The 53,460-nt window shown below is 43.0% G+C and carries 51 protein-coding genes; 9 read left to right on the forward strand and 42 right to left on the reverse strand.

What is annotated here, in order from left to right; translation table 11 throughout:
* Positions 1–326 precede the first annotated feature (326 nt).
* The 23 genes from ACEYKX_RS10540 to ACEYKX_RS10650 form a co-directional block, all read right to left on the reverse strand.
* The gene (locus ACEYKX_RS10540; protein WP_373767583.1) at positions 327–1,820 is read right to left on the reverse strand and encodes a PTS transporter subunit EIIC; all 1,494 of its coding nucleotides are present in this window, start codon (positions 1,818–1,820) and stop codon (positions 327–329) included.
* Positions 1,821–1,930: 110 nt separating this feature from the next.
* A complete protein-coding gene (rbsK, locus tag ACEYKX_RS10545) occupies positions 1,931–2,854 on the reverse strand; it encodes a ribokinase (RefSeq protein ID WP_373767582.1) in 924 nt (307 codons plus the stop codon).
* A gap of 71 nt (positions 2,855–2,925) precedes the next feature.
* Positions 2,926–3,798, reverse strand: a complete 873-nt coding sequence (gene rbsB / locus ACEYKX_RS10550; RefSeq protein WP_373767581.1) for a ribose ABC transporter substrate-binding protein RbsB — start codon at positions 3,796–3,798, stop codon at positions 2,926–2,928.
* Between the two features lie 200 nt (positions 3,799–3,998).
* Positions 3,999–4,958, reverse strand: a complete 960-nt coding sequence (gene rbsC, locus ACEYKX_RS10555) for a ribose ABC transporter permease (protein ID WP_373767580.1) — start codon at positions 4,956–4,958, stop codon at positions 3,999–4,001.
* 11 nt (positions 4,959–4,969) lie between these two features.
* Positions 4,970–6,469 carry a ribose ABC transporter ATP-binding protein RbsA gene (rbsA, locus tag ACEYKX_RS10560; protein ID WP_373767590.1) on the reverse strand — a complete coding sequence of 500 codons (1,500 nt, stop codon included), beginning with the start codon at positions 6,467–6,469 and terminating at the stop codon, positions 4,970–4,972.
* A gap of 9 nt (positions 6,470–6,478) precedes the next feature.
* The gene (gene rbsD / locus ACEYKX_RS10565; protein ID WP_373767579.1) at positions 6,479–6,898 is read right to left on the reverse strand and encodes a D-ribose pyranase; all 420 of its coding nucleotides are present in this window, start codon (positions 6,896–6,898) and stop codon (positions 6,479–6,481) included.
* A gap of 152 nt (positions 6,899–7,050) precedes the next feature.
* Positions 7,051–7,983: a transketolase family protein gene (locus ACEYKX_RS10570; protein WP_373767578.1), complete on the reverse strand. Its 933-nt coding sequence runs from the start codon at positions 7,981–7,983 to the stop codon at positions 7,051–7,053.
* The gene (locus ACEYKX_RS10575; RefSeq protein ID WP_373767577.1) at positions 7,970–8,800 is read right to left on the reverse strand and encodes a transketolase; all 831 of its coding nucleotides are present in this window, start codon (positions 8,798–8,800) and stop codon (positions 7,970–7,972) included. The genes ACEYKX_RS10570 and ACEYKX_RS10575 overlap by 14 nt, the downstream gene beginning before the upstream one ends.
* 2 nt (positions 8,801–8,802) lie before the next feature.
* Positions 8,803–10,161: a PTS ascorbate transporter subunit IIC gene (locus ACEYKX_RS10580; protein WP_373767576.1), complete on the reverse strand. Its 1,359-nt coding sequence runs from the start codon at positions 10,159–10,161 to the stop codon at positions 8,803–8,805.
* Between the two features lie 11 nt (positions 10,162–10,172).
* The gene (locus ACEYKX_RS10585; RefSeq protein WP_373767575.1) at positions 10,173–10,442 is read right to left on the reverse strand and encodes a PTS sugar transporter subunit IIB; all 270 of its coding nucleotides are present in this window, start codon (positions 10,440–10,442) and stop codon (positions 10,173–10,175) included.
* A 155-nt stretch (positions 10,443–10,597) separates the two neighbouring features.
* A complete protein-coding gene (locus ACEYKX_RS10590) occupies positions 10,598–11,587 on the reverse strand; it encodes a substrate-binding domain-containing protein (RefSeq protein ID WP_373767574.1) in 990 nt (329 codons plus the stop codon).
* Between the two features lie 95 nt (positions 11,588–11,682).
* The gene (locus ACEYKX_RS10595) at positions 11,683–12,099 is read right to left on the reverse strand and encodes a F0F1 ATP synthase subunit epsilon (protein ID WP_373767573.1); all 417 of its coding nucleotides are present in this window, start codon (positions 12,097–12,099) and stop codon (positions 11,683–11,685) included.
* A 26-nt stretch (positions 12,100–12,125) separates the two neighbouring features.
* The gene (atpD, locus tag ACEYKX_RS10600) at positions 12,126–13,499 is read right to left on the reverse strand and encodes a F0F1 ATP synthase subunit beta (RefSeq protein WP_373767572.1); all 1,374 of its coding nucleotides are present in this window, start codon (positions 13,497–13,499) and stop codon (positions 12,126–12,128) included.
* Positions 13,500–13,519: 20 nt separating this feature from the next.
* Positions 13,520–14,386, reverse strand: a complete 867-nt coding sequence (atpG, locus tag ACEYKX_RS10605; RefSeq protein ID WP_373767571.1) for a F0F1 ATP synthase subunit gamma — start codon at positions 14,384–14,386, stop codon at positions 13,520–13,522.
* A gap of 23 nt (positions 14,387–14,409) precedes the next feature.
* A complete protein-coding gene (atpA, locus tag ACEYKX_RS10610) occupies positions 14,410–15,951 on the reverse strand; it encodes a F0F1 ATP synthase subunit alpha (protein WP_373767570.1) in 1,542 nt (513 codons plus the stop codon).
* A 12-nt stretch (positions 15,952–15,963) separates the two neighbouring features.
* A complete protein-coding gene (gene atpH / locus ACEYKX_RS10615) occupies positions 15,964–16,497 on the reverse strand; it encodes a F0F1 ATP synthase subunit delta (RefSeq protein WP_373767569.1) in 534 nt (177 codons plus the stop codon).
* A 13-nt stretch (positions 16,498–16,510) separates the two neighbouring features.
* A complete protein-coding gene (atpF, locus tag ACEYKX_RS10620) occupies positions 16,511–16,981 on the reverse strand; it encodes a F0F1 ATP synthase subunit B (RefSeq protein ID WP_373767568.1) in 471 nt (156 codons plus the stop codon).
* Positions 16,982–17,041: 60 nt separating this feature from the next.
* Entirely contained in the window at positions 17,042–17,296 is a 255-nt protein-coding gene (gene atpE / locus ACEYKX_RS10625; protein ID WP_005713637.1) for a F0F1 ATP synthase subunit C, read from the reverse strand.
* 129 nt (positions 17,297–17,425) lie between these two features.
* Positions 17,426–18,217 carry a F0F1 ATP synthase subunit A gene (gene atpB / locus ACEYKX_RS10630; RefSeq protein WP_373767567.1) on the reverse strand — a complete coding sequence of 264 codons (792 nt, stop codon included), beginning with the start codon at positions 18,215–18,217 and terminating at the stop codon, positions 17,426–17,428.
* A gap of 28 nt (positions 18,218–18,245) precedes the next feature.
* On the reverse strand, positions 18,246–18,632 hold the full coding sequence (locus ACEYKX_RS10635; RefSeq protein WP_373767566.1) for an ATP synthase subunit I: 387 nt from the start codon (positions 18,630–18,632) through the stop codon (positions 18,246–18,248).
* A gap of 230 nt (positions 18,633–18,862) precedes the next feature.
* Complete coding sequence (gene rsmG / locus ACEYKX_RS10640; protein WP_373767565.1) at positions 18,863–19,489, reverse strand: 16S rRNA (guanine(527)-N(7))-methyltransferase RsmG; 627 nt, start codon at positions 19,487–19,489, stop codon at positions 18,863–18,865.
* Between the two features lies 1 nt (position 19,490).
* Positions 19,491–21,383 (reverse strand): tRNA uridine-5-carboxymethylaminomethyl(34) synthesis enzyme MnmG, encoded by a 1,893-nt coding sequence (gene mnmG, locus ACEYKX_RS10645; protein WP_373767564.1) that lies wholly within the window; start codon positions 21,381–21,383, stop codon positions 19,491–19,493.
* A gap of 469 nt (positions 21,384–21,852) precedes the next feature.
* A complete protein-coding gene (locus ACEYKX_RS10650) occupies positions 21,853–22,680 on the reverse strand; it encodes an alpha/beta hydrolase (protein ID WP_373767563.1) in 828 nt (275 codons plus the stop codon).
* 130 nt (positions 22,681–22,810) lie between these two features.
* Between ACEYKX_RS10650 and tldD the strand changes: the two genes are divergently transcribed.
* Positions 22,811–24,256, forward strand: coding sequence for a metalloprotease TldD (gene tldD / locus ACEYKX_RS10655; protein ID WP_373767562.1), 1,446 nt, complete (start codon positions 22,811–22,813; stop codon positions 24,254–24,256).
* A gap of 69 nt (positions 24,257–24,325) precedes the next feature.
* Here the strand turns inward: tldD and ACEYKX_RS10660 are convergent, their stop codons facing one another.
* The gene (locus tag ACEYKX_RS10660) at positions 24,326–24,751 is read right to left on the reverse strand and encodes a hypothetical protein (RefSeq protein ID WP_373767561.1); all 426 of its coding nucleotides are present in this window, start codon (positions 24,749–24,751) and stop codon (positions 24,326–24,328) included.
* A gap of 160 nt (positions 24,752–24,911) precedes the next feature.
* On the opposite strand from ACEYKX_RS10660, the gene prmA reads away from it, so the two are divergent.
* Entirely contained in the window at positions 24,912–25,793 is an 882-nt protein-coding gene (gene prmA, locus ACEYKX_RS10665) for a 50S ribosomal protein L11 methyltransferase (RefSeq protein WP_373767560.1), read from the forward strand.
* A gap of 29 nt (positions 25,794–25,822) precedes the next feature.
* Here the strand turns inward: prmA and ACEYKX_RS10670 are convergent, their stop codons facing one another.
* From ACEYKX_RS10670 to mioC, 7 genes are all read right to left on the reverse strand, one after another.
* Positions 25,823–26,368, reverse strand: a complete 546-nt coding sequence (locus ACEYKX_RS10670) for an RBBP9/YdeN family alpha/beta hydrolase (protein WP_373767559.1) — start codon at positions 26,366–26,368, stop codon at positions 25,823–25,825.
* 82 nt (positions 26,369–26,450) lie between these two features.
* Complete coding sequence (locus ACEYKX_RS10675; RefSeq protein WP_373767558.1) at positions 26,451–27,902, reverse strand: FGGY-family carbohydrate kinase; 1,452 nt, start codon at positions 27,900–27,902, stop codon at positions 26,451–26,453.
* Positions 27,903–28,089: 187 nt separating this feature from the next.
* Positions 28,090–29,076, reverse strand: coding sequence for a TRAP transporter substrate-binding protein (locus tag ACEYKX_RS10680; protein WP_373767557.1), 987 nt, complete (start codon positions 29,074–29,076; stop codon positions 28,090–28,092).
* A gap of 22 nt (positions 29,077–29,098) precedes the next feature.
* On the reverse strand, positions 29,099–30,379 hold the full coding sequence (locus ACEYKX_RS10685) for a TRAP transporter large permease subunit (protein ID WP_373767556.1): 1,281 nt from the start codon (positions 30,377–30,379) through the stop codon (positions 29,099–29,101).
* Positions 30,376–30,858, reverse strand: coding sequence for a TRAP transporter small permease (locus ACEYKX_RS10690; RefSeq protein WP_373767555.1), 483 nt, complete (start codon positions 30,856–30,858; stop codon positions 30,376–30,378). The genes ACEYKX_RS10685 and ACEYKX_RS10690 overlap by 4 nt, the downstream gene beginning before the upstream one ends.
* A 402-nt stretch (positions 30,859–31,260) precedes the next feature.
* A complete protein-coding gene (locus ACEYKX_RS10695) occupies positions 31,261–32,922 on the reverse strand; it encodes a bifunctional UDP-sugar hydrolase/5'-nucleotidase (protein ID WP_373767554.1) in 1,662 nt (553 codons plus the stop codon).
* Positions 32,923–32,933: 11 nt separating this feature from the next.
* A complete protein-coding gene (gene mioC / locus ACEYKX_RS10700) occupies positions 32,934–33,377 on the reverse strand; it encodes an FMN-binding protein MioC (RefSeq protein WP_373767553.1) in 444 nt (147 codons plus the stop codon).
* Positions 33,378–33,462: 85 nt separating this feature from the next.
* Between mioC and ACEYKX_RS10705 the strand changes: the two genes are divergently transcribed.
* Positions 33,463–34,038 carry a GNAT family N-acetyltransferase gene (locus tag ACEYKX_RS10705; RefSeq protein WP_373767552.1) on the forward strand — a complete coding sequence of 192 codons (576 nt, stop codon included), beginning with the start codon at positions 33,463–33,465 and terminating at the stop codon, positions 34,036–34,038.
* Positions 34,039–34,109: 71 nt separating this feature from the next.
* On the opposite strand, the gene ACEYKX_RS10710 is transcribed toward ACEYKX_RS10705, so the two are convergent.
* The 3 genes from ACEYKX_RS10710 to ACEYKX_RS10720 all read right to left on the reverse strand — a co-directional run bounded on the left by ACEYKX_RS10710 (position 34,110) and on the right by ACEYKX_RS10720 (position 37,213).
* On the reverse strand, positions 34,110–34,790 hold the full coding sequence (locus tag ACEYKX_RS10710; RefSeq protein WP_373767551.1) for a 3-keto-L-gulonate-6-phosphate decarboxylase UlaD: 681 nt from the start codon (positions 34,788–34,790) through the stop codon (positions 34,110–34,112).
* A gap of 102 nt (positions 34,791–34,892) precedes the next feature.
* Positions 34,893–35,363, reverse strand: coding sequence for a PTS sugar transporter subunit IIA (locus tag ACEYKX_RS10715; RefSeq protein WP_373767550.1), 471 nt, complete (start codon positions 35,361–35,363; stop codon positions 34,893–34,895).
* Positions 35,364–35,422: 59 nt separating this feature from the next.
* Complete coding sequence (locus tag ACEYKX_RS10720; RefSeq protein WP_373767549.1) at positions 35,423–37,213, reverse strand: PTS ascorbate-specific subunit IIBC; 1,791 nt, start codon at positions 37,211–37,213, stop codon at positions 35,423–35,425.
* A gap of 385 nt (positions 37,214–37,598) precedes the next feature.
* On the opposite strand from ACEYKX_RS10720, the gene ulaG reads away from it, so the two are divergent.
* The 4 genes from ulaG (at position 37,599) to araD (ending at position 41,119) form a co-directional block, all read left to right on the forward strand.
* The gene (gene ulaG, locus ACEYKX_RS10725) at positions 37,599–38,690 is read left to right on the forward strand and encodes an L-ascorbate 6-phosphate lactonase (RefSeq protein WP_373767548.1); all 1,092 of its coding nucleotides are present in this window, start codon (positions 37,599–37,601) and stop codon (positions 38,688–38,690) included.
* A gap of 81 nt (positions 38,691–38,771) precedes the next feature.
* Positions 38,772–39,518, forward strand: coding sequence for an HTH-type transcriptional regulator UlaR (ulaR, locus tag ACEYKX_RS10730; protein WP_373767547.1), 747 nt, complete (start codon positions 38,772–38,774; stop codon positions 39,516–39,518).
* 54 nt (positions 39,519–39,572) lie between these two features.
* A complete protein-coding gene (locus ACEYKX_RS10735) occupies positions 39,573–40,433 on the forward strand; it encodes an L-ribulose-5-phosphate 3-epimerase (protein ID WP_373767546.1) in 861 nt (286 codons plus the stop codon).
* Positions 40,427–41,119 (forward strand): L-ribulose-5-phosphate 4-epimerase, encoded by a 693-nt coding sequence (gene araD, locus ACEYKX_RS10740; RefSeq protein ID WP_373767545.1) that lies wholly within the window; start codon positions 40,427–40,429, stop codon positions 41,117–41,119. Before ACEYKX_RS10735 ends, araD begins: the two co-directional genes overlap by 7 nt.
* 97 nt (positions 41,120–41,216) lie before the next feature.
* Here araD and ptrA read toward each other — a convergent pair whose 3' ends face one another.
* The 8 genes from ptrA to ACEYKX_RS10780 all read right to left on the reverse strand — a co-directional run bounded on the left by ptrA (position 41,217) and on the right by ACEYKX_RS10780 (position 51,981).
* Positions 41,217–44,162, reverse strand: a complete 2,946-nt coding sequence (gene ptrA, locus ACEYKX_RS10745; protein WP_373767544.1) for a pitrilysin — start codon at positions 44,160–44,162, stop codon at positions 41,217–41,219.
* Complete coding sequence (gene recC, locus ACEYKX_RS10750) at positions 44,159–47,428, reverse strand: exodeoxyribonuclease V subunit gamma (protein WP_373767543.1); 3,270 nt, start codon at positions 47,426–47,428, stop codon at positions 44,159–44,161. Before recC ends, ptrA begins: the two co-directional genes overlap by 4 nt.
* A gap of 51 nt (positions 47,429–47,479) precedes the next feature.
* The gene (locus tag ACEYKX_RS10755; protein WP_373767542.1) at positions 47,480–47,782 is read right to left on the reverse strand and encodes a DUF5374 domain-containing protein; all 303 of its coding nucleotides are present in this window, start codon (positions 47,780–47,782) and stop codon (positions 47,480–47,482) included.
* A complete protein-coding gene (locus ACEYKX_RS10760; protein ID WP_373767541.1) occupies positions 47,775–48,431 on the reverse strand; it encodes a DUF2572 domain-containing protein in 657 nt (218 codons plus the stop codon). Before ACEYKX_RS10760 ends, ACEYKX_RS10755 begins: the two co-directional genes overlap by 8 nt.
* Positions 48,432–48,435: 4 nt before the next feature.
* Complete coding sequence (locus ACEYKX_RS10765) at positions 48,436–49,140, reverse strand: hypothetical protein (protein WP_373767540.1); 705 nt, start codon at positions 49,138–49,140, stop codon at positions 48,436–48,438.
* Positions 49,103–49,621 (reverse strand): Tfp pilus assembly protein FimT/FimU, encoded by a 519-nt coding sequence (locus ACEYKX_RS10770; protein WP_373767539.1) that lies wholly within the window; start codon positions 49,619–49,621, stop codon positions 49,103–49,105. Before ACEYKX_RS10770 ends, ACEYKX_RS10765 begins: the two co-directional genes overlap by 38 nt.
* 85 nt (positions 49,622–49,706) lie before the next feature.
* Positions 49,707–50,237, reverse strand: coding sequence for a bifunctional 3-hydroxydecanoyl-ACP dehydratase/trans-2-decenoyl-ACP isomerase (gene fabA, locus ACEYKX_RS10775; RefSeq protein WP_373767538.1), 531 nt, complete (start codon positions 50,235–50,237; stop codon positions 49,707–49,709).
* A gap of 109 nt (positions 50,238–50,346) precedes the next feature.
* Positions 50,347–51,981 (reverse strand): AAA family ATPase, encoded by a 1,635-nt coding sequence (locus ACEYKX_RS10780; protein ID WP_373767537.1) that lies wholly within the window; start codon positions 51,979–51,981, stop codon positions 50,347–50,349.
* Between the two features lie 112 nt (positions 51,982–52,093).
* Here ACEYKX_RS10780 and matP point away from each other — a divergent pair, with 112 nt between their 5' ends.
* Both matP and ACEYKX_RS10790 read left to right on the forward strand, forming a co-directional pair.
* Complete coding sequence (gene matP, locus ACEYKX_RS10785) at positions 52,094–52,540, forward strand: macrodomain Ter protein MatP (RefSeq protein WP_373767536.1); 447 nt, start codon at positions 52,094–52,096, stop codon at positions 52,538–52,540.
* 628 nt (positions 52,541–53,168) lie between these two features.
* Positions 53,169–53,460 (forward strand): Hsp70 family protein (locus tag ACEYKX_RS10790; protein WP_373780728.1); only part of this gene is annotated, 292 nt, incomplete at its 3' end.

Consider the following 53,460-nt stretch of genomic DNA (forward strand, 5'->3'; position numbering starts at 1 on the left):
ACATTAATATGAATTTCAAGTTAAGCACTTATCAAGACTTCAAAATTAAAAAATATTTTCAAACAAAGTCAATCAACAAGTGCCCACACAGATTGTCTGATAAATTGTTAAAGAGCAAAAAACAACGACGCACTGTTTAATCACTTCGCAACAGCGCGTCGTTGTGTGGGGCGCATTATAGAGATTTTAGAATTCCGCGCAAGCGATTTTTGCAAAATTTTTGAAAAATCCGACCGCTTGTTGAAAAACAATTCAGTTTGGCTGAATTTTTAGCAGCAAGCGGTCTGTTTTAGGGCTAATTTTGCAAATACGGAATTGCTTTGAAACTAATCTTCTTTTCCTAAAATCTGATTAACCTCACTTTTATATAACACAGCTTTTGCGCCGAAAATAGCTTGAATACCTCCGCCAACTTCAAGTACATCCACTGCGCCCAATGATTTTAAGCAGGCTTTATCTACTTTTTTCACCTCTTTTACGGCAACACGCAAACGGGTAATACACGCATCGACATTTTCGATATTGGTTGCCGAACCTAATGCTTCAATAATTTTGTGCGCATTTTCGGTTAATGATGTGGTTTGTTGCTCTACAACGTCTTCTTGATCATCCCCCCTTCCCGGTGTCATCACATTAAATTTGCGAATCAGGAACAGGAAAGAGAAATAATAAAGTGCCGCCCAAGGTAGTCCCACCATTACGACACGAATCCAGTGGGTATTTTCATTACCTTGTAGAATACCGAACAGTAAGAAGTCGATAAATCCACCAGAGAAAGTATTACCGATAGACACATTCAGAAAATCGGCAATATAGAATGACACACCGTCTAAGAAAGCATGGAACACATAGAGCCACGGAGCAACGAATAAGAACATAAATTCAATCGGCTCAGTGATGCCTGTAATAAACGAAGTTAATGCAGCACCAAGGAACAACCCTCCAATCGCTTTGCGACGATCTTTCGGAGCCGCATGATACATTGCCAAACAGGCTGCCGGCAAACCGAACATCATGGTATCAAAACGACCGGCAAAGAATCGAGTTCCTTCGGTAAATAAACCTTGGTGATTCGGATCCGCCAATTGAGCAAAGAAGATTTTTTGTGCGCCGATAACAGTTTCACCGTTTACTACTTCGGTTCCGCCTAATTCGGTGTACCAAAATAACGGATAAATCATATGGTGCAAACCAATTGCACCGCTCAAACGCATTAAAAATCCATAAAAGAACGTGCCGATTTCGCCCATTGAAGCAATACCTTGCCCCGCAGAAACCAGCCAATTTTGGAAGGTCGGCCAAATTAAGAAGAACAGAGCGCCGACAAAAATTGCCGCAAATGCCGTAACAATCGGAACGAAGCGCGATCCGCCGAAAAAGCCTAGAATTTGCGGCAGCTGAATATTATGATATTTATTATGTAGTTTAACGGTGATCAACCCCATCACAAGCGAACCGATAACACCGGTATCAATCCCTTTGGTTTCCGGTGAAAAAATCGGAATCAATGCCGCAATCGTTCCCGTCATAATCAAATAACCGACGACGGAAGCTAATGCCGCTACGCCTTTATCTCGCTTGGCTAAACCGATACCCAAACCGATACAGAGCAACAGCGCAAGATTAGCAAACACCACACTGCCTGCCGCCGCCATAATTTGAAATATGCCTTGCAAAGTCGGGTTATCCAATATCGGATAAGCTTGCACCGTCGCTTTATTCGACAATGCACCGCCAATTCCTAATAACAAACCCGCCGCCGGCAAGATGGCGATCGGCAACATAAAGGCTTTACCGACTTGTTGAAGTTGTTTAAACATAAATGTCTCCTTTTATATTCAAAAAACCATTGGCGTAAGGATACCGCTATTCACAATAAAAAAATGTGACGTTATTCTCAATTTTGCTAAAAAGAAGAGAAACACCAAATTTATGGGTTTAATGATAAAAAAACTTCAACTTCTTCCCTTGTCGGAATCGCCGTTTGCGCCCCTATTCGAGTAACCGAAATCGCTGCAGCGGCATGAGCAAAACGAATCGCATCTTTAGCTGATTTTCCTTCCAATAATGCCGTCACAAAAGCGCCGTTAAAGGTATCGCCTGCGGCTGTTGTATCTACTGCATCAACTCGGAAACCCGGAATAATTTCGCCTTGCCCTTTTTCACTGTAATACACGCCTTTTGAACCTAGGGTAATCAATACCGTTTCGATCCCTAGTTGATGAAAATGGTTTGCTGCTACTGCTGCAGTTTGCTCATCGGTCACTTTAATCCCTGTCAGTATTTCCGCTTCCGTTTCATTCGGGGTGATAATGTCAATGTGTGATAACAAACTGTCCGGTAAAGGTTGAGCCGGAGCGGGGTTTAACACCACTTTTACCCCGGCTGATTTTGCAAATTTTGTCGCTAAAGTGACCGCTTGTAACGGGCTTTCTAACTGCATCAGCAAAATATCAGCTTGTTCTATCTGTGATTTATGTTGTTCAACTAAGGATTCGGAAAGATCCGCATTTGCCCCAGCAGAAATCACAATGCTATTTTCACCCGAATCGGCAACTTGAATCATCGCCAGCCCCGTTGATTGATTTGGAATGACACAGATTGCCGATGTATCGATACCATCTTGTTCAAAAGCTTGTTTCATCGTTTGTCCGATTTGATCATCGCCAATCGCACCGATAAAGCTGACTTTCGCTCCAACACGAGCTGCAGCAACCGCTTGATTTGCCCCTTTTCCGCCATAGGCAATTTGATAGCCATAACCCGTTAAGGTTTCACCCGCTTTGGGGAAATAAGGTACTCGAATCACGTGATCGACATTGATACTACCGAGAACACAAAGTTTGTTTTTCATTTTGACCACCTACTAAAAACAAGCGGTCAGATTTTGCAGATATTTTGCTAAAAGTGACCGCTTGTTTAAGACTATTTCGTGACGACTTTTAACGGAACAGGGATTTGTGCGTCGACTTTTTCGCCTTTCAACACTTTATCCGCCGCTTCTACACCTAACTCGCCAATTTTTTCCGGTTGTTGTGCAATGGTTGCGGCAAGTTGTCCGCCATTAACGGCTTTTACCGCATCATCCGTACCATCAAAACCAACCACTAAGATATTTTTACCCGATGCTTTGATCGCCCGTAAAGCGCCTAATGCCATTTCATCATTTTGAGCAAATACCGCTTTGGCAGAACCGTGGCTGGCAAGTAAGTTTTCCATGACATTTAAACCTTTAGTACGGTCGAAATCCGCCGGTTGGCTAGCAAGCAGTTCAAATTGGTTGGCTTCCACCGCTTGTTTAAAACCTTCACCGCGTTCACGCGCTGCAGAGGTGCCAGCAATCCCCTCCAATTGAATCACTTTGGCATTTTTACCGACTTTTTCAGCGATAAAATCCCCCGCCATTTTTCCGCCTGCCACGTTATCGGAGGCAATATGGCTCACGACATTACCTTTATTTGCACCACGGTCTAAGGTGATCACCGGAATATTTTTCTTATTGGCTACCGCAACGGCGGTACCTACCGCTTCAGAATCGGTCGGGTTGATTAATAATACTTTTGCACCACGCACAGTCACATCTTCGACATTAGACAGCTCTTTAGCCGGGTCATTTTGTGAATCCAACACAACTAAGTTATAGCCTAATTCTTTGGCTTTCTTCTCTGCGCCTTCTTTTAAGGTCACAAAAAATGGGTTATCTAAGGTTGAAATTGCCAATGCGATAGTTTCCTTTGCCATTGCTGATGTACTGAATGCCAAACCTAACGCAATCGCTAATGAAGTGAATTTTTTCATAAAAATCTCCTATGTAATGAAGAATGATGAGAAAGAACTTTATTTCCTAGCACGGCAGAGCCGTACTAGGTTAAGCATAATTCAGCTCCTTTGGAGCTGTCGCTTAGGAACAGCAACGCTGCTCAACTACACGTAACCTAGTACGCGTAGCGTGCTAGGATTAAAAGCTCTACGTTACAACGTTAAAATATAAACAACCGCTACACTTTTTTACGACCAATGAAGTTATCTAAGATAACTGCAGCTAAGATTACCAGTGCTTTCGCAACCAGTTGATAGTAAGAGTCAATGTCTAATAAATTCAAGGCATTGCTCAAGAAACCGATAATTAATGCACCGATTAACGTACCGATAATACGGCCTTTACCGCCCATAAGACTGGTGCCACCGACGACAACAGCCGCTATCGCATCTAATTCATAACCTGTTCCTGCCGTAGGTTGGGCGGAACCTAATCGAGACGTGACGATTAAACCGGCAAGGGCAGCAAGTACACCACTGACCGCAAATACAAAGAGTTTCACTTTATTGACGTTAATCCCTGAAAGGGCGGTTGCTGATTCATTTCCCCCTAAAGCATAAATATAGCGTCCCATACGCGTCTGCGTGAGTACAAACCAACCTAACGCAAACAAGATGAACATCAGCCAAACAGGAACCGGAATACCGAGCCAAATCCCCGTACCGATTTCGGCGAAGGCATCGGCATTATCGGAAAAACCGGTGCTAATCGGGCGACCGCCCATATAAATCATGGTCACGCCGCGTAATAACAGCATCGTAATCAAGGTTGCCATAAAGGCCTGTACTTTACCGAACGCCACCAGTGATCCATTCAACAAGCCGATCAGCCCGCCAAAAATCAGTACGGTAGGAATCACTACATAAACCGGTAAATCCATACCGACTAACGTTGCGGCTACCGCACCGGTCAGTGCCAATACCGAACCGACCGATAAATCAATGCCGGCAATCAAAATCACAAAGGTCATGCCAATCGCAATAATGGCGTTCACCGAAGTTTGACGCAGAATGTTAAGCAAGTTATCCGTGGTAAAAAAATCCGGATTTAAAAATGACACCACGACAATCAACGTGATTAACGCGATAATCGACCGTTGGTCGATTAAAAATTTAGTAAGGTTAAACGATTTATTCATTTGCAAATTTCCTATGAGATCTGACCGCTTGTTTTACCGATTGCCGCCGCCAATAATTTCTCTTGCGTCGCTTCTTGACGGGTAAATTCACCGCTGATTCTCCCTTCCCGCATCACTAAAATACGATCGGACATTCCCAAGACTTCCGGCATATCGGACGACACTAAAATGATACTCAGCCCTTCCGCTTTAAATTTATTGATCAGTTGATAGATTTCTTTTTTTGCCCCGACATCGACACCTCGGGTCGGCTCATCTAAAATCAGCACATTCGGGCGGGTCATTAAGCCTTTGGCAATCGCCACTTTTTGCTGATTTCCGCCGGAAAGTTCTCCGATAATTTTTTCGGCGTTGGGGGTTTTGATATTAAACAGCTCAATAAAATCCGTGACGACCATATTCTCTCGAACTTTATCAATTCGTCCGTAGCGGGAAAATTGCTCTAATGCGGTCAACGACATATTCTCTTTCACCGACATACCTAGCACTAAACCGTCACCCTTGCGGTCTTCAGAAATATAGACAATGCCGTTATCTAATCCATTTTGGGCAGTCTGGTTATGAATGTCTTTGCCATCTAATTTGACTGAGCCTGATGTACGTGGCAATGCCCCGTAAAGTACTTTCATCAACTCGGTTCGCCCTGCGCCCATTAACCCTGAAACACCGAGAATTTCGCCTTTTTTCAGGTTGAATGAGATTTGGTGAACACCGCTTCCCGTCAAATTATTGACTTCAAGGCGCACACTGCCTTGATCGGTGTCGATATGCGGATATTGTTCTTCCAATTTTCGTCCGACCATCATTTCAATCAATTGATCTTCGGTTAAATCGGCAACGGCTTTTTCCCCGATAAATTGCCCGTCACGCAAAACAGTCACATCATCACAAATTTGAAAAATTTCTTTAATACGGTGGGAAATATAGACAATGCCTCGACCTTCCGCTTTCAACTCACGGATCACCGCAAACAGCGCTTCGGTTTCCGTATCCGTCAGCGCATCGGTCGGTTCATCCATGACAATCACTTTGGATTCAAAGCTCAAGGCTTTCGCAATTTCTACCATTTGTCGTTCACCGATAGAAAGCTCACCGGCAGGAAGTTTACTGGAATGGCGAACACCAAGGCGAGCTAACAAGCGGTCGGATTCCGCATACATTTTACGCCAATCAATACCGCCCCAAGGGTGCGTAAATTCACGACCAAGAAAGATATTTTCGGCAATCGACAAGTTTCCCAAAATATTCAGCTCTTGGTGAATAATGCTCAATCCGGCTTCTTGAGAGGCCTTCGGATTGGCAAATGTCACCGCTTGTCCCAGATATTCAATCGTGCCGGCATCACGTTGATAAATTCCGGTGAGAATTTTCATTAAGGTGGATTTACCCGCCCCATTTTCCCCCATTAACGCCATCGCTCTACCGGCATAGACATTCAAGCAAGCATTTTTAAGCGCCTGAACACCGGGAAAGGCTTTATCTATTCCGCTAATTTTGAGTAAGGTTTTCATCATATCCACCTAAAACGGTACGCCCGAATAGAGAATAACATTGGCATACGGACTACATTCTCCCGTTCTGACGACAGCTTTGGCATGATTGCTTTGCTGTTTAAAGTCCTGATGAGGCACGTAGAGAATATCAATAGGCTTATTTTGTTGTTGAGCGGTTTGATTAATGAGAGTTAATAATTGTTGTTCAATGTGAGGGTTATGTATTTTGATTTCTTCCGCTAATAGAATTTTTTCAATAAAGAGTTCGCTTAACACCGCTTGTAAAGTCGAAAAAAAGTCCGGAATACCTTGCGTTAAGGCTAGATCAATACAGTGCTGTTCGGCGGGAATCGGTAAACCCGCATCACAAATGGTTAATCCGTCAGTATGTCCCATTGTGGCAATCACATGAGAAAGTTGAGCATTTAAGATTGTTGTCTTTTTCATCACAAACCCTCCTTAAAAAATCATCGAAACGTTTCGATAACTAAAAGAGTAGAAAAGATTGTCTAAAAAAACAACTGACTTTTATTAAAAGTGTGATGAGGTTCAAAAAATAAAGCGATTCGTTGTAAACAAATCGCTTATCATCAATAAACTTAGAAAGCTAAAACCTGCTTCACAATATCGTCCGCGGTCAGTTCATATTCTTTCATTAAGAAATCTAAGGTGCCGACTTGTCCGTAGCGCTGTTTTATTCCGATTCGTCGTAGCGGTGTAGGACAATGTTCGCATAACACTTCGGCAACCGCCGAACCCAAGCCGTTATGGATACTGTGATTTTCACAGGTGACGACTTTGCCCGTTAATTCGGCAAAGCGGATAATACATTCCCGATCGATCGGTTTTAGCGTGAACATATCGATGACGGAAGCTTCAATACCTTGTTTTTCAAGAATATCAGCCGCTTTCAACGCTTCAGCAACCATAATACCGTTAGCAATTAATGTGACGTCTTTCCCTTCACGCAGTACCTTAGCTTTACCGATGGTAAAAGATTCTCCTTCCTGATAAATCTTTACTGCTTTTTTACGGATGGTTCTGACCCAATAAAACCCGTTCAACTCAGCTAACTGCTTCACCATATTTTCCATCATGGTACCGTCCGTCACTTCCAATACCGTAGCATTGGCAAGCCCGCGTACAATCCCCATATCTTCAAAAGACATGTGCGTTCCGCCGTTATGTACCGCCGTTACGCCAGAGTCCGAAGCAATCACTTTGACATTCGATCGCTGATAGTCCAGCGACATAAAAAGTTGATCAAAACAGCGACGGCTGGCAAAAGCGGTAAACGAATGGACAAACGGAATATGCCCGGCAATCGACAATCCGGCAGCCATACCGACAACATTTGCTTCCATAATCCCGCAGTTAATCACTTGATTCGGCAGCTGTTTCTGTACCTTATCCATCGTCAAACAGCTCATTAAATCCGCTTCCAATTGAATAACAAGCGGGTTGTTTTGCATAATATTTTGCAAAGTATCGGCATAGATTTTGCGCATTTCAAATTCATCATAAACGAGCATTTTCCGCCTCCAATACCTCAATGGCACGATTGATTTCCCTACGAATCTCTTCCGTCAAACGTAAATGGTGACAATTCGGTAAACCTTCCAAATAAGGTACGCCTTGTCCTTTCACGCTATCCAAAATCACCACTAACGGTTTGTCTTTCGGCGGTTCGCTTAAAACATAGTAGAGCTGTTGAATGTCGTCACCTTTAACGGTGACGACCCGAAAACCAAATGCCGTAAACTTATCCGACAGATCAAACGGATGAATGATGTCGGTTAAATTTCCGTCTAATTGCTGTTTATTAAAATCAACTAAAAGACACAAATGAGTTAGCCGCCTGTGCGCAATAAACTGAAACGCCTCCCAACATTGCCCTTCGTTTAATTCACCGTCACCGACAATACAAAAGGTTCGATTCGGTAAACCGCGTAATTGATGGGAAAGGGCAATGCCTGCGGCAATCGACACTCCTTGCCCGAGCGAACCTGTGGTTGCATCAACGCCCAATGTTTTCAGTCTGTCCGGATGGCTGGGCAATAATGTACCGTTTTGGTTTAACGTGAGCAATTGCTCCACCGGAAAATAACCTTTCAATGCCAAAGTGGCATAAAGTGCCGGTCCGCCATGCCCTTTCGATAGTACAAAGTAATCTCTTGCCTGCCATTGCGGATTTTTCGGATCAACCTTCATCACTGCGCCGTAAAGCACCGCCAAGGCTTCGACAATGGATAAGCTACCGCCGAAATGCCCGAAACCTAAATGTGATAAGCTTTTTAAGGTTTCAATCCGAATTTGGTTGGCAAACGTTTTAAGCCGTTGTTCGTCCATGGTTACGACTCCGTTTTATCCGATTTTTTCGCTACATAGTTATGTACAACCAATAATGCGAAAATACCGATAATCACCGCTGTAATCACATCTTTAGATAAATATTGAGCCATATAACCGAGCACAATACCGACCCCGCCGAAGTCCGAATCCGAGAAAGTCGTATTGGCAAAGCCTAAAGAACCTAATACCGGTAATAAAAAGACCGGTAAGAAAGTAATTAATAACCCGTGGGCAAACGCGCCTAAAATTGCGCCTCTACGGCCGCCGGTCGCATTACCGAATACGCCTGCCGTTGCGCCACAGAAAAAGTGAGGAACCACTCCAGGTAAAATCAGTACCCAGTTTAATTGCCCTAATAACGCAAGACCGACAATACCTCCGACAAAACTGGATAAGAAACCGACAAGTACCGCATTCGGCGCGTACGGGAAGACAATCGGGCAATCCAAAGCCGGCTTCGCATCCGGCACTAATTTTTCGGAGAAACCGGTAAAGGCAGGCACTATTTCAGCAAGGATTAAACGTACCCCTTGTAAAATAATAAAGACACCGGCAGCAAAAGTGATGGCTTGAATAATGGCATAAACCAAATAATTTTGTCCGTTACTAAACTGTTGTTCGACGTAAGTATTACCGGATGCCAAGGCAAGAATAAGATAAATCATCATCATGGTGAGGGAAATGGAAATGGAGCTGTCACGTAAAAAGCTTAAGTTTTTCGGTAAATTCATTTCTTCGGTTGATTTTGAACCTTTACCGACCGCTTGTCCTATCGCAGCCGACAATACGTACCCTAACGTACCAAAGTGACCGAAACCGACATCATTACTGCCGGTCACTTTCCGCATATAACGCTGAATGATTGCCGGGAAAAATGCCATCACCAAACCGAGAGCAAGCGATCCGACCAACACTAATTGTACGCCTTCAAAACCGACGACCGTCAAAATGATTCCGATCATACATGCCATGTAAAACGTATGGTGACCGGTTAAAAAGATATATTTCATTCGCGTAAAGCGTGCAACCAAAATATTTGCCGCCATCCCGAACGCCATAATTAATGCGGTTGCCGTACCGTATTTTTCAATTGCCATGGAAACAATTGCTTCATTATTCGGGATGATCCCTTGCACGTTGAATGCATGTTCAAACATGCCTCCCAGCGGGTTTAACGATCCGACCAAGACACCAGCTCCACCGCCCAATACGATAAAGCCTAAAATCGTTTTAACCGTACCTTTAATCACATCTGGCAGTGATTTCTTTTGCGCCAACAATCCGATTAACGCAATGAGACCGACTAAAACGGAAGGAACTTTTAAAATATCGAGAATAAAAAAGAGTAAGCCGTCCATATACCACCCCGCTAACGATTAAAATAGGCACCTAACTTTTCTTCAAATTCAGCAACACTGACTAAATTTTTCACAACGACAATACGATCCGACGGAATACTGCTGCTTTCCGCAATATCTTTTGCCATTACAAACACATCCGCATCATCCAAGGTTACCGAAGCCAAATCGGTATGGTTTACTTCCGCCTCTACACCTATTTTTGCTAATGCCTTTTTGATGTTCATTTCCATCATAAAGCTACTACCCAAACCGGAACCGCACACAGCCATAATTTTCATAAACATTCTCCCTAATAACAAAACGGTTAAAAAACGACTTCACTGTGATTGAAGCTAAAGAGACTCTAGAAAGAAATACATTCGCTATCAACAAGTAAAGTTCAAAAATGTGATAACCGTAACATTTTTAATGGGAATAAAAGGCGGGATGAAATCTAAAAAGATTCCCGTTTGATGAGTTCCGGAGTTAACCGAACGGTTTCTACCGCTTGTTCGGGATGGCGTATACGGGTAATCAGACGTTCAACCGCAAGTTTGGCCAAACGAGCTTTCGGTTGGTGAATGGTGGAAAGTGGCGGAGAAAGGTATTGGGATAACTCAATGTTATCGTAGCCGATCACGGCAATATCCTGCGGAATACGCAGCCCGGCGCGCCAAATCGCTTGATAGGCACCGATGGCAATACTGTCGCTCATAGCAAAAACGGCTCTTGGACGGTGCGGTAAGGCAAGCAATTTTTCCATTGCCGTTAAACCACCTTCATAGTGGAATCGGCTTTCGATAATCCATTCCGAACGAATTTGCAAATTATTCTCCAAAAGTGACCGCTTGTAACCGCTCAACCGCTTCTCGGCAAGCGGTTTGGTTAACTCGCCGGTGATGACGGCAATCTCGCGATAACCGGCATCAATAAGCGATTTTGTCGCAAGATAACCGCCTAATTCGGAATTTTCGTGAATAATATCCGCTTTTAACGGCTGTTGCCACCAATCGATAACAACCATCGGTAAACGGAGATTATTCATAATGTACGGTTCATCCTGTTGAGGTTCAGCACACATCAATAATAAACCGTCAACCTGCTTACGCAATAAACGCTCCACATGTTGGGCTAAGGTTTGGTTGTTTCCTTCCGTGTTGACTAAAATCAGGTGATATTGGTGTTTTTCACAATAGCGTTCGACATGCCTGACGACTTCGGAAAAAAACGGATTACCGCTCGTAGTAACAAGCATACCAATCGTACTGGTTTCTTTCATTTTTAAGCTACGAGCAACAAAAGAAGGGGTGTAATTCAGCTCTGCGATCACCTTATTGACACGCAAGGTAATCTCTTCGCTGACAAATCTCGAACCATTTACCACATGCGAAACCGTTGAAAGGGACACACCCGCAATACGGGCAATATCTTTCATTGTTGCCACACTACCTCCTTTTGCAAAAAATGATCGCGATCCGACCGCTTGTAAAAAAAGAAAAAACGCTTTAACTCTAAAGTTAAAGCGTTTTATTTATTAAATTAACGTCTTCCCGCTTCTCTTGCTTTTGTGAGCTCGTAAACGCGTAATTTCGCAATTTCTCTTGCTAATTTCGCTGTCATATCCGCTTCGTTCGTTTTACTCATGGTTTCTTCCGCTTTACGCTTCGCCGCTAAAATACGTTGCTCGTCAAGCTCATCCCCACGAATAGCCACATCGGCAAGTACCGTAACAACGGTCGGCTGAACTTCAAGGAAACCGCCCGATACATAGATAAATTCTTCCTTATTATCTTCTAAGGTAAATTTAACCATACCCGGTTTAATCGCAGTTAATAATGGGGTGTGCCCAGCATAGACACCCAATTCCCCTTCAACCCCTGAAACCCGCACACTCGTAACCTGCCCGGAAAAAATCTTGCGATCAGCACTAACGACTGTGAGTTCAAATGGCGTCATGTTGTTCTCCTTAGTTCAAAGAACAATTACATTTTATTGGCTCTTTCAACCACTTCGTCAATTGAACCCGCCATATAGAACGCTTGTTCCGGAATATGGTCGTATTCACCTGCTAAAATGCCTTTAAAGCCACGGATAGTTTCTTTTAACGGAACATATTTACCCGGTGTGCTGTTAAACACCTCTGCCACGAAGAACGGTTGAGATAAGAAACGTTCAATTTTACGCGCACGGGCAACGACCAATTTATCTTCTTCAGATAATTCATCCATACCAAGAATTGCGATGATGTCTTTCAATTCTTTATAACGTTGAAGCGTTTTTTGTACGCCGCGCGCAACATCATAGTGCTCTTGACCGACAACGAGCGGGTCTAATTGACGTGACGTTGAGTCAAGCGGGTCGATCGCCGGGTAAATACCTAATGAGGCGATGTTACGGCTTAATACAACCGTTGAGTCCAAGTGAGCAAAGGTTGTTGCCGGTGATGGGTCCGTTAAGTCATCCGCCGGGACATAAACCGCTTGAACAGATGTGATAGAACCTGTTTTGGTTGAAGTGATACGCTCTTGAAGTACACCCATCTCTTCTGCAAGCGTCGGCTGATAACCTACCGCAGACGGCATACGACCTAATAACGCTGACACTTCTGTACCTGCAAGGGTATAACGATAGATGTTATCGACGAAGAATAACACGTCACGACCTTCATCACGGAATTTTTCCGCCATGGTTAAACCTGTTAATGCCACGCGTAAACGGTTACCCGGCGGTTCGTTCATCTGACCATAAACCAGTGATACTTTGTCTAATACATTAGAGTCTTTCATCTCGTGGTAGAAGTCGTTACCTTCACGAGTACGCTCACCAACACCGGCGAACACAGAATAACCTGAGTGCTCGATTGCGATGTTACGGATTAACTCCATCATATTAACTGTTTTACCTACGCCGGCACCACCGAATAAGCCAACTTTACCCCCTTTAGCAAACGGCGCAATCAAGTCGATAACTTTGATCCCTGTTTCTAAAAGTTCTGTGCTGTTAGCTTGATCTTCATAACTTGGTGCCGCACGGTGAATCGTCCAACGTTCTTCTTCACCGATAGGACCTGCTTCATCAATCGGCTCACCTAATACGTTCATAATACGACCAAGCGTTTTCGTACCGACCGGTACTTCAATCGCTTTATTCGTATTTTCAACTTTTAAACCACGTTTTAAACCATCAGAGGTACCAAGAGCGATACAGCGTACTACGCCACCACCTAATTGTTGTTGAACTTCAAGGGTTAAACCCGTTTCAACTTTCAATGCATCATAAACTTTTGGTACTGCATCTTGTGGAAACTCAACATCGATTACCGCACCGATGATTTGTACAATTTTTCCCGTTGCCATTACCGTTCCTCTATTCGTTGTTAAATTGCTGCGGCACCCGCGACAATTTCATTTAATTCATTCGTAATACTTGCTTGGCGTGCTTTGTTATACACCAACTGTAAGTCATTAATTAAATTACCTGCATTATCAGTTGCTGCTTTCATTGCTACCATTCGAGCCGCTTGTTCAGACGCAAGATTATCCACTACCGCTTGATATACTTGAGCTTCTAAATAACGCACCAGTAAGCTCTTTAATAATAATTTCGGATCCGGCTCATAAATATATTCCCATGAACCGTCTGATTCTAAATCATCATCTTCAAGTATAGGTAAAGGAAGTAATTTTTGCACAACCGGTTTTTGTGACATGGTATTAATGAAGCGATTATAAACCACATAAACTTCATCAACTTCACCCTTCCGGAACCGTTCAATCATTCCGCCGACAATACCGACAATCCGCTCGGCTTCCGGTGCATCACCTAATCCGGAGATTTGCGCGGCAATTTCAATTCCCATATTTGAGAAAAAACTGATTGATTTACTTCCGATTAAACCGACTCGTGTTTTAACGCCTTTTTCTTCTTGTTTTTTAAATTCATTCAACACTGCTTTAAATAAATTCACGTTTAAACCGCCACATAAACCGCGGTCGGTCGAAACAACAAGATACCCGACTTTTTTCACTTCTCTCGGGGTTAAAAAAGGATGTTTATAACCAATACTTCCTTTGGCGATATGGCTGATTACCTTACGAATGGTATCCGAATACGGACGGGAAGCTAACATTCTCTCCTGCGTTCTACGCATTTTAGATGCGGCAACCATTTCCATTGCTTTGGTAATTTTTTGCGTATTACGAACACTTGCAATTTTGGTTCTAATCTCTTTAGCACCTGCCATATTATTTCTCCGCTAAAGTTGTATTACCACGCACTGTTCTTTTTGAAACCACTCAAAATCTCGACTAATTTTTCTTTAATAGAATCATTGTAGTCACCCGATTTTGTTAAATCTTTCATAAAGTCCGCGTAATTATTATTTGCGTAGTCAAGAAGATTTGCTTCAAATGAACCGATACGCTCAACCTCAACATCATCCAAATAACCAAACTCAGCGGCAGCTAACGATAATGCTAATTGTGCAACCGACATTGGCGCAAATTGTTTCTGTTTAAGTAACTCAGTCACTTTTTGACCGTGAGAAAGTTGTTTGCGGGTTGCATCATCTAAATCTGAAGCAAACTGTGCAAATGCAGCTAATTCACGATATTGTGCAAGTGCGGTACGAATACCACCGGCTAATTTTTTAACTACTTTGGTTTGTGCTGAACCACCAACACGAGAAACCGAAATACCCGGGTTAACCGCCGGACGGATACCTGCGTTAAAGAAACTGGTTTCTAAGAAAATTTGACCATCGGTAATTGAAATTACGTTGGTCGGAACAAATGCCGAAACGTCCCCTGCTTGGGTTTCAATAATCGGTAATGCCGTTAAAGAACCGGTTTGACCTTTTACTGCACCGTTAGTGAAACGTTCTACATAATCTGCATTTACACGCGCTGCACGCTCAAGTAAACGCGAATGTAAGTAGAATACGTCACCCGGATACGCTTCACGACCCGGCGGACGACGCAATAATAATGAAATTTGACGATAAGCAACCGCTTGCTTAGATAAATCATCATAAACGATTAATGCATCTTCACCGCGATCACGGAAATATTCACCCATTGCACAACCTGCATAAGGTGCAAGATATTGCAATGCTGCCGACTCTGATGCACTCGCCACAACAACGATTGTATTTTGTAGCGCACCATGTTCTTCCAATTTACGCACTACGTTGGAAATAGTTGAGGCTTTCTGACCGATAGCCACATAGATACATTTAATACCGGAATCACGTTGGTTAATAATCGCATCTATCGCCAATGCGGTTTTACCTGTTTGACGGTCACCAATGATCAACTCACGCTGACCACGACCGATTGGCACCATGGAGTCAACGGCTTTATAGCCGGTTTGAACAGGCTGATCAACAGATTGACGATCGATAACGCCCGGTGCAATCACTTCAACCGGAGAAAAACCGTCATTGTCGATTTCACCTTTACCGTCGATTGGTTGACCTAATGTATTAACGACTCGGCCTAATAATCCGCGACCGACCGGCACTTCTAAAATACGACCGGTACATTTTACTTCCATTCCTTCTGCTAAATCCGCATAAGGCCCCATCACTACCGCACCGACCGAATCTCTTTCTAAGTTTAATGCAATCGCATAACGATTGCCCGGCAATGCAATCATTTCACCTTGCATTACATCCGTTAAGCCATGGATACGAATAACTCCATCACTTACTGAAACGATTGTCCCTGTACTATGTGCTTCACTGACCACATTGAACTGTGCAATACGTTTTTTAATCAATTCACTAATTTCTGTAGAATTTAGTTGCATTTTCTATTCCTCTTACAAGCACAACTCTTGACTCAAACGGTTTAGCTGACCACGGCTGCTTCCATCAATTACAATATCGCCATAGCGAACGACAACCCCGGCAATTAAAGATTTATCTACTTGAGATACGATACGAACTTTACCGTTAAGTCGTTTAGTCATAGCATCTGTAATTTTCGTTTCTTGCGCTTTAGTGAGTTTAGTTGCGGAAGTAACGATAACTTCCGTAATCGCTTCATGTTCCGCTCTAAATTCAAGAAAAGCTTTTAACACTGAAGGCAAAGCGCCTAAACGCTTATTTTCAGCCATTATTCGAATGAAATTTTGCCCATATTGATCAAGTTGGTCGGCACAAATTGCAATAAAAGTATCCGCAATTTTCGTTGCTGAAAAAGAAGAATCGATTAATTCCGCTACCTCATCATTCTCGGCAACCAATGCAGAAAACTGTAGCATTTCCTGCCATTTATCCAGCTGACCTTGTTCTAAAGCAAAATCAAAAGCTGCTTTAGCATAGGGGCGAGCTACTGTAGTTAATTCTGACATCTGCCCCCCTCAATTATAATTCTGCAACTAGCTTATCAATAATGTCATTGTTTGCCGCAGCATCAACCGTACGACCCACAATTTTCTCCGCACCGGCAACCGCCAATGCAGCCACTTTTTGACGAAGCTCTTCTTGAACACGTTTACGCTCATTCTCAATTTCGGCATAACCCTGTTCAATAATTTTCGCTTTTTCAGCTTCTGCTTCCGCTTGGACAGAATCTAAAATTTCATTGCGACGTTTTGTTGCTAAATCAATGATATGTTGCGCTTCCTCACGAGCTTTAGCGAGTTCTTGCTCGACTAAAACTTTAGTATCAGCTTGTTCTTGCTTGGCTTTCTCAGCACTTGCAAGAGCGTCTGCAATATTTGCCTGACGCATTTCAATCGCTTTAATTAGCGGCGGCCATACATATTTCATGCAGAACCACACAAAAAGTGAGAACGCAATCAGTTGGCCTATTAGTGTTGCATTTAAATTCACAACGCCCTCCTCGAAGTCGGTTAAGTTACCTTAAAGTAACTACGGTTGAGCAAATCCGACTTATTTCAATAAATCAATGAACGGGTTTGCGAAAATGAAAAGTAATGAAATACCTACAGCAATCATTGCAATCGCATCGAGAAGACCTGCAACAATAAACATTTTAGTTTGTAAGCTACTTGCAAGTTCAGGCTGGCGAGCTGAAGACTCTAAGAATTTACCGCCTAAAATAGCAAAACCGATTGCTGTACCAAGTGCAGCAAAAGCAAGTAGAATTGACGCACCAATAATTGTTGCTGTAATTACAGTTTCCATAATGTTCTCCATTAAGATTGAGGAAATTAGCCAAAGGCTAGGGTTAATAAAAAAGTTAAATAAACAAAACAAGCGGTCGGTTTCCCACAAAAATTTGCAAATCAATAACCGCTTATCAATCTATTTTGTTTAGTGATCCGCCTTATTGTAAGCGATACTCAAGTAAACAATCGTTAACATCATAAAGATAAATGCTTGTAACGTAATAATCAAAATGTGGAAAATCGCCCAAGCCAAATGTAACGGTAAACCTAACGCCTGTAACAAGAAGTTATCCGCCATATACATAACGGCAATCAAGATAAAGATTAACTCACCGGCATACATATTACCGAATAAACGGAATGCTAAAGAAATCGGTTTCGCTAACAAGGTTACCATTTCAAGCACAAAGTTCACCGGAATAAACGCCCAGTGGTTAAACGGATGAAGTGTGTACTCTTTAACAAAACCGGAAAAACCTTTCGATTTAATCGTGTAGAAAATAATTAAACAGAACACGCAGATAGCCATACCCAGCGTTGCACTGATATCAGCCGTCGGCACCGCACGTAAATAATCAATACCTAGCATCGCAGCAAATTGGGGCGGGAAGTCAACCGGGATTAAGTCAATGGCATTCATTAAAAACACCCAACAAAATACAGTTATAGCGAGCGGCGCAATAACATCACGAGATCCGTGGAAGTTATCTTTCACCAATCCGTTTACCCACTCAATGATTATTTCAACAAAACATTGAAATTTACCGGGTACGCCTACGGTTGCTTTTTTAGCCGTACGATAAAAGAAAAATAAAAAGACAACCCCCGCTAAAACGGAAAAGAAAAGCGTATCTAAATGCACATTCCAAAAACCGTCACCCGTTGTAAGGAATGATAAATGGTGACTGATATAGTCAGCCGTTGTTTGACCAGCCATAGTTTATCCCTTTGATATTAAAAGAAACTTATTTTGTTCGCAGCCTATATAAAATAGGTAACAAACTATTGAGTAATAACATTAAAAAATACCCGATAAAGAAGAAAACATAGTTAAGTGAAGTATAAAATTTAAATAAGACGACGATCAAAACGATAGTCGCTAACCATTTTAATCCTTCTCCTCGATAGAAATCGGTCATTTTATTCAATGTTAGTGATGTTTTTCGGAAAAACACCCAATAAACAAACAAACAATGGGGAAGAAAACTTGCCATCCCGCCAACAAAGAAAGAAGAAACCGAATCAGCCTTATGCCATAAAGCAGCTCCCGCCGTCAATACGCAGAAGAGAGTGAATTCTATACTCAACGCCTTACGGTAAAGCTGTTTTGTCCGATGGATTACCGCAGACATTCTACCTCTTTGACTCAAACCCAATCAAATAATAAACGATTTTCACGCTGTAAAATAAACGTAAAGTGAAACAATCGAAAACCCTTAAATTATACGCAGATCAGCACCTTATTCCAACACACAAACGCTAGAAAAAATGCGGTTAACTTAACATTTTTATAAAATTTTTTAACATTTGTTTATTTTATAAACAGAAATAACCGACTATAGCGTAAAAATCTATAAATTATTTACACATTTTGCTTTTCTTTATTCAATACAATTAAATGCCTTTCGCCAATTAATTCCGGGACATTCAATTGAATAACCTGCACCAATCCGATTGGCTTTTTTACTTCAGCAAGCTCTTCTTGTTGATATTGCCCTTTTAGCGCATAGAAGCAACCGCTCGCATTCGATAAATGATAGCACCAATCGACCATATCATTCAGCGAAGCAAAAGCACGGCTTAATACGCCGTCAAACTGTTGTTCATGGAATGCTTCAACCCGACTTAATACAGGCGTAACATTGGTGAGTTTTAGCTCACGAATGGCATTTTTGATGAAAGTAATGCGTTTGCCCAAACTGTCTAGCAACACGAACTGTTTATCCGGATTGGCTATTGCAAGAGGAATACCCGGTAAGCCCGGCCCCGTCCCGACATCAATAAACTGTTGACCTTGTAAATATTTGCTCACCACAAGACTGTCCATAATGTGCTTCACCAACATTTCATCGGGATTACGTACGGAGGTGAGGTTATACGCCTTGTTCCATTTATCCAACAATTTGACGAAATCGACCAGTTGTTGTTTCTGCCGATCGGTCAAAGCAATCTCCGCTTGATTTAACAAGCGGTCTAATTTGGCTAACATTTTACAACTCGCCTCTTTTCAGCATGCCTTGTTTTTTCAAACCAACCAACAAAATCGAAATCGCCGCAGGAGTAATGCCTGAAATACGGCTGGCTTGCCCGATAGACACCGGGCGGTGTTGCATTAGCTTCGCACGGACTTCGTTAGACAGGCTTTCCACTTTGTCGTAATCAAATTCAGCCGGAATTTGAGTGTTTTCGTGGCGTTTATGGCGTTCGATCTCTTGTTGTTGATGTTCGATATAGCCTTGATATTTAATCGAAATTTCTACTTGCTCAGCAGCTTCTTTATCGTCAATCGAAGGGGCAAAAGGTTCAATTTGGGTTAAGGCTGCATAAGTCACTTCAGGACGACGGATCAGATCTTCACCACTTGCTTCACGAGCTAACGGGCTGTTTAATAACGCATTCACTTCCGCAAGGTTTGCCATTTGCAAGTGTGCCCAAGTTTGTTTTAAACGCACTTTCTCTTTTTCGATGTTTTCCATCTTCTCGTTAAAACGTGTCCAACGAGCTTCATCAATTAAACCAAATTGATGGGCAATCGGCGTTAAACGGGCATCGGCGTTGTCTTCACGCAACAACAAGCGGTATTCCGCACGGGAAGTAAATACACGGTACGGTTCTTTAGTGCCTAAGGTGCAGAGATCATCTACCAATACGCCGGTGTAAGCTAAATCACGGGTCGGGAACCACGCTTCTTTGCCTTGTACCTGTAAACCGGCGTTAATCCCTGCCAATAAACCTTGTGCCGCCGCTTCTTCGTAGCCCGTTGTGCCGTTAATTTGTCCGGCAAAGAATAAGCCGTCAATCGCTTTGGTTTCAAGGGTCGGCTTCAGATCTCGAGGGTCGAAATAGTCGTACTCAATCGCATAACCCGGTTTGATAATACGGGTGTTTTCCAAGCCTTTCATTGAATTGACGATACCCATCTGTACATCAAACGGCAAACTGGTTGAAATACCGTTCGGATAGACTTCAATGGTGGTTAAGCCTTCTGGTTCAAGGTAGATCTGATGGCTATTACGATCACTAAAACGCATCACTTTATCTTCGATCGATGGACAGTAGCGTGGACCGATCCCTTCGATAACCCCAGTGTACATCGGACTACGATCTAAACTATTGCGGATCAAATCGTGGGTTTGTTCGTTAGTATGAGTGATGTAACACGGAATTTGGCGAGGGTGTTGCTCAACGGATCCCATAAACGACATTACAGGTAACACTTCATCCCCATGCTGTTTTGCCAATACATCAAAATTGATCGTGCGAGCGTCTAAACGTGGCGGTGTACCCGTTTTTAACCGATCCACACGCAAATTAAGATCACGTAAGCGATCAGCCAACATTGTTGCCGCAGGATCGCCAGCACGTCCGCCTGCATAGTTATCTAAACCGATATGGATCTTACCTGCCAAGAAAGTGCCTGCGGTTAAAATCACTGCTTTCGCTTTAAAGGTTAAGCCCATTTTAGTTACTGCACCGACCGCACGATTGTTTTCAACCAAAATATCGACCACTTCTTGTTGGAAAATATCTAAATTCGGTTGATTTTCTAATGCAGTACGCACCGCTTGGCGGTAAAGCACGCGGTCTGCCTGTGCACGAGTGGCTCGAACCGCTGGGCCTTTTGAACTGTTTAACGTACGAAACTGAATCCCGGCTTTGTCCGTGGCGGTTGCCATCAAACCGCCCATCGCATCAATTTCTTTAACCAAATGACCTTTGCCGATCCCGCCAATCGCAGGATTACACGACATTTGTCCTAACGTATCCACATTGTGAGTTAACAGTAGGGTTTTTAAACCCATACGCGCAGGGGCAAGTGCCGCTTCCGTCCCGGCGTGCCCACCGCCGACGACAATTACATCGTATATATCACGATAAATCATGTTATTGCCTTGATAAAAATTCTGTCTATAAACGAAAAGTCGTCTATTCTACCTGAAAAGAACATGATCTGAAAAACGCTTTTACGTTGATCGTAAATACAGATCGGTGAAAAAGATCGTGATCCTATAAAAGAAAAAGATCTTTATATAGATCGTTATTATTGTGATTATAGGTGAACGTCTTTTCTGTGAATAAGTGGAAAAAATATTGTATTTTCAATAAGATAAATGTTGAATAAGGTTGTAATGATCCCGCATGGGATTCGGATCGAATCTGTGTATAACTGGCTAAGTTATCCACAACTAGGATTTTAAACAGAGTTATTCAAGAATAGATCGCAAGATAAATACAGGAAGATCTATAGTTATCCACAGAATAGGGGAGGTTGCTAAATAAACAAGCGGTAGGATTTTGCAAATTTTTTGCATGATCTCACCGCTTGTTAATCGGAAAAAAGAAAAGAAGCGGCTACTGTCCCAATAGTGAAAAGCGTAAAAATGCCACGAAATGATCCGCCCAGTGCATTTCATGGTGGATTTCATTTGCCATGATTTTCAGGCGAACGTTATCTAACGGATGGCCTGTTCGTAGCAAAGCTTGATAATAGTGAAGCGTACAGTCTATATAAGCTTGGTTCATATTGGAAATAAACAGTGAATCAATATCATCTCCTTCATTCGTACCAACTTGAATAAATACCTTGCTCGCACGGTTTAGCGGATGAGTGTGAATAAATTCCATAAAGGCAGGTTCGCTAAACCACGAGGCAAGGGAAAATACGCCTAAATGCCCGAAAACTTCGGGATATTCCGCTCCCATATAGGCAGTGATAATACCGCCCATTGAGCTACCTGCAAGTAGAGTATGATCACGATCACGTTTAGTTCGGTAATGTTGATCAATAAAGGGTTTAACCGTTTCGACTACCCAATGTCCGTATTCCATACCGTAGCCGCCCGCATTTTGGGTTTCAGGGGTAGAGCCTGTGTCTGTCCTCCACGGACCGTATTCGTCAAGACGATCCGAACCGGCATTATCAATCCCGACAACGATCATTTTTGGAAATTCTTTATGGTTTTTGATCGTCGGAATCACTTTCCAAGAATGGCCCGAATAAGATTCTTTGCTATAAAAAATATTTTGCCCGTCATGCATATACAGCACCGGATAATGCCCCGCTTCTTCACGATACCCTTTGGGTAAAAGCACACGGATTCGGCGTGGTTGGTTGAGGTAAGGGACATGCAAATAATGTTCCCGCATTTCTAAGAAATAATATTGAAGAGGATCTCGCATAGTTAAATTTTTTGAGTAAAACAGATAATCGGGCGAAGTATATCACAAACCAGCTTTCCCCTAAAAATTTCCCTATCATTTGCAAAAATCCGTTAAAATCACACCGCTTATCATTATTTAGAGAAAACCAATGTTAAACCAAGTTTCAAACAGTTTGCTGTTACCAAGCGGACTTCAATTATCCGATCTGACGAAAGTGTTAGATCATTTTTCCAGCCGTCAAATCGACTATGCGGATCTCTATTTTCAATTTAGCCAAGATGAAAGTTGGTCGTTAGAAGACAGTATTATCAAAGAAGGCGGTTTTTATATCGACCGTGGTGTCGGCGTGCGTGCGGTATCAGGGGAAAAAACAGGCTTTGCTTATGCCGATCAAATTTCGCTCAGCCAGCTTGAGCAATGTGCAATGGCAGCTCGTAGTATTACGCAAGAAAGCAGTCGGTTGTTGGTAAAACCTTTCAAAGAAACGACCGCTATCAAACGTTATGCCTCGCTCAATCCCCTTGATACCTTAAGTCGTGAGCAGAAAGTTGAACTATTACACTTAGTCGATAAAGTGGCGAGAGCCGAAGATCCCCGTGTCATTCAAGTGAACGCAAATCTGTCCGCCGTATATGAAGAAATGTTAGTGTCCGCAACGGACGGCACGTTGGCAGCGGATATTCGCCCGCTAGTACGTTTATCTATTTCAGTGTTAGTAGAACAGAACGGTAAACGCGAGCGAGGCAGTGCAGGGGCTGGCGGACGTTTTGGCTTGGAATGGTTCTTAGCACCACACCACACAGGCGACAGTCGTGCCGTCTATCTTGCGAAAGAAGCCGTACGACAAGCGGTCGTGAATTTAGGTGCAGTCGCTGCACCAGCCGGTTCAATGCCGATTGTGCTGGGTGCCGGTTGGCCGGGGATCTTACTGCACGAAGCAGTCGGACACGGTTTAGAAGGCGATTTTAACCGCAAAGAATCGTCAATGTTCACAGGCAGAATCGGCGAACTTGTCACATCACCGCTTTGTACCATTGTCGATGATGGCACTGTACCGAATATGCGAGGTTCGATTACCGTTGATGATGAAGGTGTACCTTCACAACGTAATGTATTGATTGAAAACGGGATTTTAAAAGGCTATATGCAAGATAAGCTCAACGCTCGTTTAATGGGCGTTGCCCCAACAGGTAATGGTCGCCGTGAGTCTTATGCCCACTTACCAATGCCCCGTATGACCAACACCTATATGACAGAAGGCAATCACGAGTTCGACGAGATGATCGAGTCCGTGGAATTTGGTTTATACGCTCCCCACTTCAGTGGCGGACAAGTGGACATTACCTCAGGCAAATTTGTATTCTCAACGTCCGAAGCCTATTTAATTGAAAAAGGCAAAATCACCAAACCAGTCACAGGGGCAACCTTAATAGGCAGTGGTATCGAAGCCATGCAACAGGTGTCAATGGTCGGTAAAAAAATGGAGCTGGATTTAGGTATCGGCACTTGTGGTAAAGAAGGACAAAGCGTTCCGGTCGGTGTCGGACAACCGACGGTGAAGTTGGATAAGATTACTGTGGGGGGAAGGGGGTAGTTTTATTCCTAAAACCTAGCACGGCAAGTCGTGCTAGGTTTCAGTGTATTAACTTTATTATGCTATAACTTACCAAGCAAAATTGTCATCATCGAAGTTTCCTTGTGCTGTTTCCGGTGTACATTCAACTCTTGCAATTTCTTTACCCTTACGTTCAACAAAAACACCACTGTTTACGGTATGTTCAATAGAATCAAAATTTACAGTTACATTGTAGAGATATTCACCATTTTGGAAAACCATGACAGCCCAACGCCCTCTACCAATTCCGTCCCATTTACTGGATCGACCAAGTAATTCCGATTTTTTATTTCGGATGGTAATTTCATTTTTGGATGCGGAACCAAATTTATATTCATAGAGATTATTATTTATTCGATTAATTTCTATGTATTTATTATTCTCTGTTTTACAAGAAAAAATAACGTTTGCTTGTGTTGCTTGAGCAAATCCTAGAAATGTAATAAATAAGGTTATTAAGCTCAATTTTTTCATAAAACACCTCTATTTTGAGAAAGAATTATCATAAGTAAATATGATAATTCTATTAGCTAAATAAGCTCAATAGTACAAACTGTTATTTTTCACAAAAAACTTACCGTTTTTTATTGAAAAAACGCTAGAATAAGACGTTTTGAATATGAAGGAAAACAAAATGGCTTGGGTACAAATTCGTTTAAATAGTACAGACAGAGAAGCTGAGAAGATCAGTGATTTTTTAGAAGAGATTGGGGCGGTGTCCGTGACGTTTATGGACAGCCAAGACACACCTATTTTTGAACCGCTGCCGGGAGAAACCCGTCTTTGGGGCAATACCGATGTGGTCGCATTATTTGATGCGGAAACCGATATGAAAGCGATTGTATCGGCATTGGTGGAAAGCAAACTGGTTGCGGTTGATTTTGCACATAAAATTGAGCAAATTGAAGATAAGGATTGGGAGCGGGAATGGATGGATAATTTCCACCCAATGCAATTCGGTAAGCGTTTGTGGATCTGCCCAAGTTGGCGTGAAGTGCCGGATCCGAATGCCGTCAATGTAATGTTAGATCCCGGTTTGGCGTTTGGTACGGGAACGCACCCGACCACCGCACTCTGTTTAGCGTGGTTAGACGGTTTAGACTTAACGGGTAAAACTGTGATTGACTTTGGTTGTGGCTCAGGGATTTTGGCGATCGCCGCCCTTAAATTAGGGGCAAAACAGGCAATTGGTATCGACATCGATCCGCAGGCAATTTTAGCCAGCCGAAATAATGCCGCAGCAAATGGGGTAGCGGATAGATTACAGCTATTTCTTGCCAAAGATCAGCCGAAAGATTTAATTGCGGATGTGGTGGTCGCGAATATTTTAGCGGGGCCGTTAAAAGAGCTTGCGCCACAAATTATCACGCTTGTTAAACCTGACGGGGATTTAGGACTTTCGGGAATTTTGGCTACACAAGCAGAATCGGTTTGTGAAGCCTATCAAGATGCCTTTGTGCTTGATCCTGTGGTGGAAAAAGAAGAGTGGTGTCGCATTACCGGTGTGAAGAAATAAGAATATGGCGGGTAAATCCCGCCGATTCTTTAATGGTTTAACAATTTTTTCACTAATTCCAATACTATCGGCAGTTCCGTATACCCCTCTCTATCCAAAAAATGCCCTCCTGTCGGCAAACGAATATAGTCTGCTTTTAAATGTTTTGCCAAGTCGTCGCTATATTGATACGGTACGACCGTATCATCAAGTGAAGCCACGACATAGGATTTAAACGGTTGGCAGTCGGGTGAAATCGCATACACATTGGAAAAAACGGTTAATTCAGGCAGATTTGGTAGAGGTTGATAAAAACCTGAAACAAACACCGCACCTTTCGGTTTTAAAAAATTTTGCGCTAAAAAGTTAAGCCAAGTGATACAACCTAAGCTGTGTCCGACAACCACCGTCTCGTCATCAATGGTAACGTGTTCTTCCAAATGCCTCAGCCATTTATCCGGATTCGGATGACTAGAATCAGGCATATTCAAGCGATGACATTCCACCCCGATTTTTGCTAATTCCTGTTCTAACCACGGAAACCAATGTTTATCTGCCGATGCGGTATAACCGTGAACAATATAGACTTTTACCATAAAACCTCCTCAATACAAGCGGTCTGATTTTGCCATGAATTTGCAAAAAAAGGCAAAGATCAGACCGCTTGATATGAAATAATTAGTGCAATGTTTTAAGTGCAGAGACGAGTTGTTGATAACGCTGATATTTTTGTTGATAGGCGTCAAAATGATCAGGATTTGGCTGCACTTGACGCATTGCTTGCTGCAATAGTTCTGGGGGATTTTCGCCAGCGGCTTCCATTGCCATCATTGCTGCCCCTAAGCAACCTGTTTCTTCAATATTTGGCACTTCTAATGTCATTCCCGTTAAATCCGCCAGCATTTGTAACCAAATTGACGACTTCGTTGGCCCGCCTGTAACCCGTAGTATTTGAGCATTCGGGAAGCGTTGTAACATGCGGTTGAGATGGTGCATTAAGCTGAACAGTACGCCTTCGTAAATGGCTTGGAGTAGATGAGCTTGTGTATGATGTGCTTGTATTCCATAGAAACCTGCTTGCATACCTAAACCTGCGTTAGAACCATAAAGGAATGGGACAAACAGTACAGAGCTAGCGGCAGGCGCTAGTTCGGCAATCGTTTTATTAATGTGGGCGTAATCTAAATTCCACTGTTTGATAAACCATTCTAAATTACCCGCTGAAGTTGGGCTGGCTTCGTGAACGATAAATTTGCCCGCTTGTGCATAACGTCCGTAAACAAACGGTAAATCTTGGTTTGGATCGATATGGTCTGTGATACCACTGACAACCGACCAAGTACCGAGTACGGCATTGAGTTTGGTTTCATCATCTAACCCTGCACATAATGCGGTAGATACGACGTCAAATAGGCCACCGACCACAGGTGTTCCCACCGCTAAACCACAAAGAGCGGAAGCCTGTTCGGTTACATAACCTGCCACTTGATTTGGGGCGATCACAAGCGGTAATTTATCAATGATTTCTTGCAAACCAAGTATTTCAGCAAGTTGGGAATCGTATTTTCCTTCTGTCATATTGTAGAGATTGGACTCGGAAATATTGGTTTCTTCACAATGTAGTTCACCAGTAAGGCAAAAGCGTAAGTAGTCGTGTGACATTAATACAGAACCGATTTGTGCATAACGTTCCGGTTCGTGTGCTTTTATCCAACGTAAAATGGAGACCGGGTGTCCGGTCCATAAGGTTTGGCGGGTGATTGGGTAGAGTTTTTCCGGTATGCCCTCTTTTTGCCACTGTTTAACGATGTCGATAGCACGTTGGTCGGAAGATAAGATTGCTCTACCTAGTGGTTGTTTATTTTTATCCAGTAAAAACGCACCTTTTCCTTGAGCTGAAATGCCTACTCCTTTAATTGCTGTCGGTTTTACGCCGCTTTTTACAATGGTTTGGCGAATAACATCGGTGCAGACTTGCCAAAGCTGAGGCATATCCCGTTCGGCATAACCTGCTTTTTCGCTGATGACTGCCACATTTTCACGAGCCAATCCGCAGATTTGTCCGTGACGATCAAACAGTGCTGCTTTAATGAAAGTGCCACCGCAATCAATGCCTAGGTAGTAGTTCATTTGAGTTCCTTTTTTATTCTAGTATAAGAAAATTCCCCCTTTGGAAAAAAAGGGGCAAGGGGAATTTCTAACCCCGATGGCGCACGTTTTTAACGTGTGCCGCATACTCTCATCAAATTTGTCTATTACACCCAAATTTTATAATAGGATAGGCACTCGTTACAAACGAGCGCCATCTTATGATTTATTACTTCGCTAACCCATCAATTTTCTCAACTAATTCACTGCCGTTTTTCTCAATAAAGGCTTTGCGAACATCTGCTTCAATGATGGCTTTAAACGGTTTGTTATCCACTTCTTCGATCACTTGAATACCCGCTTTTTGTAATTTAGCGATGATATCTTTTTCATTCTCTAAGTTAAGTTGGCGTTGGTAGTTGCCGGCTTCTTTGGCAGAATCAAGAATCGCTTGTTGTAGTTCAGGAGAGAAGCTATCAAATTTCGCTTTGTTCATGACCACAATTAACGGAGTATAACCGTGATTCGTTAAACTTAAATGTTTTTGTACTTCATAAAGTTTAGCCGACCAGAAAATACCGATTGGGTGTTCTTGTGCATCTACCGCTCGAGTTTCAAGGGCGGTATAAAGCTCGGATAACGGCATTGGTACCGGATTGGCGCCGAGTAACGTAAACGCTTGAATGTACATCGGGTTTTGATTAGTGCGGACTTTTAACCCTTTGATGTCTTCAGGCGATTTAACCGGGTGCTTAGAGTTAGTAAATGAACGGAAGCCCACTTCCCAGAAGGCTAAGCCTTTTAGGCCTTGTGCTTCCAAATCTTTTAATAAGCCTTGACCGATTTCGCCGTCTAACACGGCATAGGCGTGTTCACGGTTTTTAAAGATAAACGGAATATCGATGACGTTTAATTTCGGCTCTAAACCGGAGAAATTCGGTGAACCTGACATTTCAATATCAATAGTCCCGCCACGTACCGCACCGATCATGGTTTGAGCGTTTCCTAAAGTACTATCCGGAAACAAACTCAATTTAATTTCACCCTTACTTTTCTCTTTCAATAAGTCATTGAATTTTTTTGCCGCAGTATGCTGAGTATCGCTACGGGGCGCTTCGTAACCGAAGCGTAAGGTGGTTTCCGCATTCGCAACACCGGTAAACAGGATGGCGCCGGCAATTAAAGCGGTTAAGGTTTTAAGATTAAACAGTTTCATAGTGTTCTCCTTGGGTAAAGAATTAAGGTTGCATCCACGAAAGTGGCGTTAAAATCAATGATGGGAAGAAAACAAAGGCAAATAACAACGCCACCATCATCAACATATATGGCAGAATACCTTTAGCTGCCTGATCAAACGGCAGTTTGGAAACACCGGTAATCACGTTCAGCACATTACCGACAGGCGGGGTAATCAAGCCGATGGAGGTATTTAAGATAAACAGTACGCCGAAATAAACAGGATCGATTCCCGCTTCTTCCACTAACGGCATTAATACCGGGGTGAGGATTAAGACGGTCGGTGTTAAATCCATCACCATCCCGATAATAAACACAGCGATCATAATCACCACAAGCAATAATGTTGGTGAGTCGATGAGCGGTTCGAGTAATTCCGTCATCATCTGCGGTAATTCTGCCACCGTAATTAACCACCCTGTGACATTCGCCGCCGCGACAAGGAACATGACAACCGCAGTCGTTTTTCCTGCATTGAGTAAGACTTTATATAGATCTTTTAACTTGAGTTCACGATAAACAAAGAGCGATACGATCAACGCATAGAATGTCGCAACCGCCCCGGCTTCGGTCGGGGTAAACATACCGGAACGGAAACCGCCGATAATAATCACAGGCAACAACAACGCCCAAATACTGTTTTTGAAGGAAATACAGAGCTCTTGCTTGGTTGCTTTTGAGAAGGTCATTAAATCAAGGCGTTTTGCCTGCCACCACCAAAGTACGGCTAAACAAATCCCCATCATAATACCGGGGAAAATACCCGCTAAGAATAATTTGGTAATAGACACACCGCTGGCAACACCGAAAACAATAAACGGAATGGACGGTGGAATAATCGGGGCGATAATCCCTGCCGTACCGATTAAGCCTGCGGATTTATCGACAGGATAGCCCGTCGTTTTCATCATCGGTAACAACATTGCAGCGACAGCGGCTGTATCGGCTACGGCAGAACCGGAAAGGCTCGCCATAATCATTGCGGCTAAAATTGCGACAAAGCCCAAGCCACCGCGTTTATGTCCGACTAATTTCATCGGCAGATCAATAATCCGCTTGGATAGCCCGCCCTCATTCATAATTTCACCGGCAAGAATAAAGAACGGAATTGCCATTAACGAGAAGCTGTCCGCACCGCTGACAATTTGTTGAGCAAGAATTTGTGCGTCAAACAGATCAAGATGTAGCATTAACGCAACACCGCAGATCAACAAGGCAAATGCGACCGGAATGCCTAAAATAATCGCCCCCAATAATACGGAAAGGAAAATTACCACGGTCATTTGTCTTCTCCTTTAACTAGTATTGCAACGGTTGACACAAGTCGTGCCGCAATAAGTATTGCGATTAACACGCCTGACACCACGGCAGCAAGATAGGTTACCCCGGTCGGAATTTCAGAAATCGGCGATAAATTATTGATATTTAATTGAAATTGAGTCCAACCACCCTGTACGATTAAATAGCAACAGAACAGCATAATGCTATCGGTAAACAGGCGGAGGATATGGCGTTTCAACGGGGAAAGTTTGTCGGTAAGCATAGTGACGCTGACATGTTGATTATCGCTAAAGGCAAGAACCGCCCCTAAGAAGGTAAGCCACACAAACAAATAACGGGACACTTCTTCCGTGACGTTAATGCTGCTATTAAAACCATAGCGCAGCACCACATTTAAAAAAACCAAGCAAGCCATTGTCGCTAAAATAAGCACGACGAGAAACTCCAAGGCTTTGCCGGCGTAAAGGGCTAAGGATTTCATATTACACCTCAAGTTCGCTGATTGCGATTTTGACGACAATTTTGCAAATAATCCAAGGCAAACCGAATGGCTTTCGGATATTGGCTTTTGTTTACTTTGGAAATGTGACCGAAGAACATGTTGCTCTCCTTTATGAAAAGAATTTGGAATCAACGAAGAATCACTCATTTCACATAGTAAAATGATATTTCGTAAATTAAACCTAAATAGGTTAAAAGTCAATTAAGGATGAAAAAATATATCTTTTATAAATCAATAAGTTATTTGTAATTTTCTTATTTTGTGAAGGAGATCTCATTTTTAGAATGAAATTCCACAATACGGAATAGAGAGTAAAGGAAGAGGAAAAAGAAATTTTGAAGGCAGGTAAACCCTGCCTTCATTGTTTGGTTTTCTATCTGACTATTTCAATCCGATAATTTCCCAACGGTTATGAGATAAGCCATCGATTTTGCCTTGTTTCACATTGGTGATGTAATCAATCAACATATTTTGAATCGTGCCAGCTTCTTGACCCATTGCGACTTTAGATTCCCAAACCACAGGGATTTTTTGACCTTCAAAAATACCGCCTTTTTTAGTTAATTGACCAAAACGATAAGAGTTCATACCCACTTTGAGTTTCATCTCATCGGTCACTTTGCGTCCGTCCGCAAGGGTTAAATCTACGATTTTGCTACCGCTTGGGTTGCGTAAATCAATTTTATAACTTACACCGCCGAATAAGTCGAAAGTCACATATTTTGATTTGCCACGCACGTCATTATAACGGTAGTTGGTATCGCCCAGTTGGATCGTATCAAAGTAATCCGCTGACCATTCCATATATTGTTTGAGCTGTTTACCCGTCATTTCGTATACAGACACGTCACCACCTGCATAGCGATAGTTGTAGATAATGTCTTTTTTCTTAATATCGCCTTTATCTAAACGCACCGTTTCATAGTCAAAGGCAAACGATACTACGTCCGCTTTGCTGTAATATTGTTGCACATCGTGAATGAGTGATGACATTCCCGTATCTTTTGAGAACGCAATAGATACGCCGTGATTTTTGCCTTGTGGGATCATATCGTTTGCAACTTGACCGATCACCACGTTATTTAAACGACGGAGTTCTTCGTGATACGGTTTATAGATTTCCACGATTTTTGGATCAGATTCCAATTTATTCACAGGCACGGTTTTTGCAGATTTTGACAGCAATTTGACCGCTTGTTTATCGTCCACATCAAAGGTTAAATCCACTTCTGATACAACCGTGCCATAGCGGTGTGGCTCGGTGATTAAGGTATTTTTGATGGTTTCGCTCGGTACGTTTTTATGCATATGCCCTGCGATAATCACATCAATGCCGTCCACCGTATTCACTAAATCCGCCACGCCCGTGTCTGCAATGTTGTTCTCGTTTTCAATGCCCATATGTGCAATAACGATAATCGCATCAACGCCTTTCGTTTTTAAGTCAGCGATTTGAGCTTTGGTTTCTTCGATTGGAGAAGTAAATTTCATATTATCGAGATAACCGGTGTCCTTCTCAAAGATCGCTGACATCGGCGTAGTTAAGCCGATAATCCCAAGTTTTACCCCGTCTTTTTCAATGATAGTCGTTGGATCAAGATAACGTTTACCGTCTTTGTGATAGAAGTTTGCGGTGATTTTTTTCGCCTGCATATCTTCTAAAATGGCATCTAACGCTGGCATACCGAAGTTAAATTCGTGATTACCTAAAACGAAAATGTCGTAATTCATCGCATTTAATACTTTTGGAATTGGGTTATCTTTGGCGTACTCTGGAGTTTTAGCAAAGACTTCAACTTGGTTGTCTTGAATCGCATCGCCCACTTCAACTAACAATACATTTTTGTTATTTTTACGCACGTCATTTACATAGGTTGCAATTTGCGCATAAGAGCCTGAACGATCTTCCACATCCGCACCATAGCTCCACGGCACAACACGCCCGTGAACGTCCGATGTCCCTAAAATTTTAATGTTTACTTCTTTGGCAACCGCAACGCTCACCGCCGATAACATAAAAAGAGTACCTAATAGTTTTTTCATTGTTTTTATCCTTATAAGGTTGAAGTAAAAGAGGGAAGCCATTCTTCCGCACTGCCGTCGTGGTCAAAATTATTTACCACATCAATGCGTAGAGATTCGCATACTTGTGTCGCTCCTTTAGCCGTTAAGCTTTGTTCGACAATATTAACCGCATTGCAAAAGGTATCATAATCGGAGCTGCCCAAGCCGATTACGGAAAATTTCATTTGGCTAAAATCAAGATCGCTCTCGTCAATCTGTTGGAAAAGCGGTTGAATATTTTCAGGCAGTTCGCCCGCACCGTGTGTGGATGTGACGACTAACAGGGAAGTTTGATGTTGAATATCGGCTAATTCGGCTTGGTTAAACAGCTCAACCTGATAGCCTTGTTCGGTGAGTACATCATTGAGGTGATCGGCGACATACTCCGCACCGCCTAAGGTGCTACCGGTGATGATACAAATAGATTTCGACATAGCATACTCATATTGTAAAAAAATCGACTTATTCTAGAAGAATTGTTATAAAGAATAAACCAGTTTTACATCAAGGAAAGAGAATATGAGCCGTATTACATTGTTAACCCCCAATAAAACACATCAAGCAGAAGTGATGGCATATCGACAGGCTTTTTCAAATCACGCTATTGATGGCGGAGCAATGTTAGAGAAATTTGATGATTTCTCTCAATGGCTGGATTATTTAGCACAACCTGAAGGCTATTTGACCCCTTGGGGATTTAACAAGGTGCAAGATTCGACCTATCTTGCGTGGCATACACAATTAAATCGAGTGGTTGGAATAATTAATATCCGCCATAATCTCAATAACGACTACCTGCGACAATTTGGCGGACATATCGGTTATTCCGTACATCCGGACTTTCGCAAGCAAGGTTATGGCTCGGAAATGTTGACATTAGCGTTAGCAAAGGTAAAAACGCTAGGCTTAGATAAAGTGCTGATTACCTGTGAAGAAAGTAATGTAGGCTCTGAAAAGGTGATTTTAAATAACGGTGGAAAGTTTGAGGCTATCGTTGAGTTCAATCAAGTTAAAAGAGTGAAACGGTTTTGGGTTGATGTGTTGTCATGCGATATGGCAAACGCCGACGCAAGCAAAGCGTGTTCTGATGTGTGAACTTACAAGCGGTTTGATGTTGTCGACAATTTGCAAAATTCGACGGAAATCAGACCGCTTGTATCAGTGCGTTATGCCCAATATTTATCAATTTCGGCACGAATCGCTTCAGCAGTTGCTTTGCCTTTTTCACCGACTAACGCACGTCCGGCAATGAAAGCTTTGGCGTTTTTCACCTCTTTAAAGAGATGAATCTCTTCCGGCACGATACCGCCGGTGATGGATAATTCCAACCCTTTGGCAGAGAGTTGTTTCATCAGCTCAATGTCTTCCGCCGTCCAGCCTTTACCCGCCAATTCCGCATCGCGCGAGCGGTGGTAAATCGCTTGTTTGACCCCTAAATCAACCCACTCCTGCGCATCTTTTTCAACCGTCCAGTTACCGTAAATTTCGATTTGAATCTCTTTTTTCACTTTTAATTCAGGGTGAGCGGCGTTAAAGTCATCCGCTACTTTTTTGCACGCAGCTTTGGTGGCAGGGTGAGCCGCGGCGGAAACGGTCAGCCAGTCCGCTCCCGCTTCAAATGCCATTTTAGCGAGGATGGCACCGCCGTCGGTCGTTTTTAAATCGCAGACGATAATGTGGTTCGGGTGTAATGCACGTAAAGTGGAAACGGCTTTCATGCCTTCCGCACAAGCTAAGATCGTGCCGCATTCGATAATATCGACGACATCTTCCGCTTGTTTGGCATCAGCCACCGCTTTTTCAAGGCTTAACGAATCAAGGGCAATTTGGAGAAGGGGTTTTGACATAATATGTTCCTTTTGAATATTTGAAAATGAGCGAATACAAGCGGTGAGATGTTAGAAAAAATTTGCAAAAAATCATGCTGATCGCACCGCTTGAAAATGGGGTTAACCATTCAATGCCGCGTCAATTACCGCATAAACGTCGTCTGCGGTTTTACAACGGCGGATTTTGTCTAAATCCACACCGGTTTCACTGTCAGGATCGTCAAGCACTTGGGTGATTTCCATTAACCCTTGCATATGTTGATCCGAATCACTGCCGGCAAGGGCGATGAGGACATCCACCGGATCGTCTTCGCCTTCAAAATAAATCGGTGCCGCTAAGGTGACTAAGGAAAATGCCGTGCGTTTTACACCGTCTTCCGGACGGGCGTGTGGCATTGCCAACCCTGGTGCTAAAATGATGTACGGCCCCATTTCATTAATACATTTGATGATGGTGTCGTAGTAACGGGCTTCTACCGCACCCGATTGGATCAGCGGGTCGACGGCGATTTTAATGGCTTCTTGCCATGTTGCGGCGGTTTGATGTAATCGAATCGAATCGTTGTCAATTAAAGATTGTTTTAAATTCATTGTGATACCTCTCTTATTTCATTTTCCCCTTCCGTACAATCGGAAGGGGATTGACTTTGTTACTTAGCATTATGTTTATTGATTAACTCGACCAGTTCATCACCGAATGAGTTTGGATTCAACATATTTTTCACGCCTAAGAATGCTTTACCTTCAGGTACATCAATTTCAGCCGCTAAGTGTTGAGATGAAACGATAATATCCACTTCGTTTAATTTGCCTTTGTAATCGGTAACCGCACAGGAGTCCATGATATTCGGGATACCGCGTTTGTCCAAGTAGCCTTTGATCTTCATTTTCATCATCATGGACGAACCTTGACCGGAACCGCATACCGCTAAGATACGAACCGGTTTTGCTCCGCTTTGAGCTACAACGGTTTCGGCTTTTTCTTCTACGTTGCTTTCTGCTTTTACTTCATCTAAGCCGTAACCGTCTAATTGTTCAAGGGTTAAACCTTTCGCCGCCGCTTCCGCTTCTTCGGCACGTAAGGTACGGGAGGCAAAGAACATATAGACCATCGCTAGCGCAACAATGATGAAGAAGAAGCCCGGTACGCTGATAATACCTTGTAAGATTGGCGGGAAGAATAACGCCCAGTCCGCCATACCCATCCAACCGTTGAAGGTGGTACCTTGGCTTGCGAGCATTTGAATTACCCAAGCGGAACCTAATACTTCGATGATACCCATCACGAAACAGATCTTCATCACCGCTTTCCAGCCGCCGAATTGGTTGGCGAATACGCCGATAGTGGCGTTAGAGAAGAACATTGGGATAAAGCCCGGGATGATTAAAATCGGAGAGTTAAAACCTAATAAGATACCGACCGCAACGAACTGACCGATAGCACCCCACATAAAACCGAATACCATGGCGTTCGGTGAAAAGGCATAGATTGCCGCACAGTCGATGGCAAGTACGGAGTTCGGAATTAAGCGCTCGGAAATCCCTTTGAAGGCTTCTGAAAGTTCAGCGACGAACATACGTACGCCGGTGACGATAATTTGAATCGCAACGGCAAATTTCAAGCCCATTTCAAGGATATACATAATCCAGTGGGTTTTGCCCGCCATTTGTTGCAAATTATCCAAACCGAAGGAAAGTAAGATGATCCCGAAGAAGATGGTCATCACTAACGCGGTGGCAGAGATACTGTCGTGGAAAATGTGTAACCATTTCGGCAAGTTCATGTGATCGACCGAATCGTTTTTATCCCCGAGTTTCGGTGCAAGTTTTACCGCAATCCAAGAGGCGATTTGTTGTTGGTGACCGATGGAGAAACCTGCACCGCCCGTTACCGCTTGGGTCGGCTTATACATAATGTTAGAAGAAATACCCCAGTAGAGCGCCATTAACACGGAAGTGTAGATAATGGTTTCCCACATGGATGCGCCGATGATCATATAGAACACCGCTACAAGACCGGCTTGTTGGAACATAATGTGTCCCGTCAACATGATAGTACGAATACCGGTGAATTTTCTAAATACCACTAATAAGATATTTAATAATAATGCACCGATCACCGCATAACCGACCCAAGCATAATTATCCGCCATGGTTTGAATGGTGGCTTGCATACTGGTGTAAGGATCGATGACCGCACCGGTCAGATTGTGGAATTTGGATAATCCTTCGATAACCGGTTTAAAGTTGGTTACCAAGAAACCGGAACCTGCTTGCACGATCATAAAGCCGACAATGGTTTTGATGGTGCCTTTAATGACGGTGGTGGTGTCTTTTTTCAGAAGAATGTAACCCAAGCAGGCTACGATACCTAGCAAGAAGGGCGCTTTATTTAACACCTGATCTTTTAAAAAGAGCAGGATATCGGTGAGCATTTCCATAAGAGTACCTCTTATTATTACGTGTGTATTGGATAAATGAGGCTCAACTGAACAGCGGTTGAGAATGTCGATTTCCTAAAAGACGGAATTCAATGAATAAATGATAACAGCTCTCAAGGATTACAAAAGATTATTTTTGATTATTTGTGAACAATGTCACAAAATTTTTATCATTTTTGGTGTAATGGTGATTTTCCGGTTAACTTAGGTAAAATATGGATAACGCCATAAAAATAAGAAAAGTTATTGAATTAAAAGTTATTTTTATAAAAAAGAGAAGTAGATCACAAAAAATGAAAAAAAAGCTTTTCTAATTAATTGTGATTATATATGATTGTTTTTGATTATTTATACCTTCCTGACCTTGACTAAATAGGAGCAAACAATGAGCAAAATTTCAGAAATCACCCGTGAAAGCTGGATTCTTTCTACTTTCCCTGAATGGGGTACTTGGCTAAACGAAGAGATTGAAAACGAAGTGGTGCCGGAAGGCAACTTTGCCATGTGGTGGCTTGGCTGTGTGGGCGTATGGATTAAAACCCCGGCAGGCGCAAACATTTGTATGGACTTATGGTGCGGTCGCGGTAAAAGCACCAAGAAAGTCAAAGATATGGTGCGCGGTCACCAAATGGCAAATATGGCGGGTGTACGTAAATTACAACCTAACTTACGCGCGCAACCGATGGTATTAGATCCGTTTGCAATCAATGAAGTGGATTTCATTCTTGCTTCGCACTACCACAGTGACCATATTGATGTGAATGTGGCGGCGGCTATCGTGAACAATCCGAAATTAGATCATGTGAAATTCGTCGGTCCGTGGCATTGTGCCGAACTTTGGAAAAAGTGGGGCGTTCCGGAAGAGCGTATTATCATTGTCAAACCGGGCGATGTGGTCAAATTAAAAGACGTTGAAATTCACGCATTAGATTCGTTCGACCGTACCTGTTTGGTGACGTTACCGGTTGAAGGTGCGGAAGCGCAAGGTGGAGAATTAGCCGGACTTTGCCCGTCCGATGAAGAAATGGGTCGTAAAGCGGTGAACTATGTGTTCAAAACCCCGGGCGGCAATATCTATCACGGCGCAGACTCCCACTATTCCATCCAATTCGCCAAACACGGTAAACAATTTGACATCGATGTGGCATTAAACAACTACGGTGAAAACCCGGTCGGTATCGCCGATAAAATGACTTCCGTCGATTTACTCCGTATGGCGGAATGCTTACGTTGTAAAGTCATTATCCCGGTTCACCACGACATCTGGACAAACTTTATGGCAAGTACGCAAGAAATTATTGAATTATGGCGTATGCGTAAAGACCGCTTGCAGTACAAATTCCACCCGTTCATTTGGGAAGTCGGTGGTAAATATGTGTATCCGCAAGACAAAGATTTAATTGAGTACCATCACCCGCGCGGTTTTGACGATTGCTTCGAACAAGAACCGAATATTCAATTTAAATCCATGCTGTAATCATTTAAACTGCCACCTTGTTTAAGACGCAAGGTGGCAAAGTTCATTATTGCATCGAAAAATGAAAATAAGGGAAAGGTAATGAACGAAAATTATCGGCACAGGCAGCTGTTAAATGTATTGGAAGAGCGTAAAGTGCTGTCCACTACGGAGATCATTGAATTATTGGATATTTCACCGGCAACCGCCCGCCGGGATATCAGCAAGTTGAACGAACAAGGGTTGTTAAGAAAAGTCCGAAACGGTGCCGAAGCAATCGTCAGGGAAATATCCGCGCATAAAAAAGAGTCCGTCAACAATATAGACGAAAAACAACGCATTGCCGAAGCGGCCAGTAAATTATGCAGAGACGGTGACAGCGTCGTACTGACCTGCGGTTCCACCATGTTAATGTTAGGCAGCCATTTGTGCGGCAGACATTTGCAAATTATGACGAATTACTTACCGCTTGCAAATCACCTGATTGAACACAACCACGATGATTTGGTGATTATGGGCGGGCAATATAATAAAAATAAAGCCATCACGTTATCACTGAGCCCCCAAAATGAAACCGGTTACGCGGCAAATATTATGTTTACCAGTGGCAAAGGGTTTACCGAAGAAGGGTTATACAAAACCGATATGATCATCGCCCACTCGGAAAATCAAATGTCGTCCAAAGCGGAAAAATATGTTGTCCTGTTAGACAGTACAAAGTTGGGCAAACGTGTAGGTATGCTGTTCAGTGAACTCAACAAAATTGATATTTTAATTACCGGTTCTGAAGCTGATCCTGACATTATTCAACAGCTCAGAGCAAAAGGGCTGGAAGTCATTTTGGCTTAGAAATCCCCCCTTCCCCCCTTTTTCAAAGGGGGGATTTAAAAACAGGAGCAACCCGTGAGAAAACATAAATTAGGTATCTATGAAAAAGCCTTGCCGAAAAATATCAGCTGGCAAGACAGACTATCTATCGCCAAAACCTGTGGTTTTGACTTTGTCGAAATTTCCGTGGACGAAACTGATGAACGTTTGGCTCGTCTTGATTGGACAAAAGAAGAGCGTATTGAACTAGTCAAAGCGATCATCAACACCGGCGTAACCATTCCGTCAATGTGCCTATCCGGACATCGACGCTTTCCGTTTGGTAGCCGTGATGAAGCTACTCGCCAAAAAGCCTATGAAATTATGGAAAAGGCAATTCAATTAGCGGTAGATCTCGGCATTCGCACCATTCAACTTGCCGGCTATGATGTCTATTATGAAGAGCAAGACGAAGGCACTATCCAACGTTTCCAAGAAGGGCTAGAGTGGGCGGTTGAGTTAGCGGCAAGCAATCAAGTGACGATTGCGGTTGAAATTATGGATACCCAATTCATGAGTTCGATTTCCCGTTGGAAAAAATGGGACGAGATCATCAAATCGCCGTGGTTTACCGTTTACCCAGATTTAGGCAATCTCTCGGCGTGGAACGATAATGTTGCCGAAGAACTTAAACTCGGTATCGACAAAATCTCGGCTATTCACTTAAAAGATACCTACAAAGTCACTGAAACCTGCAAAGGTCAATTCCGTGATGTACCGTTTGGTGATGGTTGCGTGGATTTTGTGGCTTGCTTCAAAACCCTTGCAGAATTGAATTATCGTGGTGCGTTTTTAATTGAAATGTGGACAGAAAAAGCGGAAGAGCCGATTGCTGAGATCATCAATGCTCGCCGTTGGATTGAACAAAAAATGAAAGAAGGGGGCTTCGAATGTTAAAAGAATTGCGTGAACGTGTTTTAAAAGCAAATTTGGAATTACCAAAATATAAATTGGTCACATTCACTTGGGGTAACGTGAGTGAAATCGACCGCGAGTCTGGTTTAGTTGCCATTAAACCGTCCGGCGTAGATTATGATGTCATGACGGCTGATGACATTGTGATTGTCGATTTACAAGGCAATCGTGTTTGGGGAACGAAAAAACCCTCTTCAGATACCCCGACACACTTAGAACTTTACCGTCAATTCCCTGAAATTGGCGGCGTGGTTCACACACATTCTCGTCACGCAACCGCTTGGGCGCAGGCAGGGGAAGATATTTTGGCACTTGGTACAACACAAGGCGACTATTTCTACGGTTCAGTCCCTTGCACACGCCGTATGACCCCGGAAGAAATTGCAGGCGAATATGAGTTGGAAACCGGTAAAGTAATCGTGGAAACCTTCCGCAAACGCAATATTGAACCATCCATGGTACCGGGCGTATTGGTTCACTCTCACGGTCCTTTCACTTGGGGTAAAGACGCCTTTGATGCGGTACACAATTCGGTGGTATTGGAAGAAGTCGCCTATATGAATTTTGTCAGCCATCAAATCCGCCCGAATATCGGTTCAATGCAACAAGAGCTGTTAGATAAGCATTACTTACGCAAACACGGTAAGAATGCGTATTACGGGCAGTAAAAAAACAGAACAGGGAGCAAAAGCTCCCTGTTTTTTATGGTGATACAAGCGGTACGATTTGGTAAATTTTTTGCAAAATCCGACCGCTTGTACGGCATTAATAATCTTTCACCTCAAATTCTTTTTGCAGTTTTTCGATATTGTCGATGGACTCAAAGTCGTTAAAGTCGATCGCTTGGTTTAGGGTTTTGTTGGTGCCGATAGCTTGGCTGGCAAATACAAAGCCGTTTTGTTCCATCACGGCGTGTTGGTAAAACGCAATGATGTCTCGCGGCTTCAGTTGTTTAATCCGCTCAATAATTTGCGTTTTACGATCAAATTTGCGGTTGCCTCGGATAAAATCCACCGTAAATTCATTGAACTCCTGAGCGAGCGATTCCGGTTTATGTTGCAACACGTCCAGTAAGCTGCTGCGGTATTTTTCAAATTCATCCGCCGGCATCGCTTTCAGCTTCGATAAAGTATCCGCAAAGAAGCGTTCATTGTGTTTCATGATGGTTTGGGTGGAGGCGCTCGGACTTTGGACGAGAAACTGAAGACCGGCGGTTTTTCCGATACGGGTATTTGTCGCATGAACGACATAGCCCAGCTGTTTATCGGTACGTAAGTCATCAAAATACCAGCGGGAAATCATATCTTTGAGCAGCATGGAACGACTGATACCGTCCAGCTCCTCATAGCCTTTCGGAAAATACGCTAAGGCCAAAGCGTTGTCTTCATGCGGAATGTGTTTAATGTAATTTAGTTTACGGCTGCTTTGGTTGATATCAAGATAACGACCGTAGTCCAAGGTTGAATTGCCGTTTTTTACTATCGTTTCCAACTCGCCCGCCAATTGTTTGACTTGAGCGTCGGAGAAATTCCCCACGGATAACACGCTCAATCCGGTTGCCTGCGTCAACAGCTTTTCTCGCAGCTGTCGGATGTCGTTCAGCGTAATCTGTTCGAGGATCTGACGTTTATGCGCCGATTCAAAATAAGGGTAAGAGGAAAAATGAGTCATAGCACTGCTTGCCTGACGCAAAGCGCTTTCTTTTTCCTGACGATCCAGCATTTCCGAATAACGTTGTTTGGCTTGAGCCAGCATCGCTTCACTTAATTCAAAGCGGCTGAATTGTGTAACCATATCTTTCAGCAGTTTAGACAGATTTTGCGTATAGCCTTCCGCACCGATGGCAATACCGTTATCGCCGACGGCTAATTGGGCGGAAATACCGGCCACGGAGGCTTGGAAGTTGAGTTTGGTTTGTGAAAGCTCATCCATATACCCCAGTAAAACCGCGGTAACGCTCGGTTTCAACTCGTCGGTTGGCGGTGAGATAGTAAAGCCTAAACTGAGTTTGGCTTTCGGTTCGCCACCGAAATAATGACTTGGCATGGCATAGATTTCCGTACCGGCTTGTTGCTCGATTAATTGCGGCATTTGACGGGTTTTATCCGTCTCGTTTAATGAAAAGTCCGTGGCAAAATACGGATTCATTTCAGGCAGCTTGATCGTCGGATTTTGACTGAAATCCAACCACCGCGCTTTCTGCTCGGGAGTTACGCGGGCAATCGAGTAAGGCGCTTCAAAATAACGGGTTTTTTTATCGGTTTGAGCCTTGTCGCTGACCAACAATATGCGTGCATTCTCCAAGGTCATGAGCGCTAATTTGGCGTGAATAGCCTGTTCATCCATACTTTCAACGCTATAACTGTGGTCAATGATATTTTCCAACGGATACATCAGCATGCTACTGACTAACCCCGCCACATAATTACCGTCTTTCTCTTCTTGCAGATGTTGAAATTCTTGATTGAGACTCTCTTTTAATTCATTGAAATAACTGACTTGTACACCGGCTTTTTTCATTTCGGCGATTTGTTGGAAAACCAGTGAAATAATCTTATCTTTTTCCGCTAAGCCTTTATCGGTTAACTCAATATAAAACTCGAAACTGCCACGATTACGGCTGACATCGGCGGAAGACTCCGCATGAATACCGCTATCGGATAAACCTTGTTTAATCAAATAGTCGGATAAGGTTCCTTCGGTATTATTACCGAACATGTAGGCTAGATATTTTCCCGTTTTATGTTTGAATTGTGCTTTATCTTCCGGCATGTCAAATGAAATCACTAACATCTTACTCGGTTTTACCGGTTTATAAGAGAGGATGACACTTTTATCTTCATCTCGGAAAAACGGTACGTCGACCGTCGGTGCCGAAATTCGTTTGTTTTCCACTTTACCGAGTGTCTGTTCCGCCAATTTCGCCAGTTTTTCTATCGGTTGGTTGGAATACAAGACGGCTTTCATAATATTGGCGGAATAATATTGGCGATAAAATGCCCATAATTCGTCTTGGAGTTTGCTGTTTTCTTTATCGGATAAGGTTTTATTATTTCCGACGGCAAATTTGGTTATCGGGTGGGCGGGATTGGCGGTAGCCAAATTAATGTCATGCATTAAATAACCGTCATTGGATTTTGCCCGTACCATTTCGGCGTTAACGGCGTTGACTTCTTTTTTTGCATTGGTTTCCGACAATAACGGCTGGGCAAAGGCATCGGCAAGGCGGGCGACGGCTTCATCAAAGGCATTATTATTCACTTCTAAAAAGTAAACCGTATGATCTTGGGCGGTATAGGCATTATTATAGCCGCCGTTCTTGGTAAGAAAGCCGTCTAAGCTGTTCGTTTCGGGGAAAGCCTTGGAGCCCATTAAAATCATATGTTCCAAATAGTGCGCCAGACCTTGTTGGGCGATCGGATCTTCCATCGAGCCGACCGGCAAACCGACGGACATCAACGATTTATTTGCTTTTTCATCCGAAATCAGCAAAACTTCCATGCCGTTGGTTAATTTGATTGCTTGGTATATTGCCTTGTCCGCCGGACTTTTGTTAATAGCGTTTTTGATGAGCTCAAAGCCTTGTTGCGCTTGTACAACCGTATTACTAGCGGTCTGTTCCGACGAATTTTTTGCAAAAACGAGCGGTGTTTGTATGAGGGCGGCGGTGAGTACCGCTTGTAGGGTATAAATCAGCAGTGATTTTTTCATTCGTTATTCTCCTTCATCTGATGAATCATTAACTCAAACCAATTTAATGTGCGCCGGTGGATATCATCAAAAGGCAGTGTCGGGGTTTGAGCCATAACACGTTGTAGATAAACATTATGATAAGATTCGACAGCCTTTTGACATAACTCCGCACCTGAAGTTTCCGCCGAATGTTGTCGGATATAATCCTTTAAATCGTTAGTGATTGCCCACGTCAATTCGTTAAAATTGCTCAAATAATCTCGGAGATATTGCGTGAGCAACGCTTCGGCTTCAGCTTGCGTAATGCCGTTGAAACTCAGCGTTTTTACCGTATCGCCTTGACGGTAATAAAAACGAATTTGTTTCACGTCATGATTGTCCGTTGCCGCCAAGATGACATGATACAGCCAAATGCGGATCATATCCCGGTCACGCAAATCACCGACCCGCCATAAGACAATCTCCTCATCAAAACGATTCGGAAGATGGCCGATTAATCGAATGTTCCGTTCACCAATGTGGAAAACCCGATCAATTTCGAGCAACTCGCTCGCTCGAGTGAGATATTCCGCCAATCGATTGTGCAGTGCTTCAATGGAATGTGATAACGCGGATTGGGTCAGATCGGCGAAGTGACAAGCGGGTAGATTGCCGGCTAATTTTTCATGACGGAAAAACGCATCGCGATCTTGGGGTTTTACGTGAATCAAGCGATCGAGCAATTGATAACGTTCGAGAGGAGATAACGTAAACACTTCCGCTTCGCTAAGCGTTTCATCATCCTGTTCGAATCGAACACCCAAATGATGTTGAAAGAAAAAGCGTATCGGATCTTGCAGATACGCGATCAAATCGGCAAGCTCGATTTCATCGGGTAACTCCGCCTCCGAGCGGGCGAGCGGCGTTAAAAAAGGCGGTAACGCTTTTTTCTGTGATTTTGCCGCCAGCCATTCACGGTCGTAAGAGATGTTACCTGCGGTAAAATTCTTCGGGCTGAACGCCGTCATCGGATGATGGTGTACTAACGTGTCGGCAGCTGAATTCAAGTTTGCTTGAATATAATCGTTCAGTTGTGAAACTAAAATCGACGGCAATTTGGTTTGATTGTCGGTTAACGATTGACCAATATAGCTGATATACAGCATTTGTTGCGCCGACAACACCGCTTCCAAAAACAGATAACGGTCATCGTCTCGCCGTGCACGATCGCCTTTTTGCGGTGCATAGTGCATTAAATCGAAGCTGTTGACGGCATGCTGGCGGGGGAATTCCCCTTCGTTCATACCTAATAAACAGACTACGTTAAACGGAATCGCCCGCATCGGTAATAACGTACAGAAATTCACTTTGCCCATTAAAAAATGGAGATTGCTGCGCTGTTCGCTCAGCTGTCGTTCAAGCAGTTGAGCGATGACGCTCACTTCCAACGCCTCACTAAAATGCGCTTGGCGGATATGTTCGATAGTGCTCTCAACGGCTTGATGTAAGTGAATTAAGGTACCCGCACTGTCCTCGTCTTCCCGATATAGTCGGTTGATCAATGTCGTCAGTGCTTGTTGCCATTTTTCGACGGGTTGAGGGTTAGCAAGGAAGGCGATCCAAGCGGTCAGATCTTGTAAAAATTTTGCAAGATGGCCGGATTGTTCGGCGGCAAGCCCGTAACTTTCATTAAATGCCAGCACGTCCTGCCAAGGACCGTTTTCAGCGGTTAACGCGGTACCGAGTAGTAAACGGTTGAGCCCGTTTTCCCACGAGGTATAGTTATCCCATAACGGGTTTTGCGTGTGTAATCCGGCACGGACACCGGCGGCGTTTATCCATTCTCTAAGAGTGAAGAGACTCTCTTCGGTCAGTCGGTATTGTTCTCGAATTGCACGGGTATCGAATAAGTCCAACACATCTTCTACGGTAAATTTACGTTCAGTGACGGATAATAAATGCAAAAAACTGGCGACGATCGGATCGACATAACTGATTTTTTGGTCCGATAAGGTAAACGGAATAAAACGTGCATCATGGCGCGGGTAGCGGGAAAATACGGCGTGAATATAAGGCGCATAGTCGTCAATGTCCGGAGACATGACAATCACGTCTGTCGGCGACAGCGTCGGATCTTGCTCAAACCGTTGTAATAAACGGTTATGCAGAACTTCGACTTCGCGCATTTTGCTGTGGCAGACGTGAAATTGGACGGAATGATCCGTCGGTGCCTGTGTAAAAACAGTGTGCTGTTCGAAACGGAAAATCGCACGTTTTATTTGGGTAAGCAGGGTCGGGTTCTCCGTGGCGAAATCATCGTAATAGTTGATTTCATGAGGTTCCAGCTCGGTTAACAACGCTAAAAACTCTTTACCTTGTTTGCCCCATGTGGTCAGTAGCGGGTTGCCTTGCTGCTCCAACAGTGCATCCAATTCATCGGTGGAAAGATGTTGGTGTAACGCCAATTTTTCCAATGCTTTTTCTTCGCGATTATCACCCCAAAAGTGTTCGCTGGGATTGGTAAAAAACAGATGAATATGGCAATGTTCGCTCAATTTTTTCAGTACAGCCAGTTGGGATGCCGGCAGCGAAGAGATACCGAACACGAAAATCCGTGGCGGTAATAACGCTTTTTCGCTTTCCGTCAGGTTATCCAATTTTTCAAAATAACGTTGCTGTAAATAAGCGCGGTGTGAGGCGGTAAAAATTACTTCGTCACTGTCTTGCTTGATATCCTCCACCAGTGCATTCCAAAGCAGGCTTTGCCATTGGATGGTTTCGTGTATTTCTGCTCGATTTTTTTGTTGAAACGAGGCATGTTTGAGGATGTGATGCAAAACTATCTCTTGTTCACCATTTTCCCAATGCACCAGCCATTGCGGGCGATAAACCAAGTATTGATCGAACAAATCGGCAATTTTTCCGGCAAGTTGGACGCGTTTGAGTTGATCCGGTTGCATCAAATAACGCTTGAGCGGTGTGAGGTTTTCCTGTTCTAACAGAGAGGGGATTAAGCGCATTAAGCGCCATGTCATACTATGGCGTTCGAATTTATTTTCTTTCGGTAACATCGGCAATAAAGCACGATATTGTTGCCATAAAAAGTTTGTCGGATAAGGAAATTGGATATTACCGGCAATGCCGATATGCTCGGCGATTTGTCGCTGGAGCCATTGCGCCATACCGAGACTTTGTACCAAAATCGTCTCTTGGGCGAACGGGTCCGGATTAGGGTCCTGTTGTAAGATGCCGATTAAGACATCTTTCTGGTTAGCCAATTGGTTAGAATAATAAACGGTAAACATCGCAGCCTCCCCTGATGAACTCGCTATTCTACCGTCTAAATACGGCTTGATCTATGAATCCCGCTTGATCACGACCTCACCGCTCGGAAAACGTACCTTAATTTGCTGTGAGCTGCATTGTATCTCAAAGGTGATGGCGTTCTGTTCAATGCGTTTTTCGCAGGCTGATTTATCCGTCATTTTTAAGGTAAGTTGGTTTTCGGCAATCAGTAACGCTTGTTGCTGCTGAAAAATAAAATTTAGCTGTCGGTTTTGCCAACTTTGCCAATGGCTGTAACTTAAGTAAAGGAAGCCGAACGACATAACGGCAATGAATAAACCGACGAAGCTTTCCGCTTTAAATAATTTAGTCATGAGCGAGCAAATTCCTTGAATTCGGTAAATAACGCCAGTCGGAAAAACGTTTTTCAATATTATCGATGACGGCTCTCCGATAACTTAAATTACGCTCTTCCCTTGCATTATCATAAGATGAATACAATGCGCCGTAAAACCGCCGACCGGTAATATCAAAGTAAAAATCGGTAATCATAATACCGTAGAAATCCCTATCCAGACGTTCATTAATCTCTTGTAAGGCAATCACTATTTTCGGGTGACTTTCGCTACTTTCGGGCAGATCTTTTAAACTGCGGATGAAAACGATATCGGCATGATATTTATCGATATCCAACCATTGCCGAATATCATCCACCGCAATATATTTATCCTGCGTCGGCTTCGGTTGAATAAAAATGGAATAATTTTCACAATGGAAGCGATAATCGAGGAATTTAAACGTAAATCGTATGACCGGCTTTTGTTGCTCCCGGCATAACTGATTTTCATCAAGGTGAACTTGATCGATTAATTTAAATTTATCCGTCAAATAATCTTGATAAAAATAGTGGCTGAGCTTTTCTCTGTCTAAAAGCACATTTTTGCTTAAAAACAACAGCGCCAATAATCCGCTGATGATCACGAATGAAGCGAGTAAGACGCCGGCTGAAAGATATTTTCTCATTTACCTACCAATCCTTCGCATTGAATAAATAGCTGTACGCCGACGCACGGTATTGAATATCCGGCTGTGTTATTGAAGATAACGTTAAGGTGGTTTTTAACACGCGCTCAAAGGTTATCCATTCGAACGTTAATTCTTCCACCTGATAATCCGCCATTTCGGAAAACTTACGCCAGTTACCGAGCCGACAATCGGTCAGTACTTTTTCACATTCACTTTTGTGGCAACCTTGTACCGCACTGTCTTCATAAACGGCCAAAGTTTTTCCTTCCAACTTAATGCCCCATAATTCCTTACTGACATCCGTGGTTGAATTTAGATTCGAACGATGGCATGCCTGTGTTTTGGCGCGATTGCCGATACAACCGTCTCCGTTTAAATCATAGAAAAAAACCAGACAGCGCTGATCGTTTAACGCATAAGGCTTGCCGTGATTTGCAAAAAGCGGGTAGTTACTTGCTTGCCGGAATATGCCTTGAAAACCGATATGTTGAATATGTTGTTGAAGATAATCCAGCAGCTGGTGAGTGTTGCGCTGTACATGCAATAATTCACGTTGTTTATGTTGGGTATAATGGAAATCCGCATACAGCGAGGAAGCCGCAAGCAACAGTATCGACCCCAACGAAAGCGAAAGTAAGATTTCCGTCAAACTAAAAGCATAAAAGCGTTTAACGACAAGTGCTGCGTTTCTGTTCTTGTACCACATTAACGACTCCGTTTTGATCGAATTGGATAATTTCCCGAGCATGATTGGTGCGCATATCCAGACATTTCGGGCTTAATCGGGCGGATCTGCCGTCAATATCGATAAATGCCCGAGGATATAAACTATTACTTTTCAGTTGTATTTGAGGATGAATATTGTGATACACGTAATAATGACTCGATATATTGCAGCTTGGCAGATTGAAACAATCACAAACCCGCTGCTTACTGTATGATTTTTCAATGGCAATCATGCACCATTTTTTTTCTTCTTCACGTTGGGAAACGGTCAACGAATAATGCTTTTTGGCGTATCGGGAATGTGATTGGACTTGATAAAGGAAGGTTTTAATCTGATCAATTTCTTGATGCAACAGGATATTTTCCTGAATGCGAAAAATTGTCGGAGAAATAAAATAAAGTGAAATCACAACGACGGTAAACGCAGTCAGTAATTCAATCAATGTGAATGCACGAAACATAATATCCTCCGATAAAGGAGGATATTAAAATGTCGGGATGATTTGTAAATCGGAAAAAATGAATTTTTCGACGTCGATCGAAAAATCAGAAAGAGGTGGTATCTTGGAATAAACCGACTTTTAAATCCGTTGCGGTATAAATTACTCTGCCGTCGACTTCCACTTCACCGTCCGCCATGCCCATCACCAATTTGCGGTTAATCACCCGTTTCATATTAATGCGGTAAATCACTTTTTTAGCGGTCGGTAAAATTTGACCGGTAAATTTCACTTCGCCGACACCCAATGCACGCCCTTTCCCTTTGCCACCGATCCAACCTAAGTAGAAACCGACCAATTGCCACATGGCATCTAACCCCAAACATCCCGGCATCACCGGATCGCCGATAAAATGGCAACCGAAGAAAGGAAGATCCGGATGAATATCCAATTCCGCTTCAATATACCCTTTTTCGAACAACCCTTCGGTATCGGTAATTTTGGTGATGCGATCCATCATCAACATGGTCGGCGCCGGTAATTGCGGCCCTTCACTACCGAAAAGCTCACCGCGGCCGGAGGCAAGAAGATCCTCGTAATCATAGCTGGATTTAATATTAGGTGTACAAGTGTTCATTATTTTTTCCCATAAAAGTCGAAAAAAAGCCTGTTTTATCAGGGCATACATGGAGGCGAATGGTAACAGACTTTTAAAATAGCGAACAGTTGTAAGCTGACTGGTCGAATCAGTGTATTTTCAATAATTTGCAAAATTTTTGCCAAATCGAACCGCTTGTCTCTTCGTTTTGATGTTGCTCAATATACTGATGTACCAGAGAAAAAACCGATGGCTTATTATCGCCTTCCGGTACTTCGTCATCGTAAAACGCGTGTGACAATAAAATTTGAATGGTTTCGAATACATCCGCCACCGCCCAAATGTGAAATTGATTGGCTTTCACCGCCTCAATCACCTCTTGTTTCAAACTTAAATGCGAGATGCAAACCGCCGGAATAATTACCCCTTGTTTGCCGGTGAGTTCACGGGCATGACAGAGATTAAAAAATCCTTCGATTTTCTGATTGATTCCGCCAACGCTCAACACATTGCCGAATTGGTCTATCGAACCGGTGACGGCGATCGATTGCGGTAACGGTAGCTTGGTCAGTGCGCTGATTAATACGCAAAAAATCGCCAACGACGAACTGTCACCGTCGATTTCCCCGTACGATTGTTCAAACGCGAGGGAAGCGGAAAACGGCAGTTGCGTCGGTAGCTCCAGCAGATTAGCCAAACAGGATTGGGCAATAATAATGCCCTTTGAATGGATGTTCCCGCCCAGTTCGACTTTACGTTCGATATCGTGAATCTCACCGTCGCCATATTGCACATTGCAACTGATACGGAGCGGTTCACCGAAGGAATAAGGAATGCCGTCAAATTCAATGACCGACAATCCGTTAATTTGTCCGACGGTTTCATCTTCAGTTTCAATATAAAGTTGATTGTTCAGAATATCTTGAATCACATAATCGTTTAAGCGGGACGATTGGTGTTCCAAATAATCGAAATAACCTTGTACATCGGTAAATTCCGTTTGGTTCGCATAGAACGTATTCATGCCTAAAATATGTTTTTTCAATAACGTCGGTGAAATGGAAATCAGCTGTTGGTTTTCACTTTCACGCATATAGTTACGCAATATTTGATTTAATGCCTGCGCGGAAAACGATTTATCCGTATAGCGTTTTGCTTGGGTTTGGACGTAATTTCCCCATTCAATCATATTCTCTTCATTCAAATCCAAATATGATTCCAATTCACTGTATTGGCTGAATTGATACAAACTTTCATCGTAGGCGGTGAGTGTTGAAATATCATCGCGGCTTCCGATTAACAGTAATTTAAATTTTGAACGGACGATCGGTAACACGCTTGGTACGGCATTGACCGCATGTTGTTCGTATTGCCCGAATAATAACGCCTGTTTCAGTTTATCCCATTGGGTAATATCCAACAGCAAGGCGCTGATGTTCAGAATGAGTATTCCTCCGTCCGCTTGGCGGATTGCACCGTGGATGACTTCCGTTTTTCCTTCTTGCTCCAAATACATGCCGTAACCGAATAACCGGTTGCGGTTAAATTCGGTTTTAATCACGGTATGAATGTGTCGACGACTAAAATACGCCTCGATTTCATCCAAAAATTCAGGGAAAATTTCCGTTTTTAACACCAACGCCGAGCCGACATCACTCAAGATAAATTGATTGAACGCTTGTCGGGTTTTCGGCTGAAAATCAAAGAAATTCACCGCCTCACCGGTGTTTTCGAAAGGAAATTGAAAAAGTAATGACTGCCACGTTAATGGAGAAAGTTGCACGGAATCGCCTCATGATAAAATTTTAGCCTTATTATACATAGGGAAACCCGAATATTCATTAATAGATTCGTTCTTGCAATTTCGTTATACTTTGCAGACGGCAGGAGGTAGCATGAGATACCAAAAATTAGCAATACAGGAAGCAAGTTGGAAATGGAAATACTTGCTGAAAAAATACCGAGAAGGTGAAAATGTCACTAAGCATGAAGAGCAAAGTCTGATTGAGCTCAAAATGCAACTGCTTACCACATTACAAAATTCACCGGACGAAATCGAACAGTGGATCAAATCGGAAATGACCTCTGATCAACGCCGTCGGATGCGTCAGTCGATACGAGCGCGGCGCAAGCGGTTCTTTAATGCGGAAAAACCGTCCACCAAGAAAAAATCCATTGATTTGGATTATGCCAGTTGGCTGCGCCTTTCCAAGCAATCCGCCGACATGGAGATGACGCTTTCGGAAACCGTCAATTATTTAATCGATGAATTGGAAAACAAGCAAATCTATGCGGATCAGCTGGAAAAAATGAAAACCAATCTGAAAGCCCTATTAAAATAATCTTTACAAGCGGTCAGTTTCAGCAATTTTTTTGCAAAATTTGCTTAAAAACGGACCGCTTGCGCTCATATGAGCAGTTTCATATAAGAGGAATAACTCCTCTGATCACTTTTACTCTCTATTTTGGTAAAAATCACGTTCGATTTCTTAATAATGTTTTTTTATTATGATTTGAAATATTGTTTTTCAGACGGTATTGATTAGGAAATTAAAGAATTGGGCATACTTCGGGAATAACAATTTCACAACCGGATACTTCTGCCGTTTTACAATGGAACATAGCAAGTTGTTCTGCTGAACCGGGTTTTCCTACCGCTCTATAAAGCTTGTTTTTAGAATTGGCAGTGTCTGTAAAGCAGCCGTTTCTTACCCAGGTAATACTCCAAAAAAACAAGTGAAAATACCCGGATTTGTGATCTTTAAGGCGTTTTATCTTAAAAATTTTTTCATTGCCCCCTTGAAGCTAACATTTTCGTCCCTATTTATTGTTCCGTCTGAGCGGGAACGTCAAACAACTTCCCGTTTCTTTTTTGAAAAATGTTTGAGTTACCCTTGAAATGTAGCGAAAAAGCACAATCTTGTCGCTAACTTAAACAAACAACCAAATTTATATTAGAGGAATCAAATTATGGGAAAAATTATCGGTATTGACTTAGGTACAACCAACTCTTGTGTTGCGGTAATGGACGGCGACAAACCACGTGTGATTGAAAATGCAGAAGGTGCGCGTACCACTCCGTCAATCATTGCTTATACGGACAAAGAAATTCTAGTCGGTCAGCCGGCAAAACGCCAAGCGATCACTAACCCGAAAAATACCTTATTTGCGATTAAACGTTTAATCGGTCGTCGTTTCGAAGATAAAGAAGTACAACGTGATATCGAGATTATGCCGTTTGAAATCAGCAAAGCGGATAACG

The sequence above is a fragment of the Glaesserella sp. genome (assembly GCF_041817755.1).
Lineage (GTDB): Bacteria > Pseudomonadota > Gammaproteobacteria > Enterobacterales > Pasteurellaceae > Glaesserella.

What these genes read in the sequence shown, in the direction of transcription:
- ulaG (WP_373767548.1), top strand. Translation starts at nt 37,599, where the DNA reads ATGAGCAAAATTTCAGAAATCACCCGTGAAAGCTGGATTCTTTCTACT.
- ACEYKX_RS10660 (WP_373767561.1), bottom strand. Translation starts at nt 24,751, where the DNA reads ATGAAAAAATTGAGCTTAATAACCTTATTTATTACATTTCTAGGATTT.
- rbsB (WP_373767581.1), bottom strand. Translation starts at nt 3,798, where the DNA reads ATGAAAAAATTCACTTCATTAGCGATTGCGTTAGGTTTGGCATTCAGT.
- rbsK (WP_373767582.1), bottom strand. Translation starts at nt 2,854, where the DNA reads ATGAAAAACAAACTTTGTGTTCTCGGTAGTATCAATGTCGATCACGTG.
- ACEYKX_RS10690 (WP_373767555.1), bottom strand. Translation starts at nt 30,858, where the DNA reads ATGAAATCCTTAGCCCTTTACGCCGGCAAAGCCTTGGAGTTTCTCGTC.
- rbsD (WP_373767579.1), bottom strand. Translation starts at nt 6,898, where the DNA reads ATGAAAAAGACAACAATCTTAAATGCTCAACTTTCTCATGTGATTGCC.
- rsmG (WP_373767565.1), bottom strand. Translation starts at nt 19,489, where the DNA reads ATGTTAGCCAAATTAGACCGCTTGTTAAATCAAGCGGAGATTGCTTTG.
- ACEYKX_RS10710 (WP_373767551.1), bottom strand. Translation starts at nt 34,790, where the DNA reads ATGTCAAAACCCCTTCTCCAAATTGCCCTTGATTCGTTAAGCCTTGAA.
- ACEYKX_RS10680 (WP_373767557.1), bottom strand. Translation starts at nt 29,076, where the DNA reads ATGAAACTGTTTAATCTTAAAACCTTAACCGCTTTAATTGCCGGCGCC.
- mioC (WP_373767553.1), bottom strand. Translation starts at nt 33,377, where the DNA reads ATGTCGAAATCTATTTGTATCATCACCGGTAGCACCTTAGGCGGTGCG.
- rbsA (WP_373767590.1), bottom strand. Translation starts at nt 6,469, where the DNA reads ATGAAAACCTTACTCAAAATTAGCGGAATAGATAAAGCCTTTCCCGGT.
- fabA (WP_373767538.1), bottom strand. Translation starts at nt 50,237, where the DNA reads ATGAACACTTGTACACCTAATATTAAATCCAGCTATGATTACGAGGAT.
- ACEYKX_RS10585 (WP_373767575.1), bottom strand. Translation starts at nt 10,442, where the DNA reads ATGAAAATTATGGCTGTGTGCGGTTCCGGTTTGGGTAGTAGCTTTATG.
- prmA (WP_373767560.1), top strand. Translation starts at nt 24,912, where the DNA reads ATGGCTTGGGTACAAATTCGTTTAAATAGTACAGACAGAGAAGCTGAG.
- atpD (WP_373767572.1), bottom strand. Translation starts at nt 13,499, where the DNA reads ATGGCAACGGGAAAAATTGTACAAATCATCGGTGCGGTAATCGATGTT.
- atpB (WP_373767567.1), bottom strand. Translation starts at nt 18,217, where the DNA reads ATGGCTGGTCAAACAACGGCTGACTATATCAGTCACCATTTATCATTC.
- araD (WP_373767545.1), top strand. Translation starts at nt 40,427, where the DNA reads ATGTTAAAAGAATTGCGTGAACGTGTTTTAAAAGCAAATTTGGAATTA.
- recC (WP_373767543.1), bottom strand. Translation starts at nt 47,428, where the DNA reads ATGTTTACCGTTTATTATTCTAACCAATTGGCTAACCAGAAAGATGTC.
- atpH (WP_373767569.1), bottom strand. Translation starts at nt 16,497, where the DNA reads ATGTCAGAATTAACTACAGTAGCTCGCCCCTATGCTAAAGCAGCTTTT.
- ACEYKX_RS10765 (WP_373767540.1), bottom strand. Translation starts at nt 49,140, where the DNA reads ATGTGGTACAAGAACAGAAACGCAGCACTTGTCGTTAAACGCTTTTAT.
- ACEYKX_RS10715 (WP_373767550.1), bottom strand. Translation starts at nt 35,363, where the DNA reads ATGAATTTAAAACAATCTTTAATTGACAACGATTCGATTCGATTACAT.
- ulaR (WP_373767547.1), top strand. Translation starts at nt 38,772, where the DNA reads ATGAACGAAAATTATCGGCACAGGCAGCTGTTAAATGTATTGGAAGAG.
- ACEYKX_RS10675 (WP_373767558.1), bottom strand. Translation starts at nt 27,902, where the DNA reads ATGAACTACTACCTAGGCATTGATTGCGGTGGCACTTTCATTAAAGCA.
- ptrA (WP_373767544.1), bottom strand. Translation starts at nt 44,162, where the DNA reads ATGAAAAAATCACTGCTGATTTATACCCTACAAGCGGTACTCACCGCC.
- ACEYKX_RS10580 (WP_373767576.1), bottom strand. Translation starts at nt 10,161, where the DNA reads ATGGACGGCTTACTCTTTTTTATTCTCGATATTTTAAAAGTTCCTTCC.
- ACEYKX_RS10635 (WP_373767566.1), bottom strand. Translation starts at nt 18,632, where the DNA reads ATGTCTGCGGTAATCCATCGGACAAAACAGCTTTACCGTAAGGCGTTG.
- ACEYKX_RS10770 (WP_373767539.1), bottom strand. Translation starts at nt 49,621, where the DNA reads ATGTTTCGTGCATTCACATTGATTGAATTACTGACTGCGTTTACCGTC.
- atpA (WP_373767570.1), bottom strand. Translation starts at nt 15,951, where the DNA reads ATGCAACTAAATTCTACAGAAATTAGTGAATTGATTAAAAAACGTATT.
- tldD (WP_373767562.1), top strand. Translation starts at nt 22,811, where the DNA reads ATGTTAAACCAAGTTTCAAACAGTTTGCTGTTACCAAGCGGACTTCAA.
- ACEYKX_RS10760 (WP_373767541.1), bottom strand. Translation starts at nt 48,431, where the DNA reads ATGAGAAAATATCTTTCAGCCGGCGTCTTACTCGCTTCATTCGTGATC.
- atpG (WP_373767571.1), bottom strand. Translation starts at nt 14,386, where the DNA reads ATGGCAGGTGCTAAAGAGATTAGAACCAAAATTGCAAGTGTTCGTAAT.
- ACEYKX_RS10595 (WP_373767573.1), bottom strand. Translation starts at nt 12,099, where the DNA reads ATGACGCCATTTGAACTCACAGTCGTTAGTGCTGATCGCAAGATTTTT.
- ACEYKX_RS10705 (WP_373767552.1), top strand. Translation starts at nt 33,463, where the DNA reads ATGAGCCGTATTACATTGTTAACCCCCAATAAAACACATCAAGCAGAA.
- ACEYKX_RS10670 (WP_373767559.1), bottom strand. Translation starts at nt 26,368, where the DNA reads ATGGTAAAAGTCTATATTGTTCACGGTTATACCGCATCGGCAGATAAA.
- ACEYKX_RS10720 (WP_373767549.1), bottom strand. Translation starts at nt 37,213, where the DNA reads ATGGAAATGCTCACCGATATCCTGCTCTTTTTAAAAGATCAGGTGTTA.
- ACEYKX_RS10695 (WP_373767554.1), bottom strand. Translation starts at nt 32,922, where the DNA reads ATGAAAAAACTATTAGGTACTCTTTTTATGTTATCGGCGGTGAGCGTT.
- ACEYKX_RS10755 (WP_373767542.1), bottom strand. Translation starts at nt 47,782, where the DNA reads ATGACTAAATTATTTAAAGCGGAAAGCTTCGTCGGTTTATTCATTGCC.
- ACEYKX_RS10570 (WP_373767578.1), bottom strand. Translation starts at nt 7,983, where the DNA reads ATGCTCGTTTATGATGAATTTGAAATGCGCAAAATCTATGCCGATACT.
- ACEYKX_RS10540 (WP_373767583.1), bottom strand. Translation starts at nt 1,820, where the DNA reads ATGTTTAAACAACTTCAACAAGTCGGTAAAGCCTTTATGTTGCCGATC.
- matP (WP_373767536.1), top strand. Translation starts at nt 52,094, where the DNA reads ATGAGATACCAAAAATTAGCAATACAGGAAGCAAGTTGGAAATGGAAA.
- ACEYKX_RS10685 (WP_373767556.1), bottom strand. Translation starts at nt 30,379, where the DNA reads ATGACCGTGGTAATTTTCCTTTCCGTATTATTGGGGGCGATTATTTTA.
- atpE (WP_005713637.1), bottom strand. Translation starts at nt 17,296, where the DNA reads ATGGAAACTGTAATTACAGCAACAATTATTGGTGCGTCAATTCTACTT.
- rbsC (WP_373767580.1), bottom strand. Translation starts at nt 4,958, where the DNA reads ATGAATAAATCGTTTAACCTTACTAAATTTTTAATCGACCAACGGTCG.
- mnmG (WP_373767564.1), bottom strand. Translation starts at nt 21,383, where the DNA reads ATGATTTATCGTGATATATACGATGTAATTGTCGTCGGCGGTGGGCAC.
- ACEYKX_RS10575 (WP_373767577.1), bottom strand. Translation starts at nt 8,800, where the DNA reads ATGGACGAACAACGGCTTAAAACGTTTGCCAACCAAATTCGGATTGAA.
- ACEYKX_RS10650 (WP_373767563.1), bottom strand. Translation starts at nt 22,680, where the DNA reads ATGCGAGATCCTCTTCAATATTATTTCTTAGAAATGCGGGAACATTAT.